Source organism: Paucibacter sp. TC2R-5 (assembly GCF_025717605.1).
Classification (GTDB): Bacteria; Pseudomonadota; Gammaproteobacteria; order Burkholderiales; family Burkholderiaceae_C; genus Paucibacter_A; species Paucibacter_A albus.
Genome location: NZ_JAJIRQ010000010.1, coordinates 56,044 through 113,348, shown reverse-complemented (window position 1 = coordinate 113,348; position 57,305 = coordinate 56,044). Strand labels below are relative to the sequence as shown.

The 57,305-nt window shown below is 62.8% G+C and carries 47 protein-coding genes and 1 tRNA gene (2 of these 48 only partly in view); 19 read left to right on the top strand and 29 right to left on the bottom strand.

The features are described from left to right. The 4 genes in view from LNV08_RS20920 to LNV08_RS20905 are tightly spaced (each overlapping or abutting the next) and all read right to left on the bottom strand, a layout consistent with a single transcriptional unit that may run on beyond the window. Nucleotides 1–1,301: the 5' portion of a tryptophan halogenase family protein gene (locus tag LNV08_RS20920; RefSeq protein WP_263535677.1), read on the bottom strand. Its footprint begins 226 nt before the window's first position; only the first 1,301 of its 1,527 coding nucleotides appear in the window; it begins with the start codon at nt 1,299–1,301; the stop codon falls past the left edge of the window. Continuing rightward, complete coding sequence (locus LNV08_RS20915; protein WP_263535676.1) at nt 1,301–2,902, bottom strand: ATP-binding protein; 1,602 nt, start codon at nt 2,900–2,902, stop codon at nt 1,301–1,303. The genes LNV08_RS20920 and LNV08_RS20915 overlap by 1 nt, the downstream gene beginning before the upstream one ends. Beyond that, entirely contained in the window at nt 2,892–3,608 is a 717-nt protein-coding gene (locus tag LNV08_RS20910; protein ID WP_263535675.1) for a response regulator, read from the bottom strand. The genes LNV08_RS20915 and LNV08_RS20910 overlap by 11 nt, the downstream gene beginning before the upstream one ends. Next, the gene (locus tag LNV08_RS20905) at nt 3,605–4,921 is read right to left on the bottom strand and encodes an ABC transporter substrate-binding protein (RefSeq protein ID WP_263535674.1); all 1,317 of its coding nucleotides are present in this window, start codon (nt 4,919–4,921) and stop codon (nt 3,605–3,607) included. Before LNV08_RS20905 ends, LNV08_RS20910 begins: the two co-directional genes overlap by 4 nt. Nucleotides 4,922–5,415: 494 nt before the next feature. Here LNV08_RS20905 and LNV08_RS20900 point away from each other — a divergent pair, with 494 nt between their 5' ends. Then, the gene (locus tag LNV08_RS20900; protein ID WP_263535673.1) at nt 5,416–6,666 is read left to right on the top strand and encodes an extracellular solute-binding protein; all 1,251 of its coding nucleotides are present in this window, start codon (nt 5,416–5,418) and stop codon (nt 6,664–6,666) included. A 202-nt stretch (nt 6,667–6,868) separates the two neighbouring features. Here the strand turns inward: LNV08_RS20900 and LNV08_RS20895 are convergent, their stop codons facing one another. The 5 genes from LNV08_RS20895 to LNV08_RS20875 form a co-directional block, all read right to left on the bottom strand. Then, on the bottom strand, nt 6,869–7,159 hold the full coding sequence (locus LNV08_RS20895) for a hypothetical protein (protein ID WP_263535672.1): 291 nt from the start codon (nt 7,157–7,159) through the stop codon (nt 6,869–6,871). Between the two features lie 101 nt (nt 7,160–7,260). Continuing rightward, complete coding sequence (gene egtD / locus LNV08_RS20890; RefSeq protein ID WP_263535671.1) at nt 7,261–8,223, bottom strand: L-histidine N(alpha)-methyltransferase; 963 nt, start codon at nt 8,221–8,223, stop codon at nt 7,261–7,263. Then, entirely contained in the window at nt 8,220–9,452 is a 1,233-nt protein-coding gene (egtB, locus tag LNV08_RS20885) for an ergothioneine biosynthesis protein EgtB (RefSeq protein WP_263535735.1), read from the bottom strand. Before egtB ends, egtD begins: the two co-directional genes overlap by 4 nt. A 123-nt stretch (nt 9,453–9,575) precedes the next feature. Further along, nucleotides 9,576–10,007 carry a VanZ family protein gene (locus LNV08_RS20880; RefSeq protein WP_263535670.1) on the bottom strand — a complete coding sequence of 144 codons (432 nt, stop codon included), beginning with the start codon at nt 10,005–10,007 and terminating at the stop codon, nt 9,576–9,578. Nucleotides 10,008–10,096: 89 nt separating this feature from the next. Continuing rightward, entirely contained in the window at nt 10,097–11,782 is a 1,686-nt protein-coding gene (locus tag LNV08_RS20875) for an electron transfer flavoprotein-ubiquinone oxidoreductase (RefSeq protein ID WP_263535669.1), read from the bottom strand. Nucleotides 11,783–12,002: 220 nt separating this feature from the next. Between LNV08_RS20875 and LNV08_RS20870 the strand changes: the two genes are divergently transcribed. The 3 genes from LNV08_RS20870 (at nt 12,003) to LNV08_RS20860 (ending at nt 13,872) form a co-directional block, all read left to right on the top strand. Further along, entirely contained in the window at nt 12,003–12,785 is a 783-nt protein-coding gene (locus LNV08_RS20870; RefSeq protein WP_263535668.1) for an SDR family oxidoreductase, read from the top strand. Between the two features lie 12 nt (nt 12,786–12,797). After that, a complete protein-coding gene (locus LNV08_RS20865) occupies nt 12,798–13,448 on the top strand; it encodes a YceH family protein (RefSeq protein ID WP_263535667.1) in 651 nt (216 codons plus the stop codon). Between the two features lie 205 nt (nt 13,449–13,653). After that, complete coding sequence (locus tag LNV08_RS20860) at nt 13,654–13,872, top strand: hypothetical protein (RefSeq protein ID WP_263535666.1); 219 nt, start codon at nt 13,654–13,656, stop codon at nt 13,870–13,872. Between the two features lie 19 nt (nt 13,873–13,891). On the opposite strand, the gene LNV08_RS20855 is transcribed toward LNV08_RS20860, so the two are convergent. Both LNV08_RS20855 and LNV08_RS20850 read right to left on the bottom strand, forming a co-directional pair. Then, nucleotides 13,892–15,013 (bottom strand): serine hydrolase domain-containing protein, encoded by a 1,122-nt coding sequence (locus LNV08_RS20855; protein ID WP_263535665.1) that lies wholly within the window; start codon nt 15,011–15,013, stop codon nt 13,892–13,894. Further along, nucleotides 14,991–17,741, bottom strand: a complete 2,751-nt coding sequence (locus tag LNV08_RS20850; RefSeq protein WP_263535664.1) for a TonB-dependent receptor — start codon at nt 17,739–17,741, stop codon at nt 14,991–14,993. Before LNV08_RS20850 ends, LNV08_RS20855 begins: the two co-directional genes overlap by 23 nt. Before the next feature lie 251 nt (nt 17,742–17,992). On the opposite strand from LNV08_RS20850, the gene LNV08_RS20845 reads away from it, so the two are divergent. Beyond that, nucleotides 17,993–19,444 (top strand): cyanophycinase, encoded by a 1,452-nt coding sequence (locus LNV08_RS20845; protein ID WP_263535663.1) that lies wholly within the window; start codon nt 17,993–17,995, stop codon nt 19,442–19,444. Between the two features lie 20 nt (nt 19,445–19,464). Here the strand turns inward: LNV08_RS20845 and LNV08_RS20840 are convergent, their stop codons facing one another. The 13 genes from LNV08_RS20840 to LNV08_RS20780 form a co-directional block, all read right to left on the bottom strand. Next, complete coding sequence (locus LNV08_RS20840; RefSeq protein ID WP_263535662.1) at nt 19,465–20,613, bottom strand: zinc-ribbon and DUF3426 domain-containing protein; 1,149 nt, start codon at nt 20,611–20,613, stop codon at nt 19,465–19,467. Between the two features lie 60 nt (nt 20,614–20,673). Next, on the bottom strand, nt 20,674–21,570 hold the full coding sequence (gene prmA, locus LNV08_RS20835; protein WP_263535734.1) for a 50S ribosomal protein L11 methyltransferase: 897 nt from the start codon (nt 21,568–21,570) through the stop codon (nt 20,674–20,676). Between the two features lie 119 nt (nt 21,571–21,689). Continuing rightward, on the bottom strand, nt 21,690–23,039 hold the full coding sequence (accC, locus tag LNV08_RS20830; RefSeq protein WP_263535661.1) for an acetyl-CoA carboxylase biotin carboxylase subunit: 1,350 nt from the start codon (nt 23,037–23,039) through the stop codon (nt 21,690–21,692). A gap of 9 nt (nt 23,040–23,048) precedes the next feature. Further along, nucleotides 23,049–23,507, bottom strand: a complete 459-nt coding sequence (gene accB, locus LNV08_RS20825; RefSeq protein WP_263535660.1) for an acetyl-CoA carboxylase biotin carboxyl carrier protein — start codon at nt 23,505–23,507, stop codon at nt 23,049–23,051. Between the two features lie 68 nt (nt 23,508–23,575). Then, nucleotides 23,576–24,034 (bottom strand): type II 3-dehydroquinate dehydratase, encoded by a 459-nt coding sequence (gene aroQ, locus LNV08_RS20820; RefSeq protein ID WP_263535733.1) that lies wholly within the window; start codon nt 24,032–24,034, stop codon nt 23,576–23,578. Nucleotides 24,035–24,203: 169 nt separating this feature from the next. Then, a complete protein-coding gene (locus LNV08_RS20815; protein WP_263535659.1) occupies nt 24,204–24,752 on the bottom strand; it encodes a TlpA disulfide reductase family protein in 549 nt (182 codons plus the stop codon). Beyond that, nucleotides 24,745–25,365 (bottom strand): hypothetical protein, encoded by a 621-nt coding sequence (locus tag LNV08_RS20810; protein ID WP_263535658.1) that lies wholly within the window; start codon nt 25,363–25,365, stop codon nt 24,745–24,747. Before LNV08_RS20810 ends, LNV08_RS20815 begins: the two co-directional genes overlap by 8 nt. 14 nt (nt 25,366–25,379) lie before the next feature. Beyond that, on the bottom strand, nt 25,380–26,135 hold the full coding sequence (locus tag LNV08_RS20805; protein ID WP_263535732.1) for a transglycosylase domain-containing protein: 756 nt from the start codon (nt 26,133–26,135) through the stop codon (nt 25,380–25,382). An 11-nt stretch (nt 26,136–26,146) separates the two neighbouring features. Continuing rightward, the gene (gene aroE / locus LNV08_RS20800; RefSeq protein WP_263535657.1) at nt 26,147–26,998 is read right to left on the bottom strand and encodes a shikimate dehydrogenase; all 852 of its coding nucleotides are present in this window, start codon (nt 26,996–26,998) and stop codon (nt 26,147–26,149) included. Then, the gene (locus LNV08_RS20795; protein ID WP_263535656.1) at nt 26,995–27,855 is read right to left on the bottom strand and encodes a TonB family protein; all 861 of its coding nucleotides are present in this window, start codon (nt 27,853–27,855) and stop codon (nt 26,995–26,997) included. The genes aroE and LNV08_RS20795 overlap by 4 nt, the downstream gene beginning before the upstream one ends. Nucleotides 27,856–27,857: 2 nt before the next feature. Next, nucleotides 27,858–29,912 carry a ribonuclease catalytic domain-containing protein gene (locus tag LNV08_RS20790; protein ID WP_263535655.1) on the bottom strand — a complete coding sequence of 685 codons (2,055 nt, stop codon included), beginning with the start codon at nt 29,910–29,912 and terminating at the stop codon, nt 27,858–27,860. A 185-nt stretch (nt 29,913–30,097) separates the two neighbouring features. After that, a tRNA-Met gene (locus tag LNV08_RS20785) sits at nt 30,098–30,174 on the bottom strand. Nucleotides 30,175–30,235: 61 nt separating this feature from the next. Continuing rightward, nucleotides 30,236–31,132, bottom strand: coding sequence for a delta(1)-pyrroline-2-carboxylate reductase family protein (locus LNV08_RS20780; RefSeq protein ID WP_263535654.1), 897 nt, complete (start codon nt 31,130–31,132; stop codon nt 30,236–30,238). Nucleotides 31,133–31,433: 301 nt separating this feature from the next. Between LNV08_RS20780 and ftsY the strand changes: the two genes are divergently transcribed. Beyond that, nucleotides 31,434–32,456: a signal recognition particle-docking protein FtsY gene (gene ftsY, locus LNV08_RS20775; RefSeq protein ID WP_414858782.1), complete on the top strand. Its 1,023-nt coding sequence runs from the start codon at nt 31,434–31,436 to the stop codon at nt 32,454–32,456. A 96-nt stretch (nt 32,457–32,552) separates the two neighbouring features. Here the strand turns inward: ftsY and ffh are convergent, their stop codons facing one another. Continuing rightward, entirely contained in the window at nt 32,553–33,938 is a 1,386-nt protein-coding gene (gene ffh / locus LNV08_RS20770) for a signal recognition particle protein (protein WP_263535652.1), read from the bottom strand. A gap of 50 nt (nt 33,939–33,988) precedes the next feature. On the opposite strand from ffh, the gene LNV08_RS20765 reads away from it, so the two are divergent. The 9 genes from LNV08_RS20765 (at nt 33,989) to pbpC (ending at nt 52,572) form a co-directional block, all read left to right on the top strand. Continuing rightward, nucleotides 33,989–34,834 (top strand): inner membrane protein YpjD, encoded by an 846-nt coding sequence (locus LNV08_RS20765; protein WP_263535651.1) that lies wholly within the window; start codon nt 33,989–33,991, stop codon nt 34,832–34,834. Nucleotides 34,835–34,874: 40 nt separating this feature from the next. Next, nucleotides 34,875–35,117: a PP0621 family protein gene (locus LNV08_RS20760; protein WP_263535650.1), complete on the top strand. Its 243-nt coding sequence runs from the start codon at nt 34,875–34,877 to the stop codon at nt 35,115–35,117. After that, nucleotides 35,114–37,015: a sensor histidine kinase gene (locus LNV08_RS20755; protein WP_263535649.1), complete on the top strand. Its 1,902-nt coding sequence runs from the start codon at nt 35,114–35,116 to the stop codon at nt 37,013–37,015. The genes LNV08_RS20760 and LNV08_RS20755 overlap by 4 nt, the downstream gene beginning before the upstream one ends. An 8-nt stretch (nt 37,016–37,023) precedes the next feature. After that, nucleotides 37,024–38,628 (top strand): sigma-54-dependent transcriptional regulator, encoded by a 1,605-nt coding sequence (locus tag LNV08_RS20750; RefSeq protein ID WP_263535648.1) that lies wholly within the window; start codon nt 37,024–37,026, stop codon nt 38,626–38,628. 466 nt (nt 38,629–39,094) lie between these two features. Beyond that, the gene (locus LNV08_RS20745) at nt 39,095–42,010 is read left to right on the top strand and encodes a ribonucleoside-diphosphate reductase subunit alpha (protein WP_263535647.1); all 2,916 of its coding nucleotides are present in this window, start codon (nt 39,095–39,097) and stop codon (nt 42,008–42,010) included. A gap of 214 nt (nt 42,011–42,224) precedes the next feature. Then, a complete protein-coding gene (locus LNV08_RS20740; RefSeq protein ID WP_263535646.1) occupies nt 42,225–43,451 on the top strand; it encodes a ribonucleotide-diphosphate reductase subunit beta in 1,227 nt (408 codons plus the stop codon). Between the two features lie 209 nt (nt 43,452–43,660). Continuing rightward, a complete protein-coding gene (locus LNV08_RS20735; RefSeq protein WP_263535645.1) occupies nt 43,661–44,311 on the top strand; it encodes a histone in 651 nt (216 codons plus the stop codon). Between the two features lie 177 nt (nt 44,312–44,488). Further along, nucleotides 44,489–50,425, top strand: a complete 5,937-nt coding sequence (locus LNV08_RS20730; protein ID WP_263535644.1) for an alpha-2-macroglobulin family protein — start codon at nt 44,489–44,491, stop codon at nt 50,423–50,425. Next, on the top strand, nt 50,422–52,572 hold the full coding sequence (gene pbpC / locus LNV08_RS20725; protein WP_263535643.1) for a penicillin-binding protein 1C: 2,151 nt from the start codon (nt 50,422–50,424) through the stop codon (nt 52,570–52,572). The genes LNV08_RS20730 and pbpC overlap by 4 nt, the downstream gene beginning before the upstream one ends. Here pbpC and ydiK read toward each other — a convergent pair. Further along, nucleotides 52,553–53,656 carry an AI-2E family transporter YdiK gene (ydiK, locus tag LNV08_RS20720; RefSeq protein WP_263535642.1) on the bottom strand — a complete coding sequence of 368 codons (1,104 nt, stop codon included), beginning with the start codon at nt 53,654–53,656 and terminating at the stop codon, nt 52,553–52,555. The genes pbpC and ydiK overlap by 20 nt on opposite strands. Nucleotides 53,657–53,738: 82 nt before the next feature. Between ydiK and ybaK the strand changes: the two genes are divergently transcribed. The 4 genes from ybaK (at nt 53,739) to LNV08_RS20700 (ending at nt 55,825) form a co-directional block, all read left to right on the top strand. Then, nucleotides 53,739–54,233 (top strand): Cys-tRNA(Pro) deacylase, encoded by a 495-nt coding sequence (gene ybaK / locus LNV08_RS20715; protein ID WP_263535641.1) that lies wholly within the window; start codon nt 53,739–53,741, stop codon nt 54,231–54,233. 75 nt (nt 54,234–54,308) lie between these two features. Then, complete coding sequence (gene plsY, locus LNV08_RS20710) at nt 54,309–55,025, top strand: glycerol-3-phosphate 1-O-acyltransferase PlsY (protein ID WP_263535640.1); 717 nt, start codon at nt 54,309–54,311, stop codon at nt 55,023–55,025. Nucleotide 55,026: 1 nt separating this feature from the next. After that, nucleotides 55,027–55,374: a RidA family protein gene (locus LNV08_RS20705; RefSeq protein ID WP_263535639.1), complete on the top strand. Its 348-nt coding sequence runs from the start codon at nt 55,027–55,029 to the stop codon at nt 55,372–55,374. A gap of 31 nt (nt 55,375–55,405) precedes the next feature. Beyond that, nucleotides 55,406–55,825 carry a glutaredoxin family protein gene (locus LNV08_RS20700; RefSeq protein ID WP_263535638.1) on the top strand — a complete coding sequence of 140 codons (420 nt, stop codon included), beginning with the start codon at nt 55,406–55,408 and terminating at the stop codon, nt 55,823–55,825. A gap of 83 nt (nt 55,826–55,908) precedes the next feature. Here LNV08_RS20700 and LNV08_RS20695 read toward each other — a convergent pair whose 3' ends face one another. The 3 genes in view from LNV08_RS20695 to LNV08_RS20685 are tightly spaced (at most 56 nt apart) and all read right to left on the bottom strand, a layout consistent with a single transcriptional unit that may run on beyond the window. After that, entirely contained in the window at nt 55,909–56,253 is a 345-nt protein-coding gene (locus LNV08_RS20695; RefSeq protein ID WP_263535637.1) for an energy transducer TonB, read from the bottom strand. Between the two features lie 56 nt (nt 56,254–56,309). After that, nucleotides 56,310–56,654, bottom strand: coding sequence for an energy transducer TonB (locus LNV08_RS20690; RefSeq protein ID WP_263535636.1), 345 nt, complete (start codon nt 56,652–56,654; stop codon nt 56,310–56,312). Between the two features lie 44 nt (nt 56,655–56,698). After that, on the bottom strand, nt 56,699–57,305 hold the final stretch of the coding sequence (locus tag LNV08_RS20685; RefSeq protein WP_263535635.1) for a methyl-accepting chemotaxis protein. It continues 941 nt past the right edge of the window; 607 of the gene's 1,548 nt are visible here — the last part of the coding sequence; its start codon lies beyond the right edge, outside the window — the gene reads right to left on this strand; its stop codon occupies nt 56,699–56,701.

Sequence of the window (57,305 nt, the reverse complement as noted above, 5' to 3'; positions counted from 1 at the left end):
CCCTGATCCCAGACTTCCAAAATACTGGCCAGTCGGTCTGAGATATGGCGATGCGCGCGATTAGCGCGCCAGTAGTCGCTGTCATGGCGCGTATTGAGCTGATAGTGGCCCACCACATAGTCGCGCACACCTTCGAACATTTGATTGATGCGCCGATTGAATTGCGCTTGGCGGCTGCGGCTGAACTGGCTCGCTTCCATCTGGTCAATGAAAAGATCCACCGAGAACTGAATCAGCATCAAGGCGGTGGCTTCCAGCGGCTCGATAAAGCCTTGCGACAAGCCTATGGCCAGGCAGTTGTTGCGCCAATGTTGCTCGACCCGGCCCACCCGCATCTTCAGGTGGCGCGCTTCCTTGTTGTGTGCGGCCGCACCCAGATGCTGGCGCAGCTCGGTCTCGGCCTGCTCGGGGCTGGCAAAGTCTGAGGCGTAGACATAACCATTGCCATAGCGGCTGCTGAGTGGAATCTGCCAGACCCAGCCGTTGCGCAGGGCGGTGGACGTGGTTTCGGACGGGATGTCTTCTTCCTCGTTCAAGCTGCTGGGGATGGCGATGGCGCGGTCGTTGAAAAGATTGTCTTTGAAGGAAACAAAGGGCTCGCCCAGCGCTTCGTTGATCAAGAGCCCTTTGAAGCCGCTGCAGTCGAGAAAGAGCTCGGCCTTAACGATGGCGCCGCTGTGCATCAGCAGGCGCGCGATGTCGCCCGTCTCGCTCAGCTCTACCCTTGCCACGGTGTCGAGCTGATGTTTAACGCCGAGTTTGGCGGCATGGCTTTTCAGGAAGGCGCCCAGCAGGCCGGAGTCGAAGTGGTAGGCATAGTCGGTCGCCGGAGCGGGGCGGCCATCGCTGCGCGGCAGATAGAACGGCGCCTTGCGCTGCCTGGCCAGCTCGGCGGCGATGAAGAAGTCCTGCGGGTTGGCTTGCGCCGCCGTGCCGCGCCGGCGCAGCCGGGCGTTGGTGAAAAGCTCGCTGCCCACCTTCAGGTCTTCTTGATTGAAGAAGGGGTGCACATATTGCTCGTAGCCCGGCTGTGTCGACCAGCCCGGGAACCTGATGCCGCATTTGTACGTGGCGTTGCAGGCCGGCATCCATTCGCTTTCTTGAATCCCAAGGCGGTGGAAGAACTGGCGCAAATAGGGCGTGGAGCCTTCGCCGACGCCGATGATGCCGATGTCGCTGGACTCGATCAGCGTGATCTGGGTGCCATGGCTGCGCCATTGATGGGCCAGCAGATTGGCTGCCATCCAGCCGGCCGTGCCGCCGCCGATGATGACGATTTCTTGGGGAGCTTGGTGCTGCATCAGGGGGTGTTGATGGGGGTTGCTGCTGGCGCAGGGTGAGCAGGCAAGGCCACGCGCACCTCGAAGCCGCCCTGCGGATGGTTGCGAAAGCGCAAAGCGCCGCCATGGTCGGCGACGATGTCGCGCACGATGGACAGACCCAGCCCTAAGCCTTCCTCGCGCATCTTGGCGCCATGGGCCAGGCGGGTGTAGGGTTGGCCCAGCTTGGCCAAAGCGCTGTCGGGCACGCCCGGCCCGAAGTCGCGTACGGTCAGCAAGACCTGACCTTGCTCGGCGCTGCCGGGCGCGCCTTCACTCATGGTGAGCTCGGCTTTGTGCAGTCCGGTATGGCCGGCGTTGGCACCATAGAACATCGCGTTGTCGATCAGATTACCGAGGGCACGTTTGAGCGCCAAGGGTTTGCCGAAGACGGTCAAGGGTTGCTCCGACAGTTCTATCTGCTGCCCGGCCATGCGGGCGTCGCGCACCATTTTTTGCAGCACCAGGTCGATGCGCACAGGCACGCGGTTCTCGTGGATGTCGGTGTCCTTGACGATTTGCAGCGCCGTCTTGACCATCATGTCGAGTTCGTCCAAGTCCTCATGAAACTCATCTTGCACGGCCAGGTCGTCAAGTAACTCGCTACGCAGGCGCAGCCGGGTGATGGGCGTGCGCAGGTCATGCGAGATCGAGGCGAACAGCCGTTCGCGGTCACTCAGGTAGCGCCGTATGCGCTCCTGCATCTCGTTGAAGGCCTCGATCGCGCGACGCACTTCGGCCGTGCCGGTGACGGTCAAGGGCTTGGGGTTGGCGCGCCGCCCGACTCGCGCCGCCGCCCGACTCAAGCCCCGCAAAGGGCTGGTCAGGGCGCGCGCGGTGATCAGCGTCATCAGCAGGGCCAGGCCCAGTGTGAGCAACTGCGGCACTATCCGCTGCCAGGTGAAAAATTCCAGCTGCTCCAGAAAATAGGGGTCGGGCATGGCGCTGCTCAGGTAGAGCCACTGGCCGGGTTCGGTTTCCGCTTGAATCACCAGGAACGGGGCAGGGCGCTCGGCATCCAGCAGCGAGGGGTCGACCCAGCTGTCGGGCAGATCGGCGAGCAAGGCCCCGCTGGGCGCGACCTTCAAGCCCACTGGCGAGGCCAGCGTGACGCGCAGCCGCGTCCCTGGCGCCAACTGATTGAGCAGCTCTTGGCGTACCCGATTTTCCAGCAGGCGCGCCAAGGCCTGCTCGGGCAAGGGCTGCACTGCAACTTCGGCGTTATTGAAAAACACCAGAAAGCGCGTGCCGCCCATGGTGCGCAGCTGCTCGATCAAGAGCGGCCGGTAAGTGGCCGGCAGCTCACGCAGCGCGCGCAAGGCGCCTAGTGCGCCGCTGGCAACATGGTGGGCGGCCAGCTCGGTTTGCCGGGTGGTGCGTTGCTCCAGCTGCTTGTACCAAAGCAGATTGATCAAGAGCTGCACCAGTACCAGGCTGCCCAACATGGCCAGCACAAAGCGGCCTTGCAGGCTGTCAAACAAGAAGGCGACAAAGCGCTGCAGCCAGCCGCGCCCGCCCACCGTTCCTGAACTATGGCCCGCAGACCCGCCCACCGTCATCGCCCGCTCAGGCTCACGGCGCATGGCCCGACGTGACCGTGGTGGAAAAGACGTAACCTGAACCCCGAACGGTCTTGATCAGTGCCGGTTGCTTGCCGTCGTCATGCAGGCGTTGACGCAGGCGGCTGACTTGCACGTCGAGCGAGCGGTCCAGCGGGCCGAGGTCGCGCCCGCGTGTGACTTCGGCCAGGCGGCTACGGTCCAGCACTTCGCCGGGATGCTCGACCAAGAGCTTGAGCAGCTGAAAGTCCATGCCCGACAAGGCCGAGGCTTCGCCGCTCGGGTCGATCAGGCTGCGCTCCAGAATGTCCAGGCAAAAGCCGTTGAAACGGAAGTAGCGCGCCGTCTGACCGCGGTCCTGGCCCGAGCGCCGGTGGATGGCCTTGATGCGGGCGAGCAGTTCGCGCGGGTTGAAGGGCTTGCCGATGTAATCATCAGCGCCGAGCTCAAGACCTACGATGCGGTCGGTCTCATCGGCGCTGGCGGTCAGCATGATGACCGGCACATCGGAGCGCTTGCGCACCGCCTGGCACAGCGCAAAGCCCTCGGTGTCGGGCAGCATGACGTCCAGAATGCACAGACTTATTTCGTCCTTGAAGCGCTCGAACTCGGCCAGAAAGCTGGCGCCGTCGTGCGCCAAGCGGACCTCGTACTGGTTTTTCTCCAGATAGGTCTTCAGCAGGGTGCGGATTTTCTGGTCGTCATCAACGATCAAGATCGTACGGGTCATGGTGTCGCTTGCACAGATTTCATGGATTTCGGGCCAAGAGCGCGCAGCAGACCCTGCAATTTGCGCTGCGCTGCGGCGGGTGTTTGTTTGGGGTCCAGTGCAAAGCGGTGGACGGTCTCGATGAAGGCGTTTTTGCCGACCTCATCAAAAGCCATGCGGTGTACCAAGCTGGGCACGCGTGCGGTGGCCGGGTTGGCGAACAGCTGGTAAGACTGCTGGGCGCAATAGTCCAGCTCATCGACCGGCACATCGCGGCGCACCGGCACCGAACCTTTGATGCGGTTATAGCCCAGTTGCAAGGTCGCGCTGCCGAGCAGCTCGGCCATCTTTTCTTGTTCGGCCTGGGCGCTGTAATTGCCGGCCAGCATGGCCAGGGTGTCGATGCTGAACTGGTGAACGCCGCTGGTGCCCGGCACGGCCTGACAGGCAAAGTCGCGCCCGCCTTCCAGGCCCAGCGTGCCCAACTCGCCACGCGCCCAGTCACCCATGATCAACATCGCCGCGCGCCCGGCGGCAAAGTCGGCCACCAGTTGAGTCCAAGGGCGCTCGCCCGGGCCTGCCGCCAGATTGCGCCAGTCGCGCAGCCTCTGAAATGCGCGCTCCACCGACGGGTCATTGAAGGCCTGCGGGTCGCGCTGTTCGACCATCCTGCGGTACAGCGCCGGCCCCGCCTCGGCCAGCAGCAGGGTTTCGAAAACGGTAGCCACCTGCCAAGGCTCGTCGCTGAAGGCGACCGGTGTGACGCCGGCGGCGCGCAGGGCCACGGCGGCCGCTTGCAGCCCGCTCCAATGATTGGGTAGCTCGATATTGAGCCGGCGAAACACGGCCTTGTTCAGATAGAGGTTGTTGATGCGGTGAATGCCCAGCGGTGCGGCGACAACATGCTCGCGCACATTCAGCTGCGCCGTCACCTGCGGGAACATGGTGCGCGCCCATTGGCGTCGCTTGGCGACGCCGTCAAGCTCCAGTAGCAAGCCCATTTCGGCCCATTCGATGGTGGCTTGACCGTTCAGCTGCGCCACCTTGGGTGCCATGCCGCGCAGCGTGCGCTCGTTGAGCACCTTGATGGCCGGCCCGCCGCCGCCTCCCGCCACCGCGCCGTCAACCCAGCGCAGTCCCAACTCGCTCATGCGGGCTGCCACATGGTCCGCTGCGGCACGCTCGCTGGCCGAGGTCCACCAATGCAGGACATTGAGCTCGCCTGCGCTGTCGGTGCTTGCGGTCGGCGCAGGCGCTGCCCAACTGCCGGGCGCGGCAGCGATCAAGCCGAGGGGAGCAACTGTGGGCAAAGCCAATGCGAGCAAAGCAAACATGCGAGCCATCTTGCCCTGGGGCGAAAGGCCCCAAGCCAAAGAATCGTTGGACTTCGGTGATGTTGTGTAAGTCAAAGCAGGCAGAGGATTGGGCGCTTGTGACAATTGTCAGGGGCGCCTGGGTGGCTTGGCGATTGGGGGTTTCGCTGGGCTGAACTGTCTGCCGGGGCTATTCGGCTCACCTCCCCCATGAATAGCGGCATCTGGCCCACGTTAAAAAACGTAACACGACGCCTGCGCACCACAGATTCGCCGTCACAAGGCGTTCAAATCGATGCGCAGCCGCTGATTGTGCGCCGGCCGTGGAGGACTGCCGCTGGCCGCCGAAATCAGACTGAATATGACGTTAGCTTTTGCTGTTTCCTTGTGCGCGCTTTGCGCCGGGCGTTCAGGGCGGCGCTTTGATTGCGTTACAGGGGTGGCTTGACTATGGTGTGGCCTGTTTGCTGTGAACCTCGAACCCATCTTCATCAGTTGTGAGTCGAACGACCCCAATGCCTAAGCACTTTCGTCTGGCCTGCTTTTTGTTTTGCGTCGGCGCGGCCCTGTTGCCGTCGACGCTGCGGGCGGCTGCGCTGACGATAGAGAGTTGGCGGGTTGACGACAAGGTCTTGTGGGAGGAGGTGTTGATTCCAGCCTTCCAGCGCAAGAATCCGGGTACGGCGGTCAAGTTCGTGCCGACGGCGCCGACCGAGTATGACGCCGGCCTGCAGCAGCGCTTGAGCGCCGGGACGGCGGGCGACCTGATCACCTGCCGCCCTTTTGACGCCTCGCTGAACTTGTACAAAAAAGGCTTGCTTGAGCGTTTGGACGGCCAAGGCCGCAGCCAATTGGATGACTTCCCGGCCTCGGCCAAGCTGGCCTGGCAAACCGATGATGGGCGCGAAACCTATTGCATGCCGATTGCCTCGGTGATCCATGGCTTTTTCTACAACAAAAAAATCTTCGCCGAACTGAACCTGCAGCCGCCCGGCACCGAGGCGGAGTTTTTCAAGCTGCTGGATACCGTCAAGGCTCAGGGTAAGTACACACCGCTGGCGCTTGGACTGGCCGATCAATGGGAAACGCATCAGGTCATCTTCAATGGCATGGGCCCCGCCTATTGGCAGGGCGAGGCCGGCCGCAAAGGGCTGATCGCAGGCAAGAAAAAGCTCACCGATGCCGAATTCGTCGATGTTTGGGCTTTGATGGCCAGGCTGCAGCCCTATCTGAGCAAGGGTGCTGCGACGCAGACGAATGCCGACTCGCAAAGCTTGTTCGGCCTTGGCCGTGCAGCGGTGTATCCGGCCGGCTCCTGGGATATCGGGCCGATAAGGGCGCAAAGCCTGGACTTTGGTGCCTTCCCGCCGCCGGTGCCCAAGCCCGGTGCGGCCTGCCATATCTCCGACCATTCGGACATCGGCATTGGCATCAACCCCCGCTCCAAAAACAAGGAGGAGGCCTACAAGTTCTTGACCTGGATGGCGTCGCAAGAGTTTGCCGACCTCTACACCAACAAGGTGACGGGTTTTTTCAGCCTGTCCAACCATCTTGTGCCGGTGCTGGATCCCGTGGCCAAACAGATGATGGATTGGCGCAAGTCTTGTGCATCGACGATCCGCCTGAATGCGCAGATTCTCAACCGTGGGCGGCCGAGCTTGGAGTCTGATTTTTGGGCGGTCCATAGCCTGGTGCTGGCCGGAAAACTCAGCCCTGCAGAGGCGGCGAGCAGGATGCAGGCCAGTTTGAACAAGTCGGGGAAATAGTTGCGAAGCGACGAAACAGGGAAGCGAGGAATTCTTAAAAAAGACCTAGGGTGCCTCAGGTGCCCGACCGATGCGGCCTTACTGCTCAGTTAACCGCATCAATTCAGACCTTCATGGCTACCTGTGAACCGGCTCAAACACCAATGCGGGCCGTTTCACAGGTCTTTTTTTGTCTGCTGAAAGGTCAGCTCAAACAGTTCAATTAGCCTTCGATCGCATCGTCCAGGCAGTCGTTGTCGAGCGCGGCGATCTCGGCGTATTGCACTGCATTGAGTTGGTGGCGGTAGGCCAGATAGGCATGTCGCGCATTGCTCTCATCGTCGCCATCGTCATCGGCAGCGGCCGCCGCAATATGGTGCTCGGCGGCGAGTGAAAAGTGATGAGCCGCCATGCGGTGGTGGTCGCCGATTGAGTCCAGTTCCTCGTCATGGAACTCGTCTTGCAGATGCGCTGCATTGTCTACAGGCAGGTCCAGCGTTTGCTCGTTGCTCATGGCTTGCACTTCCATTCAGATCAAGGGTTACGGCGACATGCCGCGACGCTGAGCATTGCTGACTTGTGTGAAGGCTTGGTGACAGGGGGCTGCTGTGGATTTCAGCCGGCCGGCGCCTGCAGCCAATGCAGGCTGAACCAGTTTTGCGCATCGGTCCAGACCGGCCCGGCGCGGTAGCCGGCCTTCTCGGCCAAGGCTCTAAAGCCGGGGATGCTGTATTTGTAGGAGTTTTCGGTGTGCAAGGTCTCGCCCGCTTCGAAAGCGTAGTCGATTCCTTGCAGGCTCAGGACTTGACTGCGCATGCTCATCAAGTGCATCTCTATGCGCTGCAATGGCGCGTTAAAAAATGCGCTATGCCGAAAGCCATCGGCCGCAAACTCGCAGCCCAGCTCGCGCCGCGCGCGCTCCAGCAGATTGAGGTTGAAGCGCGCGGTCAGGCCTTGACTGTCGTTGTAGGCGGCGTGCAGCAGGTCCGGGTCCTTGATCAGATCGACGCCGATCAAGAGGCCGCCGCCGCGCAGTTGCTCGGCCGTCAGGGCCAAGAACTCCAGCGCCTGCGTCGGTGTGAAGTTGCCTATGCTGGAGCCGGGGAAAAAGCCGACACGCTGGCCCTCGCCTCGACTTGGCGCGCCAGGCAGATCGACCGCTTGGGTGAAGTCTCCCACCACCGGCTGAATGTTCAGCAGCGGATGCTCGGCCTGCAGCGCGGCGCAGGCCTGCAAGAGATGGGGGCCCGAGATATCGATGGGAACGAAACCATGTGGCCGCAGCATGCGCGCCAGCAAGAGTCGCACCTTGTTCAAGGCTCCTGCGCCATACTCGATCAGCTGCGCCTGCGGCCCGATCAATTCGGCCATCTCGGCGCCGTGAAGACGCAGCAGTGCCAGCTCGGTGCGCGTGGGGTAATACTCGGGCAGCGCGCAGATTTGCTCGAACAAGGCCGAGCCCATGTCGTCGTAGAAGTACTTGGGCGAAATATGACGCGGCTGCTGGGCCAAGGCGCTGTGCAAGTCAGCCGCAAACCCCGACTTTTCGACGATCTTCAAAAATGGGACGGGGGTCATGTCTTGCCTTGGCTGTCTGAGAGGTCTCGTGCCAGCCGCAGGCCGCTGAATTGCCAGCGGACATGCGGTGGAAAGAAATTGCGGTAGCTGGGCCGGGCGTGGCCGCGCGGTGTGGCCAGGCTGCCGCCGCGCAGCACCACTTGGCCCACCATGAATTTGCCGTTGTATTCCCCCACCGCGCCGGCCCAGGGCCTGAAGCCAGGGTAGGGGTGGTAGGCCGAGTGGGTCCATTGCCAAGCTTGGTCATCCAGTTGGCTTAGGCCGCTCAGGTCAGCGGCGGCGGCTTCCCATTCGAACTCGGTCGGCAGGCGTGCGCCGGCCCATTCGGCATAGGCTGCCGCTTCGTAAAAGCTCAGCTGCATGACCGGCGCTTGCGGGTCCAGCGCCTGCTCACCCGCCAAGCCAAACACGCGCCACGAGCCGTCCGCATGCTTGCGCCAGTAGCTGGGCTGCTGCCAGCCCTGGGCTTGCGCCAGGGCCCAGCCGTCCGCGAGCCAAAGGCCAGCTTTGCGATAGCCCCCGTCTTCGATGAAGGCGGCGAATTCCCCGCAGTTCACCAAGCGGCTGGCGATCTCGAAGCCGGTCAACTGCACCGCATGGCGCGGGCCTTCGTTGTCAAAGGAAAAGCCGTCCGCTGGCGCGCCAACGTTGACAAGCCCACCAGGATGGGTCAGCCATTGCATTGTGGTTGCGCCGTAGCTGGTAGGCACTTGCGCTGGATGCTCCGGTGCGCGATAGGCCGGCGCAAGCGGGTTGAGACTGAAGGCATGCAAGATGTCGCTCAAAATCAGCTCTTGGTGCTGTTGCTCATGCTGCAGGCCCAACTCTAAAAGCGGGCGGGCTTGGGCCCAGCTGTCGGCATCGGCCTGCAGAACCATGTCGACCAAGGCGCGGTCGACATGGGCGCGGTAGGCTTGGATCTCGCTCAGTGCCGGGCGGCTGAGCAGGCCGCGCTGGGGTCGCGGGTGACGCGGACCGAGCGATTCGTAGTAGGAGTTGAACAGCTGCGCGAAGCGCGCATCGAAGACTTGGTAGTCTCGCGCCCAAGGCCGCAAGACCAGGGTTTCAAAAAACCAAGTCGTGTGGGCTTGATGCCATTTGGTCGGGCTGGCGTCCGGCATGGACTGCAGCGCTTGATCCTCGGGTGACAGCGGCGCGGCCAAGTGCTCGGTATGTCGGCGGGTGGCTTGCAGGCGGATCAGAAGTTCGCTGCGCTGCGCCGGCGCCATGCTGCTGCGGTCGGTGTTGCGGGCGCAGTCATCTGCAGGGCTGGGTTTCACGCATCAATCTCCAAGAGGCGGGGCGCCACTACGGTAGCCTATATTTGCGTAGGCTGCGTGAAACCGGGGAATCTAGCTGGGCCGCTTCGCTAAGCGCTGCAAGGCCACGGCCGCAGCCAGGCCGATGATGATGCCGACCGCGTCGCCGAGCAAGTCGGCCCATTCGCCGTCACGCCCAGGAATATTGAGTTGCAGCAGCTCAATCGCGCCGCCATAGGCCAAAAGAGCCAGCGGCAGCGCTATCCAGCGAGCGCGCCCGCTGCTCAAGCTCCAATGTCCACAAAAAGCCAGGCTGGCGAAGGCCATCGCGTGATTGAGTTTGTCCCAGCTGCTGCCCAGGCTTTTGGGCGGCGCTGGCGACAAGGCCATATAGCTGATGAACACCAGCAGCAAGAGCAAAACCAGGCGCCACAGCGGGCGTGCCGACGCGCTGAAGAGAACGGAGTGGAGGGTGAGGCGCAGGTGGCGCATATAAACAATGCTCAGGGAGTAGGGGCGGCGCATTGTCGCCGCACAGGCAAGCTTTAGCTTGCCGATGGCCGGGCTATGCCTTGGGCCGGGCTCCTGACACCACCTTCCTGACCATCCGGCGCTTACATGCCCGCGTAGTTCGGTCCGCCGCCGCCTTCGGGCGTGACCCAGACGATGTTTTGCGTCGGGTCCTTGATGTCGCATGTCTTGCAATGCACGCAGTTCTGCGCGTTGATCTGCAGCCTGTCAGCGCCGGCATCGGTCTTGATGAACTCATAGACGCCGGCAGGGCAATAGCGGCTCTCCGGCCCGGCAAACTTGGCCAAATTGATGCTCACCGGTACCGCCGCATCCTTCAGCGTCAAATGCGCCGGCTGGTTCTCTTCGTGGTTGGTGTTGGAGATGAACACCGAGGACAGGCGATCGAAGGTGAGCTTGCCGTCCGGTTTCGGGTAATCAATCTTGGCACATTCGGCGGCGGGCTTCAGATAGAGATGGTCGGGTACCGTGCGGTGAATCGTCCAAGGTGGGCTCTTGATGCCGAGTTTGGGCAGCAGCCATTGCTCGATGCCGGTCATCAAGGTGCCGACGGTATTGCCCTTCTTGAACCATTGCTTGAAATTGCGCGCCTGATTCAGCTCTGCATGCAGCCAGCTTTGCTCGAACGCAGCCGGGTAGGCCGCTAACTCGTCATGTTGACGGCCGGCGCCGACGGCTTCAAAAGCAGCCTCGGCGGCCAGCATGCCGCTCTTGATGGCGGCATGGCTGCCCTTGATGCGCGAAGCATTCAGGTAGCCGGCGTCGCAGCCGACCAGGGCGCCGCCAGGGAATACCGTCTTGGGCAGCGACAGCAGGCCACCGGCGGTGATGGCGCGGGCGCCGTAGCCAAGGCGCTTGCCACCTTCCAGATGGGCGCGGATGCTGGGGTGAGTCTTCCAGCGCTGCATCTCCTCGAAAGGCGAGAGCCAGGGGTTCTTGTAGTCGAGGCCGACCACATAGCCCAGCGTGACCTTGTTGCCCTCCAGGTGATAGAGGAAGCCGCCGCCATAGGTGTCGCCGTCCATGGGCCAGCCGGCGGTGTGCACCACCAGGCCTGGCTTGGCCTGAGCGGCGGGCACTTCCCACAGCTCTTTGATGCCCAGCGCATAGCTTTGAGGGTCTTTGCCCGCATCGAGGCCGAACTTGGCGATCAGCTGCTTGCCCAGATGGCCCCGTGCGCCTTCGGCAAAGATGGTGTACTTGCCGAGCAACTCCATGCCGAGTTGGAAGCCGTCGTGCGGCGCGCCGTCCTTGCCAACGCCCAAATTGCCGGTGGCAATGCCGCGCACCGAGCCGTCGTCGCCGTAGACGATTTCGGCGGCGCTGAAGCCGGGGAAGATTTCAACGCCCAAGCTTTCTGCCTGTTCACCCAGCCATTTGGTCACAGCGCCCAGCGAGATGACATAGTTGCCCTGGTTGTGGAAGCACTCGGGGATCAGCCAATGCGGGGTGTTGGTGGCGCCGGTTTCGTTAAGGAACAACACCTCATCGGCAGTAACCGCCTGCTTCAGCGGCGCGCCGAGTTGCTCCCAATTGGGCAGGAGTTCGGTCAGCGCGCGCGGGTCCATCACGGCACCCGAGAGGATGTGCGCGCCGGGCTCCGAGCCCTTCTCCAACACCACGACGGACAACTCTCGGCTCTGCGCGGCCGCCAACTGCTTCAAGCGGATTGCGGCGGCCAAGCCGCCGGGGCCGCCGCCGACGATGACGACGTCATAGTCCATGCTGTCGCGCGGGCCGTATTGAGCAATCAACTCTGAGCTGGTCATGTTCATCCTTTGGCTTGATTTTCGGTTGTGGGCGCCCGACTGCCTGCGCCCACCCGTGGCTGACTAATTGGGCCGCATTCTACTGGGCAGAATTAAAAAAAGAACGATCGTGCTTTTTTTGATTGGTGAAGTGAGTCTAGGAAATTCGCCGTCGAGTCAAGCGCTTGAGTCCAGCGGCCAGCGTGCTAATCTTGCCCACAGCGATTCAGGAGGAATGAGCATGAGCTATAGCATTGATTTGTCGGGCCGCGTGGCCCTCGTCACCGGCGCTTCCAGTGGCCTTGGTGCCCAGTTTGCAAAGACCCTGGCGCAAGCCGGCGCCTGCGTGGTCTTGGCCGGGCGGCGCACCGAGCGCCTGAAGACCTTGCGCAGCGAAATCGAAGGCAATGGCGGCGATGCCCATGTGGTGACGCTGGACGTGACCGACCTGGACAGCATCAAGTCAGCGGTGGCGCATGCCGAGACCGAGGTCGGCACGATAGACATCCTGGTCAATAACTCCGGCGTCAGCACCACTCAAAAGCTGACCGAGGTGAGCGGGGACGACTACGACTATGTGATGGACACCAATGTGCGCGGCGCCTTCTTCGTCGCGCAAGAGGTGGGCAAGCGCATGTTGGGGCGTGCCAAGGGCAGCTCGCCGGGCACTTTTATTGGCGGGCGCATCGTCAATATCGCCTCGATGGCGGGCTTGCGCGTGCTGAGCCAGATCGGCGTCTATTCGATGAGCAAGGCGGCCGTCATTCATATGACGCGGGCCATGGCGCTGGAGTGGGGCAAGTACGGCATCAATGTCAACGCGATCTGCCCCGGCTATATCGACACCGAGATCAATCACCACCACTGGGGCACCGAGCAGGGCAAGAAACTGATTGAGTTGCTGCCCCGCAAGCGGGTCGGCCAGCCGCAGGATCTGGATACCTCGCTGCTGATGCTGTGCGCCAACGAGAGTCACTTCATCAATGGCGCGATCATTCAAGCCGATGATGGCTTTGGCGTCTAAATCAGAACCCCTATGAGCTTGCGAACCTTGAGCGCGCTGGAGGCGCGTGTGCTGGCGGTGCTGGTCGAGAAAGCCGCCACCGTGCCCGATAGTTATCCGCTCTCTCTGAACGCCTTGACCATGGGCTGCAATCAGAAAACTGCGCGTGAGCCGGTCATGAACGCGGCCGAGCCCGATGTGCTGCAGGCGCTGGAAGAATTGAAGTCCATGCATTTGGTCAACACTGTCAGTGGCAACCGAGTGCTGCGCTTTGAGCACAACGGTGCGCGGGGCTTGGGCGTGCCGGGTGCGGCGCTGGCCTGTTTGACCTTGCTGATGTTGCGCGGGCCGCTCACCACGGCCGAATTGCGCCTGCACACCGAGCGCCTGCACCGTTTTGCCGATCTGTCTTCGGTCGAAGGCTTTCTGGAAGAGTTGGCCGAAAAGACCGAGACGCGGCCCGCCTATGTGGTCAAGCTGGCGCGTGCGCCGGGCGCGCGGGAAGCGCGTTGGGCTCATCTTCTATGTGGCGAGGTGCAGCAAGACTCAAGCGTTAGCGCGCTGCCGCGCGACGAAGAGATCGCCTTTTTGCGTGCAGAGCAGCAGCGCATGAATGCCGAGCTGGAAAGCCTGAAGGCATTGGTGCAGCGGATAGTGAGCGAGCTGGGGATAGGCGACACCTAAAGGCTGTTTGATTGAGGTGTGACTTTCGGCATTCCCCGGTCCGGTGAGCGCCCTGTTAGGCTCGGCCGCCGGTAATAGTTGGGGCAGGCGCTCGCTGCAAGTGGGCCTCATGACGCTGCGACCCTAGACGACAAAGCATGAACCAAAAAAGAGCTTTGCACAGCGGTCAAGCACGTCGCTTAGATATGTGATCTTCAGGGAGAAAATGATGAGTAAATTTTCAATGGGCGCTGCGCTCGCCATGCTGTCCTTTGTGGCTCTGCAGGGCTGTGCGGTGAATGATGCAAAGCCGGGTCAAGCGCCATCGGTAGGCGTGGCCAACGGAGAGCAAGATTTTGTCACCGGCTCGCGTATTCCGCGCAAGGCACCACGGCCATCGGAGAATGTCGTTATCAAAGAGGCGAACGAGAAAACCGGCCTCTGATTTCGTCTGTTCGAGTCGGTCACGACCGACCACCTAACTCCCCCATGAGGCGCATCCAAAGTTGATTGCCGTTCAGGCCATTGCTCAGGATGACGAAGCCGGTCTGTTGGCTGGGTGAAAACTGGCAGTAGTTGCGAAAGCCGCTGCTGTTGGTGCCGGTGTGATAGTTGATATCGCCCTGCGCCGTCGTGTTGATGCCCCAACCCAGGCCCCAAAACACCGCCAAACCTTGGGCCAGACCGGGCCTGGCAATGGGCGCGCGGTCGGTGGCGGGGGTGGCGTGGGCCAGCATCGCTTGTAGGCTGGCGGCGTTCAACGAATGGCTGCCGCTGCGATCCGTGTTCAACATCTCGGCCAGAAACAAGGCGTAGTCCGCAGCGGTGGTGTAGAGCGTATAGGCGGCGTTCGCTTCCTTGTACGCTTGGGCCGGTAGGACCCGACCCTGAGCGTCGTGGCCGCGGGCCCGCAAGCCGTCCAGTTGCGGCGTCAGTACGAAACCGCTGTGCCGCATGCCCAGTGGTTTGAAGAGTTGCTGTTCGGCCCTGGTCTGCAAGGCTTCGCCCCAGATCGCCTCAAGCACCCGCTGCAAATAGAAATAGCCTTCGCCCGAGTAGTTGAAGCGCTGGCCGGGCTCGAAGGCGATGCGCAGCGAGACGGTCCGCTCATCCTCGTCGCTGCGCCAGTTGGGCAGGCCCGATTGATGCGTCAAAAGCATGCGGGCGGTGATCAAGCGCTGCCAATCTTGCTGCGGCTTGAAGACCTCCTGCGGCAGGTAATGCATCACCGGGCGGTCCAGGGCTAGCTGCCCGGCCTGCACCGTTTGCAGCACCAGATAGGCAAACAGAGGTTTGCTCAAAGACGCGGCTTCAAAGACGGTGTCGGCTTGAATTGGCTTGGCCGTGCCCGCTTCGGACTGACCGAACTGAGCCGACCACACCGGCTTTCCTTGGCGCAACAGAACCAAGGCCGTGCCGGGTACATGCAGCTCCTGCAGCAGCGCGGGGATTGGCCCCTGCAACTGCCGAATCAGATCAAGCGGAACTTCCCCACCTTGGGCCCAGGTTGGGCGCAGCGCTAGGCTGCCGAGCCAGCCCAAGGCAGCGCGGCGCCCAATCGCTTCAGCGGAATTTGTATTGCGCACTGAGGAACAGGAAGCGCCCCCGGGGGTCGGTGTAGCTGGGGTCATAGCCGGACAGGAAGAACCAAGCCTGTTGCGAGAACGGGGGCGAGGTGTCGAGCAGATTTTTCACGCCGGCGCGCATGGTGAGCGCCGAATTGACGGCCCATGAACCGGTCAGGTCCCACAGCGAATATTCCTTCACCTTGCGATCGACCTTGCCGACGATGCTTTGGTCCGTGTAGCCTGACAGGTAGCTATTGGTCAGAGTCGCGCCAAAATTGCCTTCACTCCAGTCCAGGCTGGCGGTATGGCGCCAGCGCTGCACGACGCCGTCGTTGACGAAATGGCCGAGGTTGCTATAGAACGGGTCGTCGTTGCTGGTCTGTTGCTCGGAGTTCAGCGTCCAGGTGCCGTTCAGGTGCAGGCCCCAGGTGCCGAAGCCGCTCTTCAGACCGCTCAGGGCCACGCCCAGATCCACACCGTTGATTTTTTGCTTGCCGCGGTTTTCCTTGATCAGGTCGATGTGGTCGATCACGCTGTCTTCATCGCGGTGCACGAGGTGGCCGTATTTGTCGAGGTTGGCCAAAATGGTGTCGACGCCCAGCGAGCTGATCAGGTCCCTTTTCTCGATATTCCAGTAGTCCAGGCTGAGCGTCATGCCGGCCCTGGGCTCCAGGACCGCTCCGAGCGAAAACTGCCTGGACTTCTCTGGCTTGAGTTTGGCGTTGCTGAAGTTCAGCGTGGTCCAGCCCTCCGAACAATCGGTGACCGTGTTGCTGGGATCGAGCGCCATGCAGACCGGATCTACAACAGTGCCTGAACTGCCCTCTGTGACAGGACGGTAGAGATCCGACAAGCTTGGCGCACGGAAGCCCGCACCTGCCGAGGCGCGCAGCAGCAACTCTTTCATCGGCACATACTTCAGGCCCAGCTTGGGGCTGCTGGCATTGCCCGACACCTGGTAGCGCTCGTAGCGCATGGCGGCTTGCAACTCCAGCTCTTTGGTGATGGGGGCATTGATTTCGGCAAAGACGGCCCCGACCTTGCGTGAGTGGCCAAAGTCTGCGTCCGGACCTTGCGAGGTTTCACCGAGGATCAAGTCTTTGGCCAAGGCCTCGGACTGGTGATAGTCCTGCTTCTCGCGACGGTACTCGCCGCCCAAGGCCAGCGCCAAGTCGCCGCCGGGCAGTGCGTAGATCGCGCGCGAGGCCTTGAAATCCACGCTGTCCATCGTGCCCTTGGCGTGGCGCACCTCACCGCGTATCTGCGCTTGGTCGTACAAGGCCAAGCCGGCCGCGTTGGACGGCCCGAAGGCATTGAGCTTGCCGCTGGCAAAGCCGTCGCGAATCATTTGCTCGTTCAAATAGCCCTGATAGTTGCGGTCGGACACGGTGCTGAGGCTGTGGTTATAGGCCAGCTCATAGTCCCAATTGGCGGCTGTGCCGTTGACCCCCGCTACATAGCGTTGCCCCGTCGACACCAGCTCGCTGGTGCGCAGGCCGGCTTCGCCCAGCCGGGTGCGTACGGAAATGATGCGGTCTTCGGCGTCGGCGTCGAGCTTGCTCAAACTGGTGCCTGCCAAAGAGGGAACCTTGGACACATCCATATCGGCGGTGATGCGATTGGGGGTGCCGGCGTACAGCGTTTTGGCTCGGTTCAGTGCGGCCTCGGCAAAGAACTGATGCCCGCCGCCCAGATTGAGCACACCACGGCCGAAGAAGCTGGATTTCTCGGACTTCGGGTAAAGCTCGATGTCGCGCATGTAGTCATAGGTGCAACCGTCGATGCCGCCGATGCCGTCCGGAAGATACAGATTTGCGGGCGGGTTGCAGCCCTTGGCGGCTGCCGGGTTGACGGTCCTGCTGTCGATGACGGCTTTGCCATTGGTGGAGAACTTGTCATCAATCAGCGAATCGCGCTGGCTGCCGCTCAGTCGCATATTGCCAGGGAAGGTGAAGCTGGACAGCAGGTCTGGCAGGCGACCTGGAATATCCAAGTCGGTGATGAACTGGCGTTGATTGGCATTCAGGCTGCCGGTCTTTTGGAGATCCAGCACGGCGAAGATGTTGAAGCCGTCGCGGTCGGCGTCGCCCAAGCCAGCGCCGATCGAGGCGGTCGTCTTGCTGGCCCCGCCCTCTGAGGTGTTGCCATAGCTGGCGTTGAGCTCAATGCCGGTGTAGTCCTTGCGGGTGATGAAATTGATCACGCCACCAATCGCGTCGCTGCCGTAAATGGCTGAGGCACCGTCCAGCAAGACCTCAACCCGCTCAATCGCAGCGGCGGGAATCGTGTTGAGGTCCACCCCGGAGGAGTCGCCCGGCGAGGCGAAGTTGGCCATGCGCCGGCCATTCAGCAGCACCAAGGTGGACGACACGCCGAGGCCGCGCAAGTTCGCGGCGTTCATGCCCATCTGATCTCGAAATCCGCCGTAGCCAATGCTGCCGCCGTCGGTCATATTGTTGGTCGCAGCGCTGATGCGGCTGACGATTTCTGACGCCGTGGTCAGCCCTTGCTTGACGATGTCAGCGCGGGTGATGACCTGCATGGGCAGCGCTGTTTCGTCGGCAAGCCGTTTGATCGCCGAACCGGTCACCTCGACACGCTCAAGTTTTTTGTTAGCGGCGCTATCGTCTTGCTGCGCAAACGCAGGCAGAGCGGCAAGAGCGAGCAAAACGGCCTGTGTACTGCTGCGCAGGGCGAAGCCTTGAGTTTTGCGAGCGACTTGCTTGGGCTGACTGACGGTATTCATCTTTTTCTACTCCTTGTCGACACAACTGGGTCCAATCGGCTCAGTCTAGAAAGTTGAGCCCCTGTGCCTGCAGGGGTTTACGCGATAAGTCGTATGCGCGCAACGGTGGCATTAGGGGTGAATCCGCGCTGGCCCCGGGCGTCAAGGCGCTCGCTCAGGCTCAGGCACCCGCAGTTCACACCTGTGGGGGAGGGCGAAGGCGAGTCGGCTGGGCTACATTGATAAGACTCTCGCAAACCCGTCCCGTCCTCATGCGCATCCAATTCATTTTTCGCTGGCCTAGTCTTGCGGCCCTGTTGTCGCTCAGTGCCTCGCTGGCTTGTGCCGACCAGGCTGTAGCTCAGGCGGCGCGTGGTGCGGCACCAGCGCCGGCTCGTGCAGCTTCAAGCGTGGCTCAGCCACCTGCTGCTGCCCGCAATCCGGGCAGCACAAACCCAGCGGCGGCGGTCGTGCTGCCTGTCAAGACCGAGCCTTTGATCAAGGGCTATGCGATTCCGATCGGCGGCGCTTTGAAGGCCGATAACGAAGAGGTTTGGGGCCGCATCGTCGCATTGGCAGGGGGCAAGGGCGCGCGCTTTGTGGTCTTTGGCACCGCATCCGAGGATCCGGAAGCCAGTGCCAAGCAGGCGATTGACATGCTGCATAGGCGCGGCGCGGTGGCCGAGGCCTTGCCGGTGGCGCCTAAGTTTGGCTGGGTTGATCTGAACAAGGTGGTGCGTGACCCGGCCTTGATCAATAAGGTCAAGGGCGCGCGTGGCGTGTTCTTCACCGGCGGCTCGCAGGAGCGCATCGTCGATGTCTTGATGCCGGGTGGGCAGCCGACGCCGATGCTGGAGGCGATCTGGGAGGTCTATCGCAAGGGCGGCGTGGTGGCGGGCACCAGCGCAGGAGCGGCCATCATGAGCACGGTGATGTTTCGCGACGCGCCTAGCGTCATCAACATCATGAAGGGCAAGTGGGTTGAAGGTAAACAGATCGACCGGGGTCTGGGCTTTGTTGGCCCCGATCTGTTTGTTGATCAGCATTTCCTCAAGCGGGGTCGCTTCGGCCGCATGATTCCTTTGATGATGGCCAAGGGCTACAAGCTGGGCCTGGGTGTGGACGAAAACTCTGCCGCCATCATTCATGGTGACGATATCGAGGTGATTGGCGGCAAGGGCGCCATGTTGGTGGATCTGAGTGAGGTGAAGACCGACCCCACCCTGGGTGCTTTCAACCTGACCAATGCGCGCTTGAATTACCTGGATCATGGCGACCACTACAGCATGAAGAACCGTGTGACGACGCCTTCGGCCATCAAGCTGCGTGGCGACAAGCTGGACCCGGCATCGCCCGACTACAAGCCCTATTACACCGAGCCGCTGTTTCACCTCGATATGCTGGGGGACACGACCATTTCGAATTCGATGAACTACTTGATCGACAGCCCGCTCAGCGAGGTGCGTGGCTTGACTTTTGATGTGGGCGCCAAGGCCGATGATCCGGTCGCGGATCTGGGCTTTTTGTTTCGCGTCTACAAGGGCCGGGGTAGCTATGGCTGGAGTACCGACGAGAACGGACCGGAGGAATACACCGTGATCAATCTCTACCTCGATATCACACCGGTACGCATGCCTCAGCCGATTTACAGCGCTTGGCCCGGGCCGGGGCGTAAGTCAGCACCTGCGCCGGCCGAGCCTTTGCGCGGCGACCTGTCAAAGTAGACAGACCGGCGGCGGCCGCCTCAGGGGTAAAAAATCTCGACGCTATAGCCGCTGACGCGCTTGTCGCCCGTGGAGAGCAGGGTTTGCAAGCTCAGGTCCGAGCCGGCCGGCATGGCGGTCTTGTCGGTCTTGAAGTCGGCCGGTCCCAAGACGCGTTTGGCCACCAGGGCGCCGGCGGCATCGGTCAGGCTGAGATCGACCCAGGGCGTCGCTACTTCGGTGCCACTCTTGTTGCGCAGGCCCACCACCAACTGATATTGGTTACCCGGCCCTGCTTGATTGAGCGCGCTGCTTTCAACGCCTATGCCCTCGATGTATTGTCTGGGCGAGATCTCGCAGCCCGCGATGGCGCAGGCCGCCTGCAGGGCGGGGCGCAGGCCAGGCTGGTGTGCCGCGACCGTGTTCCTGAAGTGCAGGCCCGCCTGCAGCAATAGCGCGCCCAGGAGTAGCAAGGACAGCAGGCCCAGGGCGATACGCAGCTTGGGGTTTTGCCATTTGGTCTTGGCGTTTTGCTGGCGCAGGAATTCCGGCAGCGCGGCCGCCGCTGCTGTGTTTTCTGCTTGGGCTTCGGCTTGGGCTTGGGCTTGCGTGGGGGCACTGCTCTTGGCCAAGCGCTCGCCCAGCACGACATCGGGGCGCTCGTCGATGTCTGCATGCAGGTCCATGGCCGGCGCCTGGGTGGGCGAAACCGCAGGCGGAGCTGCGTGAGCAGGCGCGGGGGGCTCTTCCGACCAATGAGGTTCCAAGCGGGCGTCAAGCCGAGCATGCTGTGCGGGCTCGTGGACTTGCGCCGAAGCGGGGTCTAAGGACGGGTCGGTATGAACTGCACCATAGGCGCTTTGCTCGTGCGTGAACTGCGAGGGCCTGGGCTCGAAAACAGCTTCTTCTTGCGGCCATTCTGCCGGCTCGGGTTCGGGTGGCCGGCTACGCAAAGCTGGTGTCGGCGCAGGCAAAGGAGCAGGAATGGGCGATGGAGGGGGCGCCGGAGGGGCCAGTGGCTCGGCAGGCCAGGGCGGCGGCGCTTCGCGGTCAATGTCGAACAGTTGCGCACGCGCATCGAACACCTCGGCACAGCGGCCGCAGCGGACCCAGCCATCGGATACCCGCAACTGATCTTCCACCACCCTGAAGATGGTGCCGCAGGCGCTACAACGGGTGGCGAGGCTCATGGCGCGATCATGCCATGAGTCCGCTGGGTTTCGGGCTTACGTTTCTGGCCAAGTGCCGCGTCAAGCTCGTTGAGCCGTCATCAAAATCCAACCCTCTTGGCTGTCGCTGACTTCCAGCTTGACCCAAGGCGCATAGGCCTCTTTGAGTTCGTCCGCTTGACGCTCAAGAATGCCGGCCAGGATCAGGTGGCCGCCGGGTGCCATATGGGCGCACAGCAAAGGCGCCAGCAGGCGCAAAGGGGTAGCCAGAATATTGGCGATCACCAGCGGGTATTCGCCTTGGGCCGCGTCGGGCAGCGCCGCAGTCAAGCTGACCTTGTTGGCTTCGGCATTGGCCTTGCTGGCGATGATCGCAGCCGGGTCAATGTCAACCGCATCGATATTGCGGGCGCCATGCAGCGCCGCGCCAATGGCCAGAATGCCGGAGCCGCAGCCGTAGTCCAACACCCGCGCCCATGTCGGGCTGAGTGCTGCAGATTGCTGGGCGATCCAGCGCAAGCACATGCGGGTGGTGGGGTGGGTGCCGGTGCCGAAGGCCAGGCCCGGGTCCAAGCTCATCACCTGCTTGGCCTGCTCGGGTGCCTGGTGCCAAGACGGCACTATCCAGAACTCGGGCGTGATCTCGACCGGCGCGAATTGCGACTGCGTCAAGCGCACCCAGTCTTGCTCGGGCACCGCTTGAATCGCCTGCACATGCACGCCGGTGGCCCAGTCCTGGCTCAGGATCAAGGTCGCGCATTCGGTCGCGTCTTGCTCGTTCGGGAACAAGGCCTTGACGACCGAGCGCTGCCAGCCGCCCTTCGGTGCGGGCATGCCGGGTTCGCCGAACAAGGCCCGCTCCGCGTCGGTGTCGGCATCGGCGTCTTCAACCGACACGGCCAAGGCGTCGAGTTCCATCAAAGCATCGCTGACGATCTCGACATCGTCCTCACCGCAAATCAGCAGCAGTTCATGCAAGGTGGTAGACATATGAATTCCGTTTGAGTTGCCAAAATAGTTGCGCCCAATGGCTCCGGTTTTTGCCGGGGCCATTGGGCTTCGCGCCTTGGGAGTGGCGCGAAGCGCCTATCGCGTGGTCAACGCTTGTGTTGGCTCATCCAGCCTTCGAGGTAATGAATATTGGTGCCGCCTTCAATGAACTTGGCGTCCACCATCAACTCGCGGTGCAAGGGGATGTTGGTCAAGATGCCTTCAACCACGGTCTCCGACAAGGCAATGCGCATGCGCGCCAGGGCCTGCTCGCGGGTGTCGCCGTGCACGATGATTTTCCCAATCATCGAGTCGTAATGTGGCGGCACGACGTAGTTGCTGTAAACATGCGAGTCGACCCGCACACCCGGGCCACCCGGCGCGTGCCACATCGTGATGCGGCCCGGTGAGGGCGTGAACTTGAACGGGTCTTCGGCATTGATACGGCACTCGATCGAGTGGCCGCGCATGACGATATTGCGTTGCGTGAAGGGCAGTTTTTCGCCCGCTGCCACCTTGATCTGCATCTGCACGATGTCGATGCCAGTGACCATTTCGGTGACCGGATGCTCGACCTGCACGCGCGTGTTCATTTCGATGAAATAGAACTCGCCGTTCTCATACAGGAACTCGAAGGTGCCCGCGCCGCGGTAGTTCATCTTGCGGCAAGCGGCTGCGCAGCGGTCACCGATCTTCTCGATCACGCGGCGCGGGATGCCCGGTGCCGGCGCTTCTTCGAGGATTTTCTGGTGACGGCGCTGCATCGAGCAGTCGCGCTCGCCCAACCAGACCGCGCTCTTGTGGGTGTCGGCCAGGATCTGGATTTCCACATGACGTGGGTTCTCCAGAAACTTCTCCATATAGACCTCGGGGTTGCCGAAGGCCGCGCCCGCTTCGGTGCGCGTCATTTGCACTGCATTGACCAGGGCAGCCTCGGTGTGCACCACGCGCATGCCGCGTCCGCCGCCGCCGCCGGCCGCCTTGATGATGACGGGGTAGCCGACCGTGCGGGCGATCTTGATGATCTCCTTCGGGTCCTCGGGCAAGGCGCCTTCGGAGCCGGGCACGCAAGGCACGCCGGCGCGAATCATCGCTTGCTTGGCCGAGACCTTGTCGCCCATCATGCGGATCGACTCTGGCGTGGGGCCAATGAAGGTGAAGCCGCTTTGTTCCACGCGCTCGGCAAAGTCGGCGTTCTCGCTCAGGAAACCGTAGCCGGGGTGGATCGCCTCGGCGTCGGTGACTTCGGCCGTGGCGATGATGGCGGGCATGCTGAGATAGCTCAGCGTGGAGGCGGCCGGGCCAATACAAACGGCCTCATCGGCCAGCTTGACATACTTGGCATCGCGGTCGGCCTCGGAGTAGACCACCACCGATTTGACACCCAGCTCGCGGCAGGCGCGCTGGATGCGCAAGGCGATCTCGCCTCGATTGGCAATGAGGATTTTCTTGAACATTGCTGTGCCTTATTCGATCACGAACAAGGGCTGACCGAACTCGACCGGCTGACCGTTCTCGCACAAGACCTTGGTCACCGTGCCACCGATTTCGGTGTCGATCTCGTTCATGATCTTCATCGCTTCGATGATGCAGATCGGCTCGCCTTCCTTGATCGCCTGGCCAACTTCGGCGAAAGGCTTGGCGTTCGGGCCGGCGGCGCGGTAGAAGGTGCCGACCATCGGTGACTTCACGATACGGCCGGTCTCTTCGGGCGCTGCAGCCACCACTGGTGCGGCGGCAACTGGCGCTGCTGCTGGAGCGGCAACCGGCGCTGCGGCCACGGGCGCGGCCATCACCAGTGGAGCGGCTACGGCACCGTCGGTCTTGACGATACGTACCTTGCCGTCGGCTTCGGTGATTTCAAGTTCGGAAATATTCGACTCGGAAACCAGGTCGATCAGGGTCTTGAGCTTGCGCAGATCCATATTGTTTCTCCAACGAGATTGATTATTGTTTGTTGATTAAAGAGGTCGCCGGCGGCGACTCCGACCGTTTAAGTCGGGCGCTTGGGCGGGTTCTTCAGCTTCTCAAGCGCGTAAGCCAAGGCCAGTTGATAGCCCTGGGCACCCAGTCCGCAAATCACGCCTTCGGCGCGCGCGGAAAAAAAGCTGTGATGCCGAAATGATTCGCGCTTGTGAATATTGGACAGATGAACTTCGACAAAAGGCAGGGCCACCGCCGCCAAGGCGTCAGCCATGGCCACACTGGTGTGGGTATAGGCGGCCGGATTGATGATGATGAACTGGCAGCCCTCGCTGCCCGCCGCTTGAATGCGATCCACCAAAGCGCCTTCATGGTTGCTTTGGAAGGATTTTAGTTCAACCCCGGCAATGGTCGCCTTCTCGCTTAGATCTGCGTCGATCTGGGCCAGAGTTTGCGCGCCATAGATCCCAGGCTCGCGGGTGCCGAGCAGATTGAGGTTGGGGCCATGAATGACAAGAATTTGCATCAGCGACGTGGTGAGGCTCTTTGGTCACCTCGCCGGGCGACCTAGAGTGAAGACCCTAGAAGCGGAAAAGGCCGAACTTTACGCGTTTTAAGCCTCGTTCGCGACTTCTGGCTCTAAATAATTCGCTTGACCCGGATTTGCTTTTGCGCTTGCCCAGCCAAGCTGGCGCAACTCAGGTGGGCGAGAATTTGCTCGCCATCTGACGCAGTTCGTCCAGATTGGTGGCGCCGAGCTTGCGCCAAATCAGCTCACCCGCAGCATTGAAGGCGACGCTGAAGGGCAGCCCGCCTTGGCTGTTGCCGAGTGTGCGGGTCAATTCGGTGCCGGTCAATCCGGCCAAACCCACGGGGAAGTCGAGCGACAGCTTTTTCAAAAAATCGCGCACGGCGCTCGGGCTGTCGACCGCCAGGCCTGCAACTTGCCAGCCTTTGCCTTTGAATTCGCGTTGAAACTGCGCCAACTCGGGCAACTCCTTGACGCAGGGCGGGCACCAGGTGGCCCAGAAATTCAGCAGCAATGGCTGGCCTTTGAATCCGGCCGCCAGCATTTCGCCGCCATCGGGCCGGTCAAAGCGAGCGCTCCAAAAACTCATGGCCGCCGCCGACAGCGGGGCAGGCTCAGCAACTCGATGGCGTAGCGAGAGGCCGGCGCCGATCGCCGCAGCGCCAAGGCCGGCCGCAATGAATAGATTGCGGCGTGTGTTTGAAGTGGGTTCACTCATCTGAAGCTTGTTCCAGTAATTTGCGCAAAGCAGCCAGGTCGCCGCGCTCGCTGCGGCCGCGCGCGTCCGTTTTAAGGGCGCCGCGCAAATCGTCAAAGTCGAGGATGCTCAGATGCACGGTGATCAATTCGCCCAACTTGCGGCTGAGGACAGCCAAGGACAGCACATCGATGTCGCGTCCCCGCGAGCCCTTGGGGCCGCTGACTGTGCCGACCTCATAGTCCAAGCCCATATTGATCAGCGCGATCTCGGCGGACTTGCTGTCATCGCAATAGAGCTGCAAATGAATATTGGAGAGCCGGGTGGCGGTGCCGCGCCAGACTGCCCCGCACAGATGAGGGCGGAACTCGGCCAAGCGGGCCATCCATTCGGCCGCTAATTCGCGCAGCGCGTCCAACTCGGCCGGCTGGGTGTCGGCGCAAAACAGCGCCAGATAGTCGCGCACCTCGTCTTCCAGTTCGTCGTTGCTGGGCAAAGCGGCGCGGCTGTTTCGGCTCAGGCCCAGTACCTTCAGCGCGCGCTGCTTGGCGAGGCCATATTCCATGCCTTCTTCCACCACCAGGCGGGCGGCGGTGGCGGCGATTTCGGTGCTGATGCTGTTCTCTGAGGTCATGCTGGAGGCTAACACTAGGGCAATTCAACCGCGCCCATGCGGGCTTCTATGGTGGCGGCGCGCGCCAGCACATAGGGCGAGGCCGGGCGTTTTTCGAACCGCTTAGGTGCTGGCAACATCACGGCCAAGCGGGCCGCCTGTGCCGGGCTCAGCTGCTTGGCATCGATATGAAAATAGTGGCGGGCGGCCGCCTGCGCGCCGAAGACGCCTTCGCCCCATTCGACATTGTTCAAATAAATTTCCAAGATCCGCTGCTTGCTCAGCAGCGCCTCCAGCATCAAGGTGATGATGAACTCTTGGCCCTTGCGGGCCAAATTGCGTTCACCACTGAGAAACAAATTCTTCGCCAGCTGCTGGCTGATGGTTGAGCCGCCAATCACCTTGGGCTCACGCAGCTTGCTCGGCGCAGCCGGGCTGCTTGGCTTGCTTGCTTGTACGCGTTTGACCACCCGCTGCTCTTCGCGTTGGTTGCGCGCCCAGGCTTTTTCCAAAGCATCCCATTCGACGCCGCCATGTTCGACAAAACCGGCGTCCTCACTGGCAATGACGGCGCGCTTGAGGTTTTTGGACAATTCCTTGTCGTCAACCCATTGCTGGCTCCAATTGATACGACCGCTTTCCGTGGCTAAGCGCCAAGCTTCGGAGCGCTGAAAGCTGGTCGATTGCGGCGCCACCACAATCATCAAGGCAATCCGTGCCGCGAAGTAGAGCTGCAGTGCCAATACGCCCAGCAGCAGCAGGGCGGCCAAGCGCAACAAGCTTCGCCCGATCTGCTTCACGCTCAGCCCGCGCTCAGTTTCAATCGCATGGCGCTCAACACAGTCGCTGTGTCCGGGCGCACCCCGCGCCAAAGCGCAAAGGCTTCACCGGCCTGCTCCACCAGCATGCCCAGGCCGTCGCGTGCCTCGGCCCCATGCTCGCGCGCCCAGTTCAAGAAGGGCGCTGCGGCCGGGCCATACATCATGTCCAGCGCCAAAGCACCCAGCGCCAAGACGCTCGCCGCGACCGGCACGCCGGCGCCCCCCAAGCTGGCGCTGGTGGCATTGATCAGAAAGTCGTAGCCCTCGCCGCAATCGTCCAGTCCCGTTGCGGCCAGCCTCACCCCATGCTCCTGCGCGTAGGTCTTGTGCGCAGCGACCAAGGCTTCGGCTTTGTCGACGCTGCGGTTGGCGATGGTGATAGCGGCCGGCTGGGTGGCAATCAAGCTGCCCAACACGCCGGCCGAGGCGCCGCCTGCGCCCAAGAGCAAGACCCGCTTGCCGGCCAAGCGGCGCCCGGCGTTGATTTCGATATCGCGCACCAAGCCGGCGCCGTCGGTGTTGTCGCCGAACCAGCCCTGCTCATCAAAGCTTAAGGTGTTGACCGCGCCGGCCAGCTTGGCCCTCTCGCTCAAGTGCGTCGCCAAGCCGTGTGCCTCAAATTTGAAGGGCACAGTGACATTGCAGCCGCGCCCGCCGCTCGCCGCGAAGGCGCGCATGCTGTCGGCAAAGCCGTCCAGCGGGCAGAGCAGACGCTCATAAGTCAGGTCTTGGCCGGTCTGCGCGGCAAACTGGGCATGAATTTCGGGTGAGCGGCTGTGCGCCACCGGGTTGCCGGCCACGGCATAGCGATCAATATCAATGGAAGAAGTCATGGTGTTGGCGATGCGCTCAAGGTGGTTTCAAGGCCCTCATCCCGCGTGAAGCGAAAGCGCGAGGTGATCACCAGCACCTCGGCGCCCTTGCGCATCGCCGGGCTGAAGTTGCCGAAGGGCCCGGCCGCACGCACGATGGCTTCGGCGCGGCGGTCCAGATTGGGGTCACCCGAGGAGGCCACGATATCCGTCTCGATCACGCGGCCGCGCTGGTTGACGTGGATATTCATGGTCAGCTCGCCATACAGCTTGCGGCCTTTGTATTCGGGGAAGTCGCGCGTGCCGCGCGCTTCGACGCGCCGGCGCAGGCTGTCGTAATACTGGGCGTAGACGACCTCGCGGGTGGCCGGGCTGACATAGCGTTTGCGCGGCCGGGCACTTTCCTCGTTGACCCGCATTTCGATTTCGGCCAGCAGTTGCACCAGTTGGCGGCGCCGCTCGGTCTGCTCTTGCGCCGCAGTGGCGCCCTTGTTTTGCTGCGGATCGGGCGCGGGCATTTGCGCCAGCTCGCGCCGCACCAGGGCCAAGAGTTGCTGCTCTTGCTCGCGCAACTGGGCAATCTGGGCGCGCTGGGTCTCGCTGGCTTCGCCGACTTCTATGGTCTTGGAGGGCGGTAGCGGCGAGGTCGATCGCCCCGCCTCGGCCAGCCCGCCGCCGGCCAGACTGGCTTGCGCCAAGGCGAGCGCCTTGGCCGGGTCTTCCTGGCTGCGGCTGTTGACCAGCACCACTTCCAAGGGCGTGTCCTGGAACATCCGGTTGAAGCGCTCCGGGTCCACCAAACGCAGGGTCAGCAGGGCGCCGTGAAGGCCCAGCGATACCAGCAGCGCGTAGTGGATGGTGGAGAACTTGACGGCCATCGTCAGGTCGGCGTCGCCTCGGCGCTTTCGCTGGCTTGGTCGGCCACGGCTTCCGGCGCGTCCATGTCGACGGTCAGCGTCAAGGGTCCGGCGCCTTCGCTTTCGTCTTCATCCTCGGCTGACTCGTCCTCGACTGGCAGTGCCGCGGCCGCATCCAAGCGCTCGATCAGCGTCGCATGCACATCCAGCGTCATCTCGTCGGTGCCGGTGATGCGCACGCGCACCGCACAGCCACGTGGCAGCGCGTCACAGCCGGCCGCCTTGAAGACCAGCGGCAAGTCGTCGGCGCGTACCAAGCCGTCCTTCATCACCGTGGCTGTCATCTCGGTGATCTGGTTTTGCACCACATAACGGATGGTCCAGAAGCGCTCAATGCCGTTCTGGAAGCCGTTGTAGGCCGCATAAGCCGCGTCAAAGCCCGAGATGATGGAGAACAGCGCCGCGTCCTTGGGCTTGAACGGTGCCACCAGCGCGGCGGTGCGGCCATTGCGCACGCAGGCAATGATTTGCCATTGGTTGACCAGGTCCACATAGCGGCGCAGCGGCGAGGTCGACCAGGTGTATTGCGCCACGCCCAAGCCGGCATGCGGCTGGGCACGCGTGCCCATGCGCACCTTGATGCCGGGCGCCATGCTGGCCTGGCTGCGGTAGATGCCGGGCAGGCCCATGTCGTTGAGCCAGCCGCCCCAGGTCGAGTTGGCCAGAATCATTGCCTCGGCGACGATCAGGTCCAGCGGCGCGCCGCGCTGGCGGGTCGAGATGCTGACGATCTCGCCGCCCTTGGGCTCATGCTCGCCGTTCGAGTCGAGGCGGAAGTTGTAGTCCGGCCGGTTGAAGTTCTCCGGCTTGCCGCGCACCACTTCGCGGCCGGCCTTCAAGTGGCGAGCCAGGCGGAAGGCAAAGGCCAGTTCGGGCGCAAACGCGTAGTCGGCCGCAGCCTCGCCGGTCAAGGTCGCTTCGGTGATGACGGCGTCAAGCTTGTCGTGGCGCAGATTGGCGGTGATAGGCACGCGCTCCAGCTTGGTCTCGCTGCCGGTTATGGCCAGCGTCGCCTCGTCCATGGTCACATACAGCGACACCGCAGGGCAGGCGCGGCCCTCGATCAGCGTGTAGGCCTGCACGACATCGTCGGGCAGCATGGTCAGCTTCCAGCCCGGCATATAGACGGTGGACAGGCGCTCGCGTGCGACCTTGTCGATCGCCGAATCGGGCTCAAAAGCCAGGCCCGGTGCTGCGATATGGATGCCAAAGATGACTGTGCCGGTGCCGAGGCCTTGCACCGACAGCGCATCGTCGATTTCGGTCGTGGCTGAATCGTCGATCGAGAAAGCACTCACGCTCGACAGAGGCAAATCGTCCTTGATCGCGGGCGCGCTCAAAGGCGGGAACTTATAGCCCTTGGGGAACTGGTCGAACAAGAAGCGCTTCCAGTGGAACTGGTAAGCGCTGCTGATCGCACCGACGCTTTGCAGCAACTCCAGCGGCGCCTTGCGGGCGCGCTGGGTGGCCAGGGCCACCGCTTTGTACTCAGGACCGTTCTTGTCGGGTTTGAACAAAATCTTGTAGATCTGCTCCGCCACCGGGCCTGGGCAGCGGCCCTCGACCAGCTCGGTGGCCCATTCTTCGATCTGCAGCGCTTGCAGGCGCTTGCGCTCCAGGCCCAAGAGGGCAGCCTTCACGATTTCTTCCGGCGCCTTTTTGAACTGGCCCTTGCCGGCGCGGCGGAAGTAATGCGGTGCCTCGAACAGCGCGAACAGCGCAGCGACCTGCTGGGCAAGGCTGGCCTTGGCGTCGAAGTACTCTCGCGCCAGCTCCGCAAAGCCGAACTCGCCTTCCGGCGCGAACTCCCAGGCGAGGTCGAGATCGATCTCTTTGGCCAGCGCCTGCGCTGCAGCAATCAGCTCGGCCGGTGCGGGTTTATCGAATTTAAGCAGCACATTGGCGGCTTTTACTTTGACGCGCTTGCCCGAATCCATTTCGATCTGCATCGAACTATCGGCTTCAGACATCACGCGGCCGGCGAGGAATTTTCCGGCGTCATCGAACAGTGCAAACATATGAAGCGGATTGTCGCTGATAGTCGGGGAGGGTCGACGGGCATGCGATCGCTGATTGCATTCGATTCGCCACTGATCTTGCGGCAGAGCCGAGGTACCCGCCTTGACGCGGTGTGGATCCGCTGCACGGATCTCGGGCAAGAAAAAAGCCTTGTAAGTCGTTGACTCACAAGGCTTTCTGATTTTGGTGGCGCTTCAGGGATTCGAACCCCGGACCTGCGGATTATGATTCCGTCGCTCTAACCGGCTGAGCTAAAGCGCCTCAAGCCCTCTACTATAGCATCGAGTTTTGAAGGTGCGCAAGGAATTAGTTAAAAAAGTTTTCATTCTGCCAAGGCGGTGCGGACGGCAGCGAGATCCCAGGCGGCGTGTCCTACGGTTTTTAGCAGCATTGGTGCACGCGGCAGGGCCTTGTCGGCCAGAGCTTCGGCCAGTATGTGCACGCGACTCCAGTCGACGCCGGCTTGGAGCAAGTCACCGGCTTCGTGGCGCGCGCCGTCAAGGTCATCGACCCATAACTGCCGCTGCCGCACCTGTTTGGCTGGCAGTTCGGCCATTTGCGGCGTGAAGCTGCCAAGACCGACGATCAAGGTGTTCGGTGCGATGTCGTCCGGCAGCACCGCCGTCAAGGAGGTTGTAGCGGTGACGGCAACACTGGCGTCTTCCAGTGCTTGTTCCAGGGGCAAAACTCTGGCGTTCAAACCTTGAGCGCTCAGCGCAGCAGCAAAAGCGCTGCTTTGCGCACGAACTCGCCCGACGCAGCGCAGTTGCACGCCTGGCCAGCGCTCACCCATCGCCAAGGCATGTGTCATCGCTTGGGTGCCAGTGCCCACCAACACGACCGTCTCGGGCGGGCGAGCCAGCAGCGTCTCTATGCCTAGCAGCGTGACCGCGGCGGTGCGGCGTGCGGTAACAACGATGCCGTCCAGAATGATCAGAGGCGTGCCGGTGCCGGCTTCGCTGACCACCACGCGGCCTTGGATGGTCGGCTGCCCGCGCTCGCGGTTGGCGGGGTTCACGGCGACCAGTTTGGTGACCGCATAGCGAGCGTCGGTGCAGGGCATCGCCAAATATGTGCCGCCCTCGGGCAAAGGCAAGACGGTGCGGGCGCTGGCATGAATTAGGCCAGCGCGCAAATCCTGCATGGCCCGCGCCACGGCAGGTATCAAGCGCTCATAAGGCAGCAGGTCGGCGGTGGCTTCGGCATTGAGTATTCGCATGGCTGGATTCCTTTTGCTGCAGCGGGTCGGCCGAGCCGGCCGATTATGATTCTGCCTTGATGGTTTGGCGGCCGGCATGGCCACAGGTCTGCGCGCTGGTTTTTTGGGGCTCGGCGCGGGCTTTTTACAAGGCAGTGCGCCTAGCGGCTGTCGCTCTCGGGTTTTCGTCCTCATGTTCAGTTTCTTCAAGAAAAAATTCTCATCCACGCCCGCCGTGCCTGAGCCTGCCCCGGCTTCAGTGCCAGCGAGCTTGCCTGAAGCCGAGCAGCCCGAAACGCCAATGGCCGCGCCGGTAGCCGAAATGCTGGCGGAGTTGATGGTTGCGCCACCGGCTCCCGTTCTAGCTGCCGAGCCTGAGCTGGCCCCAGCGCCGGCGCCGGTCGCATTGAGCGCCGAGCCGCCTGCTCAGGTAGCAGCGACCGAGCCGCGCCGCAGTTGGATGGACAAGCTGCGCCAAGGCCTGCGCAAGACCGGCTCCAGCATTGCGCAGGTTTTCACCGGCACGCAGATTGACGATGCTTTGTACGAGGAATTGGAGGCCGCGTTGCTGATGGCCGACACCGGCGTCAAAGCGACCGAGCATTTGCTGGCCGATCTCAAGCGCCGCGTCAAGGAGGCCAAGGCGACCGATCCTGCGGCCGTGCGTGGGCTTTTGGTGGAGGCGCTGGCCGATTTGCTGCGGCCGCTGGAGAAGTCCTTGGGCGTGGGCCTGCACAGCCCGACGGTGATGATGGTGGTCGGCGTCAACGGTGCCGGCAAGACCACCAGCATCGGCAAGCTGACCCGCCATCTGGCCGAGGCCAATCAGAAGATCTTGCTGGCCGCGGCCGATACCTTCCGCGCTGCCGCGCGTGAGCAGCTGGCGGTGTGGGCCGATCGCACGCAAGTCGAGATCGTCAGCCAAGAGGGCGGCGACCCCTCGGCCGTGACCTTTGATGCGGTGACGGCCGGGCGCGCCCGTGGCTGCGATGTGGTGATTGCCGACACGGCCGGCCGCCTGCCGACGCAGCTGCACTTGATGGAAGAGCTGAAGAAGATCAGGCGCGTGATCGGCAAGGCGCAGGACGGCGCGCCGCATGAGGTCTTGCTGGTGATTGACGGCAACACCGGCCAGAACGCGCTGGCGCAGGTCAAAACCTTTGATGATGCGATTGGCCTCACCGGCTTGATCGTCACCAAGCTCGACGGCACGGCCAAGGGCGGCGTGCTGGCGGCGATTGCGCGCGAACGCGCAATCCCGGTCTACTTCATTGGTGTGGGCGAGAAGCTGGAGGACTTGCAGACCTTCAACGCTCGCGAGTTCGCGCAGGCGCTGCTCGAATAGGGTTTTGCGCCCGAGTGCCGGGCCGCCCAAGCCGGGAGCCAAGAAAAAACGGCCGGTTTGATACCGGCCGTTTTTACGTACCCGCGGGCGAGGGGTCTACTTCATGCCGGGCATGCCGCCCATGCCCTTCATACCGCCCAGCTTCTTCATCATCTTCATCATGCCGCCGCCGCTCATCTTCTTCATCATGCCCTGCATCTGATCGAACTGGGTCAGCACGCGGTTGACTTCATGAATCTGCACGCCGGCGCCACTGGCGATGCGGCGCTTGCGGCTGGCCTTGCTCTTGCCATCGAGTAAGAGGCTAGGCTGACGGCGCTCCTTGGCGGTCATCGCGTTCATGATGCCTTCCATGCGGCGCATGTCTTTCTCGGCCCGGTCCATATCTGCCGCACCCGTCTTGGCCGTCATCTGCGAGGGCAGCTTGTCCATCAGGCCGGCTAGGCCGCCCATCTTCTTCATCTGGGTGATCTGGGCCAGGAAGTCGTTCAGATCGAAGCCGCTGCCGGTCTTGAGCTTGTCGGCGAGTTTTTGCGCCGCGGCGACGTCGATGCCCTTGGTGACTTCTTCGACCAGCGCGACGATGTCACCCATGCCCAGCACGCGGCCGGCGTGACGCTCGGCGTCAAACACTTCCAGGCCATCGATCTTCTCCGACGTACCGGCGAATTTGATCGGTGCACCGGTGATCTGCCGCACCGACAGCGCCGCGCCGCCGCGTGAGTCGCCGTCCAGCTTGGTCAGCACGATGCCGGTCAAGGGCAGTGCTTCCTTGAAGGCCTTGGCCGTGTTGATTGCGTCCTGACCCTGCATCGCGTCGACGACGAACAGCGTCTCGATCGGGTTCAGCAAGGCATGCAGGTCGCGGATTTCGGCCATCAAGGCCTCATCGATGGCGAGTCGGCCGGCGGTGTCAACCAGCAGCACATCAAAATAATGCTTCTTGGCGTAGTCGATCGCGGCCAGCGCGATGTCGCGCGGCTTTTGATCCGGCGTCGACGGGAACCACTCGGCGCCGGCCTGTTTGGTGACAGTCTTGAGCTGCTCAATCGCGGCCGGGCGGTAGACGTCGGCCGAAACCGTCAGCACTTTTTTCTTGCGCTTCTCGATCAGGTGCTTGGCCAGCTTGGCGGTCGTGGTGGTTTTGCCCGCACCTTGCAGGCCGGCCATCAGGATCACGGCGGGCGGCTGGGCGGCCAGATTGAGGTCGGCGACCCCTTCACCCATGGTCGCGGCCAACTCCTTTTGCACAATCGACACCAGCACCTGGCCGGGGTTGAGCGAGCCGATCACTTCGGCGCCGAGCGCCTTGTCTTTAACGCGGGCGATGAAGTCCCGCACCACGGGCAGGGCCACGTCGGCTTCGAGCAGCGCCATGCGCACTTCGCGCAGCATCTCCTGGACGTTCGTTTCGGTGATGCGAGCTTGGCCGCGCATCGTTTTCACGAGACGACTCAGGCGGTCGGTCAAATTGGAAGCCATGGGGAGTGGCGCCGTCGGTCTGGCGAGGCGCGCAAAAGTACACTGTGGCCATGATTTTATCGTCCGCTTATCAAACACCTGCTGGCGCCTTGTTGGCCGGGGCCAGTTTGCTGTCTATTTCGGCCTATGGCTGGGTCGCTGCTGCGAGTGGCAGAGGCCAGGAAACACCTGCTCGCCCTCAGGGCGCCTTGCTGCTGGCTTGGGCGGTCCATCTGCTCGCTTTGATCTTGGATATTGCCGGCTTGGGCCAAGCGGTGCCGGGCGCGCGCTTCGGTTTCGCGCCGGCTTTGTCCATGACGGTCTGGCTGGTGATCGCCGTCTATATGCTGGAGAGCCGCTTCTTGCCGCTGGCCAGCGTGCGGCGCATTTTGGCTCTGATGGCGGCGACCGTGGTGCTGCTGGCCTTTGTGTTTCCGGGTGAGAGCCGGCCTCAGGCGGCGTCGCCCTGGGCGCCGATTCACTGGGTGCTGGGCCTGGCTTCTTACGGCCTGTTCGGGGTGGCGGTCTTGCATGCGGCCTTGTTGAGCCGGGCTGAGCGACAGATGCGGCAGATGAAGCCCGGCATCGGCAAGCCGCAAGAGCCGCGTCCCGAGCCCTTGATGCCGCTGCTGCGCCTGGAGCGGCTGACGTTTCAATTTGTTGGCGCCGGCGTGGCCGTCCTGTCCTTGGCGGTCTTGCTGGGTTGGTGGTTCACCCCGCATTGGCGCTGGGATCATAAGAATTTGTTTGCGGTGCTGGGCTGGTTGGTGCTGAGCGGTCTGCTGGCGGGGCGGCGTGTGTTTGGGTGGCGCGGCCGCCGGGCGACGCGCTGGCTTTACTTTGGCGCCTTGATGCTCTTGCTGTCTTACGCCGGCTCGCGCTTTGTGCTGGAAGTTGTTTTGCAGCGCACGGTCTGAGTGCCGGTCGCGTTTTCACGCTGGAAGAATCTCTATTGCCATGAAGTACCTTTTGCTCATCGTTGTTTTGGGGTTGGTGTTTTCAATGCTGGCCCGCAAGCGTTCGCGGCCACCGGCCCCTAAGCCGCAAGCTCCTGCTCAGCCCAAGGCCCTGAACATGGGTACCTGCGAGCAATGCGGGCTGCACCTGCCCTTGGATGAAGCCTTGCCGGGGCAGGGCGGTGTGTTTTGCAGCTCGGCCCACCGGGCAAGCTATGAGCTGGAGCATGGCAAGCACTCATGACTGAGACGCCCCAGTCTTGGTTTGGGCCGGGTGTCGCCGGCGACGCGCCGGATACCTTGGGCGGCATTGACGCCGTGGAGGCCGTTGACGCCCTTGACAGCATTGGCGGCTTCGACCAGTCGCCAGCCGACGCATCTATTGCTGCAAGCTCGGAGTTCTTTTTTCAGCCCGCGCGACGCTTGGTGAATGCCGGCGGCAATGCGTTCACGCGTTTGTACCGGGCCTTCTTGGCCGCGCGGGCGGCGCTGGGGCTGGCGCTGGTGGCGACGCAGCTGATCGCCGGACTGCTGGGCTCGGCGGTGCCGCTGTGGACCAATGTTTTGTGTGTGCTGTACGCCACCCAGGCCGTCGCACTTTGGTTGCTGCCGCGCTTGCAGCGCGGTGCGTCTGCCAAGACGCTGGCGCGCATCAGCAGCCCGCAATGGTGGGCCAGCATTGGGCTGGATCTGGCCTTGTTCGGCCTGCTGCATGCCTCGGACCGCAGCGGCGGTGTCAATTACGGCGCGCTGTTCGTGCTGCCGGTCTTGATGGCGGGTGTGTTGGCGCCGCGCTTACTCGGACTGGCTACCGCGGCGATTGCGGCCCTGGTGATGCTGGGTGTGGCGGGCTGGGCGGTGCTGGATGGCGCCGATGTCGCCTTGCGTCTGACGCAGGCAGGCTTGGTGGGCAGCGGCTTTTTTGTCATCAGCTTGCTGGCCAGCGAGATGGCCAGCCGCCTGGCACGCGAGGAACGCACGGCCCGCGGCAGCATGGAGTTTGCGCGCCAGCAAGCCCAGCTGAACCGCCTGGTGATCGACGAAATGCAAGAGGGGGTGTTGGTGGTGGACCGGCGCGGCCATGTGCGCGCCGCCAACCCGGCCGCCCGCGATTTGTTGGCCGACGGCCAGGCGGCGGTACGCACGGCACCGTTTCAGCTGCGCGGCGTGCAGGCCTGGCAGCCGCTGGTACGGGCGGTGGAACAGGCTTTTGCCTCGGCCGCTTGGCCCGAGGCGGGTCGTGATGTGGGGCTGAGTTTCGGCAATGGCACGCTGCGCAGTCTGCGTTTGCGCATGCGCTTCACGCGCCGGCGCGAGTCGGAGGCGAGTGAGGATTTGTGCGTGCTCTTCATCGAGGACAACCGCAAGGTGCTGGCGCGCAGTCAACAAGAAAAGCTCGCCGCGATGGGTCGGGTGTCGGCCGGCATCGCGCATGAAATCCGCAATCCCTTGGCCGCCATCGACCAGGCCAATGCCTTGTTGGCCGAAGATGTGCAAGACCCCAGGGCGCAGCAGTTGACGCGCATGGTGGCTTCCAATGTGACCCGCCTCAAACGCATCATTGACGATGTGTTGGAAGTTGCACCCGGCGCGGTGCCGGCCCCCGTGCCTTTGGATGCGGGCTTGCTGGTCAGCGAAGCTTGCCTGGAATGGGCGCGCACCAACCAACTCGCACCCGGCCCCTCCGACCCCTTGAGTTGTGCCTTGCCCTTGCAAGCCTTGGTGGTCAGCTTTGATCCCGAACATCTGCGACGGGTCTTGGTCAATTTGCTCGACAACGCGCTGCGCCACGCCACGCCGGGGCCGGCCTCGGTGCAGGTGAGCTTGGCGCCGGAGTCGGATGCCAGCACCCCAACAATGCAGCCGATGCTGCCGATGGCCAGCTTGACGATCTTCAGCGCCGGGCCGGCGATTCCGCCCGAGGTCGAGCGGCATTTGTTCGAGCCCTTTTTCTCGACGCGCAGCCGGGGCTCGGGCCTGGGTTTGTATATATGCCGCGAGTTGTGCGAGCGTTACGGTGCTCAGATCATCTACCGCCGCCGGCAAGATCCGGTCTTGCCTGGCAATGAGTTCAGCATCCGCTTGCGGCTGATCGAATCCGCTGCAATCGGGCCGGCCGTGCGCAACCCCTCTCTTTTTTGAAAGCCAGTATGAGCAGCGCTTCTTCCGATGGCATGGCCCTGAGTTTGCTGGTGGTCGACGATGAGCCCGACCTGCGGACCTTGTATGAGTTGACGCTGGTGCGCGAAGGCTATGCACTGGATACGGCCGGCTCGGTGCAGGAGGCCTTGGCGTGCCTGCAGCGCCGCCCCTACAGCGCCGTCATCACCGATATGCGCTTGCCCGATGGCAGTGGCTTGGACCTCTTGCACTGGCTGGAAAGCCAAGGCCGGGACGAAAAAACGCTGGTGATCACCGCCTATGGCTCGGCCGAGAATGCCGTCGAAGCGCTCAAGGCAGGTGCTTATGACTACCTGACCAAGCCGGTTGATCTGCGCCAGTTCCGGCAGGTGGTGGCTTCCGCCTTGGGTCGGCAGCCGCAAAAGTTGGCGCCAGCCGTGCCAGCGGTGGCGCCGACGAAATTTCCGCCTCTGCCTCAATCGGCTCTGCAGCCGCAGGCGCCGCAACAACTGCCGCCCGTCAAAGAACGGCAGCAGTTGGTGAAAAGCCCCCCCCTCGCTGCCGTACCAACGCTGACGGCGCTGTCCCGCTTGGCCGGCAAGTCGGCGGCGATACAGGAGTTGCGTTCTTTGATTGAGAAGGTCTCGCGCAGCATGGCGCCGGTGCTCTTGCAGGGTGAGTCGGGGACCGGCAAGGAGTTGGTGGCGCGCGCCATTCACGATAGCGGTGTGCGTGCGCGCCAGCGCTTTGTGGCGGTCAATTGCGGCGCCATCCCTGAGCAGCTCTTGGAGGCTGAATTCTTCGGCTACCGCAAAGGCGCATTCACCGGCGCGAATGAAGACCGCGAGGGCTTCTTCCAGGCGGCCGATGGCGGCACGCTTTTTCTGGATGAAATTGGGGACTTGCCCTTGGCCATGCAGAGCAAGCTTTTGCGCTCGATCCAGGAGCGGACTGTGCGGCCGGTGGGTGCGGTGGCAGAGGCCGCGGTCAATGTGCGGATATTGAGTGCAACCCATAAAGACTTGGGCGCCGAGGTGGCGGCGGGGCGTTTTCGACAAGATTTGTTTTACCGCCTGAATGTGATTCAGCTGCGTGTGCCGCCCTTGCGGGAGCGCATCGAGGACGTGCCCATGATCGCCGAGCGGGTGCTGGAGCGCATAGCGGCCGACGCCGGCGTCTCGCCGGTGCCGCAGCTGACGCCCGCCGCATTGGCGCAGCTGACCCGCTATGGCTTCCCCGGCAATGTACGTGAGCTGGAAAATTTGTTGCACCGCGCCTTGGCTTTGTCTGGCGGTGAATGGATCGATGCGGACGATCTCGGTTTGCCTGAATCGCTGTTGGATGACTCGCTGCTGAGCGGGCTGAGCTCGGCCGATGACTTCGAGCCGGAAGGCGGCGTGTCGATTAAGAATAGCTTTGGGCATGACAAGGCGCCCAACGAGCTGCCGACCGATCTAGCGCGCTTCTTGGACGATGTCGAGCGCGACATCTTGTTGCGTGCCTTGACGCAGCACCGCTTCAACCGCACCGCTGCCGGCGCCAGCCTGGGGTTGTCGCTGCGACAAATTCGCTACCGCATGGCCCGGCTGGGTGTGACGGCTGACGAGGCCGAGCAGTCCGACGACCAGGCCTGAGCGAGTATTGGCGCGGCCTAGCGGCTGTTTTTCTTCGCAAACCAAGCTGGGCTGCGGCTTGGCCTTCTCTTGCTCAGAAGGCATCAAGCAAAGAGACCCTTCGCGGCCAAGCTTTGCAGCCACCCTGGCGGCCATGACTAGCGTTAATTTCGATCTTCGTCAATGGGATAGATACGCTATCTGTAGTGCTTGAGTGCCGCTGTGACCCCAGATATAGTGTGGCCCATGCTATCCTTCGGCCCGGAATTCAAAATTGGTTTGGCGGCCTTTCCAGGCAGGCGAAGGCTAGGCGCAGGCGCAAGCCCCGTCCCAAAAACCAAGGTGGCCACAGCAGATTTGAAAGCTGAGCCGATGTGCCAAGCGCATCCCAAATCCATTCCCAATTTCAATTGAAGCGATAAGCGCGTCTCAGGCGCGCAGTGGTTTCTTTTTTTCAGTATTTCACCGAGACATCAAAGGACGATTCATGCAGACTCAACTCGCCCACGCCGCTACTTTGGGAGCAAGCCCGCATTTGGTCAGCCCCGAAGGCCAGGTTTTGCAATCGGCATTTCAGGCCTATCAAATCCTGCGCCGCAATGGCGCCGTGGTGTCGTTTGAGCCGAGCAAGATCGCGGTTGCCTTGATGAAGGCCTTTTTGGCCGTGCACGGCACCAGCGGCGCGGCCTCGGCCAGCGTGCGCGAGACCGTTGACGGCCTGACCGAAGCGGTGGTGCGTGCGTTGATGCGCTCGCGTCCAAGCGGCGGCACCTTCCATATTGAAGATGTGCAGGACCAGGTCGAGTTGGGCTTGATGCGCGGTGGCCATCACGAAGTCGCGCGTGCCTACGTGCTGTACCGCGAGCGCCGTCTGCAAGAGCGTCTGGCTCAGGGCAAGATCGATAAGCCGGTCGCCGAGGTGCAGCTGACCGTGATCGACGGCGGTCAGCGCGTGCCGCTGGACTTTGCGCATCTGCAAAGCCTGATCGTGTCGGCCTGCGCCGGTTTGGGTGAGGACGTCAAGCCAGACCCGGTCTTGGCCGAGACCAAGCGCAATCTGTATGACGGCGTGCCGATTGACGAGGTCTACAAGGCCGCGATCCTGGCCGCCCGCACTCTGATCGAACGCGACCCGGGCTACAGCCAGGCGACGGCGCGCTTGCTGCTGCACACGATCCGCCGCGAAGTGGTTGGCGGTGAGATCACGCAGGAGCAGATGCACGCACGCTATGCCGAATACTTCCCCGGCTATATCAAAAAGGGCGTCAAGGCCGAGTTGCTGGACGAGCGTCTGGGCCAATACGACCTGGCCCGTTTGGGCGCGGCGCTGAAGGCCGAGCGCGATTTGCAGTTCGACTACCTCGGCCTGCAGACCTTGTATGACCGCTACTTCCAGCACATCGATGACCAGCGCATCGAAATGCCGCAGGCCTTCTTCATGCGCGTGGCCATGGGCTTGGCGCTGAACGAGATCGACCGCGAAGCGCGTGCGATCGAGTTCTATGAAGTGCTGTCCAGCTTCGACTTCATGAGCTCGACGCCGACGCTGTTCAACTCCGGCACGCGTCGCTCGCAGCTCTCCAGTTGCTACCTGACGACGGTGGCCGACGATCTGGACGGCATCTACGAAGCGCTGAAAGAGAACGCGCTGTTGAGCAAGTTTGCCGGTGGTCTGGGCAATGACTGGACACCGGTGCGCGCTTTGGGTTCGCACATCAAGGGCACTAACGGCAAGAGCCAGGGCGTGGTGCCTTTCCTGAAGGTGGTCAACGACACCGCGGTTGCGGTCAACCAGGGCGGCAAGCGCAAGGGCGCGGTCTGCGCTTATCTGGAGAGCTGGCACCTCGACATCGAGGAGTTCCTGGAGCTGCGCAAGAACACCGGCGATGACCGCCGCCGCACCCATGACATGAATACCGCCAACTGGATCCCAGACCTGTTCATGCGCCGCGTGATGGACGGCGGCCAGTGGACGCTGTTCAGCCCCTCCAACACACCCGATCTGCATGACCTGTTCGGCATTGCCTTCGAGAAGGCCTATGTGGCCTACGAAGAAAAGGCCGATCGAGGCGAGATCAAGTTGTTCAAGCGCGTTGAGGCCAAGGACCTGTGGCGCCGCATGTTGTCGATGCTGTTCGAAACCGGCCACCCTTGGATCACCTTCAAGGACGCTTGCAATGTGCGCTCGCCGCAGCAGCATGTCGGCGTTGTGCACTCGAGCAATCTGTGCACCGAGATCACGCTGAACACCAATGACAGCGAGATCGCGGTTTGCAATTTGGGTTCGGTCAACCTCTTGCAGCATCTGGTGCTGGGCGAAGACGGCAGCAAGGGCGTTGACCACGCCAAGCTGCAAAAGACGATTTCGACCGCGATGCGCATGCTCGACAACGTCATCGACATCAACTACTACGCGGTCAAGAAGGCGCGTGACTCGAACCTGCGTCACCGCCCGGTCGGCTTGGGGCTGATGGGCTTCCAGGACGCGCTCTACGCCTTGCGTCTGCCCTATGCATCGAATGAGGCGGTCGAGTTCGCCGATCGTTCGATGGAGGCGATCTGCTATTACGCCTACCAGGCTTCGACCGAGTTGGCGCAAGAGCGCGGCCGCTACTCCTCGTATCGCGGCTCGCTGTGGGACCGCGGCATCTTGCCGATCGACTCGCTCGATCTGCTGGCCAAGGAGCGCGGCGGCTATGTCGAAGTGGACCGTTCGACGACGATGGACTGGGACGCGCTGCGTGCTCGCATCCAACTGCACGGCATGCGCAATAGCAATTGCGTGGCGATCGCGCCGACGGCGACGATCTCCAACATCATCGGCGTGGATGCTTCGATCGAGCCTTGCTTCGGCAATCTGTCGGTCAAGTCGAACCTGTCCGGCGAGTTCACCGTCATCAATGACGCCTTGGTGCGTGACCTCAAGCGCTTGGGTCTGTGGGACGACGTGATGGTGATGGACCTGAAGCATTTCGACGGCTCGCTGCGCCGCATCGACCGCGTGCCGGAGGAGTTGAAGGCGCTGTACGCGACCGCCTTCGAAGTCGAGACGCAGTGGTTGGTGGAAGCCGCCGCACGCCGCCAGAAGTGGATCGACCAGGCTCAGTCCCTGAACATCTATATGGCCGGCGCCTCGGGCAAGAAGCTCGATGAGACCTACAAACTGGCTTGGTTGCGCGGTTTGAAGACGACCTACTATTTGCGCACCATGGGCGCCACGCATGCCGAGAAGAGCACCGTCAAGTCGTCGGGTCAGCTCAATGCGGTCTCGTCGGGTGCAACGGCAGGCATGGTTTCGGCCGGTGTTTCGAGCGCGCCAGTCGCCGCGGCTGAACCCGAGTTGCCCGCGACCGACATGAAGTTCTGCTCGATTGACAACCCTGATTGCGAGGCTTGTCAGTAAATCGTTGAAAAGAAAATGGGCCACTCGATTTGAGGCGGCCCATTTTCTCGTCGCCTGCGATGCCACTGTTCATCGGCATCTGCTGATTTTTGTATGCATAAATTCAGAGTTATGTGATTTGCGGCCGAGCAACGCGCGAGACCTCTAAATGTCAAGAAGTCCTTGGTGTTTGAACGCAACACTCTGATAATTCGACTCGATAGGAAAACAGACTATGTTGGTTTGGGAAGAAGACCTGAAGCCCGCTGAAAAAGCACCCGCGAATGTCGCGAACCCCGCGCCCAGCCCCGCTGCGAACGCCGGTCCGACTGCCACCGTATTTCCTTCATCGATTGGGACTGGCAATGCTGCTGCGACAGCGGCCGCGTCCCTAACGTCGAATGCCCCTGCATTCGGCCCGGCTGCCGCTCCTGCCGCGCCCGCCCGCCGCGTCAACGCCGCCGACAAGCGCATCATCAACGGCCAGACCGACGTCAACCAGTTGGTGCCTTTCAAATACAAATGGGCCTGGGAAAAATACCTCGCCACTTGCGCCAACCACTGGATGCCGCAAGAAGTGAATATGTCGCGCGACATCGCCTTGTGGAAAGACCCGAATGGCTTGAGCGAAGACGAGCGCCGCATCATCAAGCGCAATCTCGGCTTCTTCGTCACCGCCGATTCGCTCGCCGCCAACAATATCGTGCTGGGTACTTACCGCCACATCACTGCGCCCGAGTGCCGCCAATTCCTGCTGCGCCAGGCCTTTGAAGAAGCGATCCATACCCACGCTTATCAGTACATCGTTGAGTCGCTGGGTCTGGATGAGTCCGAGATCTTCAATGCCTATAACGAGGTCAAGTCGATCCGCGACAAGGATGAGTTCCTGATCCCCTTCATCGGCGCGATCATGGACCCGCACTTCAATACCGGCACGCCCGAGAATGATCAAACGCTGCTCAAGAGCCTGATCGTTTTCGCTTGTCTGATGGAGGGCTTGTTCTTCTACGTCGGCTTCACGCAGATCCTGGCGATGGGCCGTCAAAACAAGATGACAGGTGCGGCCGAGCAGTACCAGTACATCTTGCGTGATGAGTCCATGCACTGCAACTTCGGCATCGACCTGATCAACCAACTCAAGTTGGAGAACCCGCATCTGTGGACGCCCGAGTTCAAGGCCGAGATCAAGGCGCTGTTCCTGAAGGCGGTTGATCTGGAATATGCCTATGCCGAAGACACCATGCCACGTGGCGTGTTGGGCATGAATGCATCGATGTTCAAGGGCTATCTGCGCTACATCGCCAACCGGCGTGCGACACAGATCGGCTTGGAAGAACTCTTCCCTGGTGAGGAGAACCCCTTCCCATGGATGAGCGAAATGATTGACCTGAAGAAGGAACGCAACTTCTTCGAAACCCGCGTCATCGAATACCAATCCGGTGGCGCTTTGTCCTGGGACTGAGTCGGCAAGGGCTTGGAGCCTTTGTCAGCGCTGTTCCAGTTTGTTGTTGATTAAAGAAGATTCGTTGGCTGAAGTTTTGTTCAGCCAACAACCCAATTCACCGCACCGGGGCGCCAACCTTAAGCGACATCTGGGTGGTGAATAACTGCGCTGCACCGGTCTAGGCCATGCAGGCAGTGCTCTTTCCACTTGATCAAGGAGAACTGAAAATGGCAACTGCAAAGAAGGCTCCGGCCAAAAAGGCCGTACCTGCACCCAAGGCGGCCCCTGCGGCCAAGAAGGTCGCAGCTCCCGTAAAGGCTGCCGCACCTGCGAAGAAAGCGGCTGCACCTAAGGCAGCAGCGCCGGCCAAGAAGGCTGCCGCTCCAGCCAAGAAGGCCGCTGCACCTGCGAAGAAGGCTGCTGCACCGAAGGCAGCTGCACCGGCCAAGAAGGCCGCTGCTCCAGCCAAGAAGGCTGCCGCTCCTGCGAAGAAAGCTGCTGCTCCAGCCAAGAAGGCTGCTGCACCTGCGAAGAATGCAGCTGCTCCAGCCAAGAAGGTTGCGGCTCCAGCCAAGAAGGCCGCTGCGCCTGCGAAGAAGCCTGCAGCTCCTGCAAAGAAGCCTGCAACGCCAGCCAAGAAGGAGACCCCGCCCGTCAAGAAGGCTCCCGCTAAAGCTCCAGCCAAGGCTCCTGCCAAGGCGCCAGCTAAGCCAGCCGCCAAGCCAGCAGCTAAACCAGCAGCCAAGGCAGCTGCCAAGCCAGCCGCCAAGCCTGCCGCTAAAAAAGCAGCTGCCAAGCCGGCCGCAGCCGCACCTGCAGCGAAGACCGCTCTGAGCCCACAAGCCGCTTGGCCTTTCCCAACAGGCAACAAGCCCTGAGTTTGGATCGTCGCCCAAGTTAAACCCGGCCTTGGCCGGGTTTTTTGTGGGCGCTCGTTTGAGGGGCGCTCAGCTTGAGGGCTTTTCTATTGCTTGCGCCTTGCCATTGCGCTACCTGCAGGCAGCCCCAAGCAGGCACTAGACTTGGGCGTGCAGCAGCAAGGCTTGGGAGGGCAGATGAAACGCTGGATTGGTCAGTTATCTCGACGGGCATTTTTGTTGGCGGCGATATTCGGCCCGCTGGCCTGGCCACCGGCCCATGCGGCGGCTGTTGCCGTCAGCCCCAGCGGCGAAGTGGCCGAAGTCAGGCAAATCAGACTGGGCTTTTCCGAGCCGGTGGTGGCCGCCGGAGATCCGCGCTTGCCAGCGCCGGCCTCGCTGCGCTGCACGGGTGCAACGGGCGCCGCCCAGGTTGGCGGCAGCGGGCGCTGGGCCAGCGCTCGGGAGTGGCTGTTCGACCTGAACGAGCCCATGGCGGCGGGCATGCAATGTCAGATTTTGTTGAAAGACGATTTCAAGCCTCTGGGCGGCGCCTTGACTGGCCCGCGTGAATTCGGATTCAGAACCGGCGCGGCCATCGTGCTGCAAACCCAGCCTTGGGCGGACAGCCAGATTGAAGAAGATCAGCATTTCTTGCTCAAGCTCAACGGGAGCCTGAGTGCGGCCGATGTTGGCCAGCGCGCTTGGTGCGAGGTCGAGGGCCTGGGCGAACGCTTGCCTGCGGTGCTTGCCGACGAAGCCACGCTCGCCAAGGTTCTGGCTTCGCAGCGGCTCAGCAAGAGTCAGGGGCGCCATTGGTTGCTGCATTGCCAGCGGCCGCTGCCCGCCGGCGCCAAGCTGCAACTGGTCTGGAGCCACGGCAATGCGGGGGCGACGCAGCGTTTTGAATTCCAGGTGCGCCGCCCCTTCACGGCGGATTTTTCTTGCGAGCGCGAGCGCGCCAATGCAGCTTGCATTCCGGTGCGGCCGCTGCGCTTGGTGTTCAGCGAACCGGTGGCGCGCGAGTTGGCGCTGCAAGTGCGCTTGAGGCCTGCGGGTGGCCCGGCGAATGGTGCGGCGAGTGGTGCTGCTCTGGCGCCCAAGCTGGCGGCGGACGATAAAACGCCCGAGTTGAGCGAACTGCGCTTTCCTGCCCCGTTGGCCGAAAACGCCCAATTCACGCTGGAGCTGCCGGCAGGCTTGAAAGACCTCAGTGGCCGCGCCCTGAGCAATGCTGCGAGCTTCCCGCTCAAGGTGGCGACCGCTGCCGCGCCGCCGCTGGCCAAGTTTGCGGCTGCACCTTTTGGCGTGCTTGAGCGGGACGCTGGCGGTGCGGCCTTGCTGCCGATCACGATGCGCCATGTGCAGGCCGACTGGCATGCCACCGACCGGCCCACCAAGTCGCCGCCGGGTGAGATCCGCATCAAGCGCTTGCAGACCGACGCCGAGGTCCTGGCCTGGTACGCCAAGCTGATGCATACCCACGAGGTGTCGCTGTCTGCGCGCGAGCTGGGCTTGCCGCCCTCGCAATGGCAAGAGACGGTCAAGACCGTGGATGAAGCCGGCAGGACGCGCAGCCAGTTGAGCACGCGCTATGTGCACTCGCGCGAGGTCGAGTTGCTGCCGCGCCAGCAAGCCACGCAGGTCTTGGCGCTGCCGCCCCTGCCTGGCGCGGTGCAAGGGCAAGAGCGGCCTTTTGAGGTGATAGGCCTGCCCTTGGCCGAGCCCGGCTATCACGTGGTCGAGCTGAGTTCGGCCAAGCTGGGGCGCTCCTTGCTGGACAAAGACGCCGCGATGTATGTGCGCACCGGCGTGCTGGTGACGAATCTGGGCGTGCACTTCAAATGGGGGCGCGAGAACAGCCTGGTTTGGGTGACCACGTTGGACCGCGGCCAGCCGGTGCCGCAGGCGGACGTGGTCGTCAATGACTGCGCCGGCAAGCCGCTGTGGAGTGGGCGCAGCGATGCGCAGGGCTTGGCAAAAATACCGCTGGCGCTGGTGCAGCCGGACTGGAATGACCGGCGCTGCGTGGCGGAGCGGGGTTTCTTCATCACCGCCCGCAAGGCCGATGCCGACATCAAGAAGCCCGGCGATATGGCCTTTGTGTTCAGCAACTGGAACCGAGGCATCGAGAACTGGCGTTTCGGCCTGCCGACCTCGAACGGCCCCGAACCCGATGCGCGAGCCCACACGGTCTTGGATCGCAGCTTGCTGCGCGCCGGCGAGACGGTCTCAATGAAGCATTTCTTTCGGCTGCAGACGCTGCAAGGTCTGCGCCTGGCCCGGCCCGAACAACTGCCTGACCGCGTCAAGCTGACCCATCAAGGCAGCGGTGAGCAGATCAGCTTGCCGCTGACTTGGCCGACGGCGCGCAGCAGCCTGTCGCAGTGGCAAATCCCGGCCAATGCCAAACTGGGCAGCTACCAGATCACCTTGGAGCGGAGCAGGGCTGAGGCTTCGCACAGCCGTAGCTGGCCCAGCGGGGAATTCAGGGTTGAGGAGTTCCGCGTACCCCTGATCGATGCTCGCCTGAGTGGCCCCAAGGCCTTGCCGGTAGCCCCGCGCGAGCTGCGCATGACGGCGCAGCTGAACTATATGGCGGGTGGCGGCTTGGCCCAGGCCCCGCTCAAACTCAGCGCTTTGTTGCGGCCGCGCGGCCTGAGCTTTGCCGGCTTCGAGGACTTCTCCTTCGAGCCGCCGCGCGAGCGCGGCGCGAATGGGGGCGAGCCTGTCTATCAAGAGCCCGAAGGAGAGGGCGCACAAGGCGAGGGCCACGCGGTTCAGCGCGACGGCAAGTTGGTCATAGACAAGCTAGCCGGTCTGAGCGACCGCAATGGCGCGGCCGAGTTCTTGTTGAAGCCCTTGCCCAAGATTGAGCGCGCCAGTGAGTTGCTGGCCGAGCTGAGCTATCAAGACCCGAATGGCGAAACCAAGACGGTGGCGCAAGTACTGCCGCTGTGGCCTTCCCAAGTCGTGCTGGGTTTGCGCAGCAAGGGCTGGGTCAGCAATGCCGAGGGCAAGCTCAGCTTCAGCGTCTTGGCCGTGGACACGGCGGGCAAACCGCTAGCCGGCCAGCGCATCGAGGTGAAGGCGAGCCTGAATCAAATGATCAGCTCGCGCAAACGCATGGTCGGCGGCTTTTATGCTTATGACAACCGCAACGAGGTGAAGCCGCTGGGGGTCGTGTGCAGCGGCCGCAGCGACGACAAAGGCTTGTTGGCCTGCGAGGCCAAGCTGGACGTGGCGGGCGAGGTGGAACTGGTGGCGCAAGCCTCGGACGCCGAGGGCCGCGTAGCGCAAGCCGCCAGCCAGGTGTGGCTGACCCGCCAAGGCGAGTTGTGGTTCCCGCAAGACAATGACGACCGTATCGATGTCTTGGCCGAGAAGAAGCGTTACGAGCCGGGTGAAACGGCCAGGCTGCAGGTGCGCATGCCGTTTCGCGAGGCGACAGCCCTGGTCGCGGTGGAGCGCGAGGGCGTGATCGAAACCAAGGTCGTGACGCTGCGCGGCAGCGACCCCAGCATCGAGCTCAAGATCGACAAGGCCTGGGCGCCTAACGTCTATGTCAGCGTGCTGGCGCTGCGCGGGCGGGTGTTTGAGGTGCCTTGGTATTCCTTTTTCCGCTGGGGCTGGCGCGCGCCGGTGGATTGGTGGCGCGCCTTCCGCGAGGGCCGCGCCATGCCTGCGCCGACGGCGATGGTGGATCTGGCCAAGCCGTCTTTCAAACTCGGCGTGACCGAGCTGCAAGTGGGCTTGGCCGAACATCAGCTGCAAGTCACGGTGACGACCGACAAGCCGCAGTACAGCGTGCGCCAGACCGTGCAGACCCGCGTCAAGGTGAGCCAAGACGGCCGCCCGCTGGCCGACGCGCAAGTGGCGTTTGCGGCGGTTGATGAGGGCTTGCTGGCGCTGCGCGGCAATGCGTCGTGGGACTTGTTGCAAGCGCTGATTCAGCGCCGCGGCTGGGGCGTCGAGACGGCCACCGCGCAGAGTGAAATCATTGGCCGGCGCCATTACGGCCGCAAGGCGGTGGCGGCGGGCGGGGGCGGCGGGCGCGCGCCGACGCGCGAGCTCTTCGATACCTTGCTGCTGTGGCGGCCACAGGTCTTGCTGGATGCCAATGGCGAGGCGGTGATCGAGGTGCCGCTGAACGACTCGCTGACAAGCTTCCGCTTGGTGGCGGTGGCCGATGCGGGCGCGCAAAAATTTGGCACCGGCCAAGCCTCGGTGCGGGTGACGCAGGATTTGCAGCTGCTGTCCGGTCTGCCGCCCTTGGTGCGCGAGGGGGATCAGTTCCAGGCCGCGCTGACGCTGCGCAATAGCAGCAACCGGGCCATGAAGTTGCGCGTTAGCTTGCAGGGCAGTAGCCCAGGCGGCGCTCAGATCAAGAACCCACCGGCGCAAGACCTGAGCTTGGCCGCCGGCGCGGCGAGCGAATTGCTCTGGCAGCTGCAGGTGCCCGAGGGCGCGGGCGATCTGCAGTGGGAAGCGCAGGCACAGGAGGTCGGCGGGCCGGCCCGAGATCGGCTCAAATTCAGCCAGCGCGTGCTGCCTGCAGTCAAGGTGCAGGTCTTGCAAGCCAGCCTGAGCCAAGTCGATGGCAGCATGAGCCTGGCTGTGGCGCCACCGGCCGACGCCTGGCCTCCCAGCGGCCCCAAGCGGGGCGGCGTCAATGTGGTCTTGCAAGCGCGCTTGGGCGGAGACTTGCCGGGGCTCAAGCGATTTTTCGAGACCTACCCTTACAGCTGCCTGGAGCAGCAGACCTCGCAGGCGATTGGCCTGCATGACGGCGCGCGCTGGCAGGCGCTGATGAACCGCCTGCCCGGCTATCTGGATGCGGATGGGCTGGCCAACTTCTTCCCGCCGACCGAGGGCGAGCGGGCCGGCGGCAGCGACAGGCTGACGGCCTATGTGCTGGCGGCCGCACATGCGTCCGGGCGCGAGCTGCCGGCGGCGGCGCGCGAGCGCATGCTGGACGGCTTGAGTGCCTTTGTCGAGGGACGCCTGGTGCGCAAGAGCTGGTCGCCGCGCAGCGCGCAGCTGGACGGCGAGGTGCGGCGCTTGGCCGCCTTGGAAGCTTTGGCGCGCTACGGCCGCGTCGGCGCGAGTGGCTTTGCCAGCGTCGATGCGCGCAATCTCAGCACGTGGCCGACGGCGGCCGTGATCGATTGGCTCAGCCTCCTGACGCGCAACGCCAAGGCGCCGCAGCGCGAACAGCGCATCAACGAGGCGCAAGCGATGCTGCGCAGCCGGCTCAGCTATGCCGGCACGATGCTGAAGTTCAGCAACGAAGAGGATGACGCCTGGTGGTGGCTGATGGACAGCGCCGACGGCAACGCCGCGCGCTTGGCTCTGGCGGCGCTGGATGATCCGGCCTGGAGCGCCGAGCTGCCGCGCATGGTGCAGGGCCTCTTGGCTCGCCAGCGCCAAGGCGCGTGGGCCACCACCACGGCCAATCTTTGGGGCGTGCTGGCGCTGGATAAGTTTGCTGAGAAGTTTGAGTCGGTCAAGCCGGCCGGGCAGACGCTGGTGTCGCTGGGCAGCCAGAGCTTGAAGCAGGACTGGGCCCATAAGCCCGACGGGGCCGCTTTGCTGCTGCCTTGGAGCGAGGGTCAGCTGAAGCTGCAGCAACAAGGTGCGGGCAAGCCCTGGGTGACTATTCAATCGCTGGCGGCTGTGCCTTTGAAAGAGCCCTTGAATGCGGGCTACAGGATCACGCGCGAGCTGCAGCCGCTCGAGCAAAAAGTGCCGGGGCGCTGGTCGCGCGGCGACTTGCTGCGGGTGCGTCTGCAGCTTGAGGCGCAAAGCGATATGACCTGGGTGGTGCTGTCCGACCCCTTGCCAGCCGGGGCGGCCATCATGGGCTCGGGCCTGGGCGGAGATTCGAGCCTGGCCTTGCAAAGCCAGGCCAGTGCGCCGGCGCCGCTCGGGCGCCGGCCGGTCTATATCGAACGCAGCTTTGAGGCTTGGCGCGGCTATTTCGACTTCTTGCCGCGTGGCAAGCATGAGTTGAGCTACACCGTGCGCCTGAACAATGCCGGCCGCTTCATGCTGCCAGGCACGCGCGCCGAGGCGCTCTATGCACCTGAGCAGTTTGGCGAGTTGCCGCAAGCGGTCTTGGAGGTGGCCCCTTGATTCGACGCTGGGTTTGCGGGCTCGGTCTTTCGCTGGGCCTGGCCATGCCGGCTTGGGCGCAAGCCAGCTTCGAGCAAGTGCGCGCGGCGCACCGGGTGTCTGACTTCACGCTGCTGGCGGCTAACGGCGAAGCGCTGCAGACATTGCGCCTGGATCACCAGCGCCGCGCGCTGGCCTGGGTGGCGCTGGAGGAGGTGTCTCCGGCCTTGTTGCAGGCCTTGTTGCTGGGCGAAGACAAACGTTTTTACGAGCACAGCGGCGTCGATTGGTCGGCGGTGGCGCGTAGCGCCTGGGGCAATCTGTGGAACACCCGAACCAGCGGAGCTTCGACCTTGACGATGCAATTGGCCGGCTTGATCGACGCTGGCTTGGCCCGCCCGGCGGCCGGCCGCAGCCTCTCGCAAAAGCTGGGCCAGGTCGTGCTGGCAGGGCAGCTGGAGCGCAGCTGGAGTAAGGCGCAAATTTTGGAGGCCTATCTGAACAGCGTGCCTCTTCGGGGCGAGGTGGTCGGCATCAACGCTTTGGCGCAGACCCTGTTCGCCAAACACCCGAGCGGCTTGAACGCGGAAGAAGCGGCGCTGGCTGCGGCCATGCTGCGCGCCCCCAATGCCGCGCCGGCGCTGCTGGCCCAGCGGGCTTGTGGCTTGCTGCAGCTGATGGGCCGCAGCGCAGACTCGCAATGTGAGGCACTCAAAGGCGACACCGAGGCCTTGCTGGCGCGCCGCCCGGCCATGCTGCTGGGCGAGCAGCTGGCGCCGCATTTCGCCCGCCAGTTCTTGCGCGCGGATGGTCCGGCCCTGCAGCGCAGCAGCCTTGAAGCGGGGCTGCAGCGTTATGCCATGTCGCTGTTGAAGCAGCAGCTCGCTGAGTTGTCCGGTCGCAATGTTGAAGACGGTGCCCTGCTGGTGCTGGACAACGCCAGCGGCCAGGTGCTGGCCTGGGTGGGCTCCAGCGGAGCGTTATCGAGTGCAGCGCAGGTGGACGGGGTGTTGGCACGCCGCCAGCCAGGCTCGACCTTGAAGCCCTTCATTTACCAGCTGGCTTTGGAGAAACGTTTGATCACGTCGTCCAGCTTGCTGGATGACTCGCCAACGCAGATCAGCACGCCGGCCGGCCTGTATCTGCCTCAGAACTATGACCGCGAGTTCAAAGGCTTTGTGTCGGCGCGCAGCGCTCTGGGCAATAGCTTGAACGTGCCGGCCGTGCGCTTGACGGCGATGTTAGGGGCCGAAGCATTGTTCGATCGCTTCAATGCGCTGGGCCTGGCGCTGCCCGAGACCAGCGGCTTCTACGGTCTGTCGCTGGCGCTGGGTAGCTCGGATGTCAGCTTGTTGGCGCTGAGCAATGCTTACCGCAGCATGGCCAATAGCGGGCAATACAGCCCAGTGCCTTTGAATCAGCGCGCCGGCTCCAATTCCTCCAGCCCCACCGCCAACGCCGCGCCGAGGCGCGTCAGCACAGCGGCGGCCAGCTTCATCACCGCCGACATCTTGGCCGACAACAGCGCCCGTGCTCGCACCTTCGGCTTCGACAGCGTGCTGGCCAGCGCCGGCTTTGCGGCGGTCAAGACCGGCACCAGCAAGGACATGCGCGACAACTGGTGTCTGGGCTTCACCTCCCGCTACACGATTGGCGTGTGGGTCGGCAATGCCAGCGGCGAGGCCATGCATGGGGTCAGCGGGGTTAGCGGGGCCGCACCCGTATGGGCCAAGCTGGCCGGCTATTTGCACCGGGCTCAGCCCTCAAGGGCGCCGCAAGCGCCCATTGGTCTGGTGCAGCAGCGCGTCGAGTTTGAGGCCGAGCGCGAGCCGGCGCGCCCGGAATGGTTTATCCGAGGCACCGAGCAGACCCGCATGCGGGCCACGGCTCAGCAACGCTCGAACCAGGGACTGGGCATCAGCAACCCACTCAATGGCAGCATCTACGCGCTCGACCCCGACATCCCGCCAGCGGCTCAGAAGATCCGCTTTGAAGGTCAGGCAGGTCGTTGGGAGCTGAACGGCAAATTCTTGGGGCGCGGCAGCCATCTGGCTTGGGCTCCCCAGCCCGGTCGACACGTGCTGCGCTTGTTGGACGAGCGGGGGCGAGTCTTGCAGCAGCTGCGTTTTGAGGTACGGGGTGCCAGCTTCAAGGCTGCGGGTCTTTGACCGGACCCTGTGCATCGGCAGGGGCTTGGCTTGCCGGCAAGGCGTCCCCGATCCAGGCATTCAGCAAGGTGTAGGTGACCGCCAACACCACCGGCCCGATGAAAAGGCCGACCAAGCCGAAGGCGAACAAGCCGCCAATGACGCCGGCAAAAATCAGCAGCAGCGGCAAGTCGGCGCCTTTCTTGATCAACCAGGGGCGCAAGAAGTTATCCATGGTGCCGACTACCATGGTCCAGAGCAGCAGCAGCGTGCCCCAAAGGTTGTCTCCGCCCCAGTAAAGCCAGGCCACGGCAGGCAGCAGCACCGGCACGACGCCGATCTGCGCCAGGCACAGCATCAGCATCACGGCCGTCAACAAACTCGCCAGCGGCACACCAGCGGCCCACAGGCCCAGGCCCCCCAGCACCGACTGCACCAGGGCCGTCACGACGATGCCCAGCGCCACGCCGCGAATCGCCTGGCCGGCCAGGGTGATCACCGCGTCGCCCTGCTCGCCGGCGAGGCGCCGGCCAAATCCGCGCACGGTGCGGGCAGCGATTTCGCCCTTGCTGTACAAAATGCCGGCCAAGACCACGGTCAATAGAAACTGCAGGCCAACAAGGCCCAAACTTCCGGCCTGCGACGCCGTCCATCTGAGCGCTACGCCCAGATAGGGCTTGGCCAGGGCCACCAGCGGCGCGATGCCGTCGACCGTGATCCTGTGCCAGGCAACAGCCAGGTTCTCACCTACCAGCGGCACCGAAGCCAGCCAAGCCGGCGGCTGCGGCAGATCGGATACGCTCAATGAGCCCGCCATCGCCACCACCTGGTCGGCATGGGATATGACGGTGCTCAGCGCGATCGTCAGCGGCACAAACAAGACCAGCAAGAGCAAGCCCACCATCACCAAGGTCGCCAAGCTGCGCCGCCCCCACAAGCGCCGTTGCAGGGCGAGCATCATCGGCCAAGTGGCCACGACGATCATCGTGCCCCAGATCAAGCCGCCAATGAAGGGCGACAGTATCCACAGCGAAGTGAACATCAGCAGGGCGATGCTCAGGATGGCGAGCATGGTGCGAGTGAGTTCGGGCTTAGGACTAATCATTGGGGCAGCGATGAGCGGGCTAGGGAGGCTCGATTCTGCCTGCAGCGCGCAAGCCTGCCGGTAGATCGGTGAAAATCGGTGCATGGCCAAGAAACCCACCCATGTCAGCGAGACGCCGGCGACGCAGTTCTTGCGGCAACACAGAATTGCATTTACCGAGCATGTTTACGATTATGTGGAGCGCGGAGGCACCGCTGAATCGGCGCGTCAGCTAGGTGTTGCTGAACATAGCGTGATCAAGACGCTGGTGATGCAGGACGAAAAGGCGCATCCCTTGATCGTGCTGATGCACGGTGACGCGCAGGTCAGCCTGAAGGCTTTGGCGCGCCAAATCCCTTGCAAAAAGGTCGAGCCCTGCAAGCCCGAAGTGGCGCAGCGCCACAGCGGCTATTTGGTCGGTGGCACCTCGCCCTTTGGCTTGCGCAAAGCAATGCCGGTGTTTGTGGAGGCGACCGTGTTGGAGCTGCCCGGCATCTGTATCAATGGCGGGCGACGCGGTTTTTTGGTCGGCATTGACCCGAAAATCTTGCCCGAACTGCTGCAGGCCAAGGCGGTCAGCTGCGCCGGTGCAGACTAGGCGCACTGCGTGCTCGCCCGCATTGTTGGATGTATCGAGAAAACTTTAAGCGCAATGCGGCCACAATAGCGCCCCATGCAAGATCTACTTTTCCCCCTGCTGGCCGGCGTATTCGGCTACCTCTGCGGCTCGCTGTCCTTTGCCGTCATCATCAGCCGTGTGATGGGCCTGTCCGATCCGCGTAGCTACGGCTCGGGCAATCCCGGCGCCACCAATGTGCTGCGTTCGGGCAATAAGGTGGCCGCCGTGCTGACGCTTTTGTTTGATGCCTTGAAGGGTTACGTCGCGGTTTTACTGGTGTTGATCTTCGGTGCACGCTTCGGTTTGGGCGAGGGCACGGCTGCCTTGGTGGGCCTGACGGCTTTTCTAGGGCATTTGTGGCCGGTGTTCTTCCGCTTCAAAGGCGGCAAGGGTGTGGCGACAGCGGCCGGCGTGATCATGGCTTTGAACCCTTTGCTGGGCGCCGCGACGCTGGCGACCTGGGTCATCATTGCCTACTTTTCGCGCTATTCCTCGCTGGCGGCGCTGGTCTCGGCCGCTTTTGCGCCGATCTATCAAATGTTGATTTGGGGTGCCGGCCCCATCGTCGGCGTCTTGGTCGTGATTGGCCTGCTGCTGGTGTGGCGCCATGCCGAGAACATCAAAAAGCTGCTCAAGGGTACCGAAAGCCGACTTGGGCAAAAAGCCAGCGGCGCCGTGCCGCCGGCCGACAGCAGCAAGAAGCATCCCCATGGTGTGGGCCCTCACGCCCATGGTCATTCCCACAAGCATCCGAAGAAAAAAGGTAACTGAAATGAGTATCGAGAGATTTGACGTCGGCGCCCGTATGTCCGAAATGGCGGTTTTTAACGGCGTCGTGTATTTGGCTGGCCAGGTGCCGGAAGATGCCAGCCAAGACATCACGGGCCAGACGGGTCAGGTCTTGGCGGCCATTGATGCCTTGCTGGCCCGGGCCGGCAGCGACAAGACCAAGATCTTGCGGGCACAGATTTTCATCGCCGACCTGGCCGACTTCCCAGGCATGAATGCCGCTTGGGATGCGTGGGTCGTGCCCGGCCACACGCCGCCACGCGCCACGGTCGAGGCCAAGTTGGCCCGACCCGAGTGGAAGGTCGAGATTGTGGTGACGGCTGCGGTTTGACCCGCGAGGCTGTTGACGCTTGAGATTTCGAATGCACGAGCCCGCGTCAGAATCCTTGCCAGCACTGAGCGTCAAAACGCGCTTTTTGGCCAAGCTGCGCGAGTACGCGCCTTTGCTGGTGATTGTTTTGCTGGTCTTGGGCGGCTCGCAAGCGGCCCGAGACTGGCAGGCGCGCGCTCAGGCGGAGAAGCTGCGGGCTTCGGTGCAGCCTGGCGACATCGTCATGCTGTCCAGCACCGACTGCGTCTTTTGCCGCCGTGCGCGCACCTGGCTGGATGCCGAGCGCATCAGCTATAGCGAGTGCTTCATCGAGACCAATGCTGCTTGTGCCGATTTGTATCGTGCCCAAATGTCGCCTGGAACACCGACCTTTTTGGTCAGGGGTCAGCGCATTGTGGGCTTTGATAAGCAACGCATGGTGGAGTTGCTGACGGCTGGGGCGAAGGCTTAGGGGCGCGGCCTCAGCTTGGCCGCTGGTATCGCGCCCAAGCCTGAGCTAGCCTGATGAAGCCTCCCGGCTTCATCAGTGCGAGCTCAGTCCTCGCTGTTGAAGACGAGTTTGAGTTCGTGAGTTTGCTTTTCGCCGTTGCCTTCAAAGCGCCATTCCATCAAGGCCTCGACCACGGCCTTGTCAAACAGCTTGGGCGGGGTGGCTTCCAGAATCACCACATCCGTGACTTTGCCGTCGGGCCCAATCTGCAATTGCGCCTTCACTGAGCCTGAGGTGACGCCTTTTTTGGTGGCGGCCGATGGAAACTCCGGCGGCACTTTCTTGAGCACCTTGGGCGCCGCGACCGCGCTGGTGGCGATCAGCAATGCGCTGAGCAAGCCCAGGCCGGCGCGAAGCCATGAAGTCAGGGGAGTGTTGTTTTTTCTCATTGCGATCCTAGGCTAGGCCTCTTTTCAATCAATTGATCGTTAAAACCGATGCGGGTTCATTCGTTGAACACCAGCGTCATTTCATGTGTGCGTTTTTCGCCACTGCCTTCAAAACGCCATTCCATCAGCGCCTCAATCACGGCGCGGTCGAATAGTTTGGGCGACGAGGTTTCCAGAATGGTGACCTCGGTGACCTTGCCATCGGCGGCAATCGCCAACTGAGCCTTCACGGTGCCCGAGGTGACGCCTTTCTTGACGGCGGCGGCGGGGAATTCCGGCGGGACTTTTTTCAAGACCTTGGGCGGCGGCGCTGCGATGGCGCTGGCAGCGATCAACACAGCGCCGATCAGGCCCAGGCCCGAGCGCGAAATTTTGGGCAGGAATGAAGTGATGAGGCTCATTGCTATCCTTGCGTAGTGCTAATTGATTATGGCTGCTGATCGCCTCAGTGAACACGGAAAAATCCAACCGCTTCCAAGAGTCGCGAAGAGGAACTGGTCAAGGCCTCGGTGGACTTGCTCAGTGCACTGACCAAAGAAGCGTTTTGCTGGGTACTGCGGTCCAACTCGTTCATCGAGTGATTGACCACGCCAACGCCGGTGGCTTGCTCTTGCGCGGAGTGCGAAATCTCCTCGATCAACTTGCCCATGTCATTGACTTCGTTGACGACGCTGCTGATGGTGACGCCGGCATTGTTGACCAAGGCGGTGCCGGTTTCAACCTTGACGGTCGACTCTTGAATCAGCACCTTGATCTCCTTGGCGGCACCGGCTGCGCGTGAGGCCAGCGCCCGCACTTCGGACGCCACCACGGCGAAGCCGCGGCCATGCTCGCCGGCACGGGCCGCCTCAACGGCTGCGTTCAGCGCCAAGATATTGGTTTGGAAGGCGATGCCGTCAATCACGCCGATGATGTCGCCAATCTTGTGCGAGCTGGCGCTGATTTCTTGCATGGTGGCAACCACTTGCGACACCACCTTGCCGCCGGCCGAAGCCGAGTTGCGGGCCTTGGTGGCAATACCTGCGGCCTTGCGGGTCAGCTCGCTGGCTCCG

Coding starts and splice junctions, on each gene's coding strand:
- LNV08_RS20755 (WP_263535649.1), top strand. CDS start 35,114: ATGACTGAGACGCCCCAGTCTTGGTTTGGGCCGGGTGTCGCCGGCGAC.
- egtB (WP_263535735.1), bottom strand. CDS start 9,452: ATGGCGCCGGCGCAGCGCAGCGAACTTCTGATCCGCCTGCAAGCCACC.
- accB (WP_263535660.1), bottom strand. CDS start 23,507: ATGGATCTGCGCAAGCTCAAGACCCTGATCGACCTGGTTTCCGAGTCG.
- LNV08_RS20780 (WP_263535654.1), bottom strand. CDS start 31,132: ATGCGAATACTCAATGCCGAAGCCACCGCCGACCTGCTGCCTTATGAG.
- LNV08_RS20880 (WP_263535670.1), bottom strand. CDS start 10,007: ATGCGCCGCCCCTACTCCCTGAGCATTGTTTATATGCGCCACCTGCGC.
- accC (WP_263535661.1), bottom strand. CDS start 23,039: ATGTTCAAGAAAATCCTCATTGCCAATCGAGGCGAGATCGCCTTGCGC.
- LNV08_RS20760 (WP_263535650.1), top strand. CDS start 34,875: ATGAAGTACCTTTTGCTCATCGTTGTTTTGGGGTTGGTGTTTTCAATG.
- LNV08_RS20810 (WP_263535658.1), bottom strand. CDS start 25,365: ATGACCTCAGAGAACAGCATCAGCACCGAAATCGCCGCCACCGCCGCC.
- LNV08_RS20735 (WP_263535645.1), top strand. CDS start 43,661: ATGGCAACTGCAAAGAAGGCTCCGGCCAAAAAGGCCGTACCTGCACCC.
- LNV08_RS20895 (WP_263535672.1), bottom strand. CDS start 7,159: ATGAGCAACGAGCAAACGCTGGACCTGCCTGTAGACAATGCAGCGCAT.
- LNV08_RS20840 (WP_263535662.1), bottom strand. CDS start 20,613: ATGAGCCTCGCCACCCGTTGTAGCGCCTGCGGCACCATCTTCAGGGTG.
- LNV08_RS20815 (WP_263535659.1), bottom strand. CDS start 24,752: ATGAGTGAACCCACTTCAAACACACGCCGCAATCTATTCATTGCGGCC.
- LNV08_RS20900 (WP_263535673.1), top strand. CDS start 5,416: ATGCCTAAGCACTTTCGTCTGGCCTGCTTTTTGTTTTGCGTCGGCGCG.
- LNV08_RS20790 (WP_263535655.1), bottom strand. CDS start 29,912: ATGTTTGCACTGTTCGATGACGCCGGAAAATTCCTCGCCGGCCGCGTG.
- plsY (WP_263535640.1), top strand. CDS start 54,309: ATGCAAGATCTACTTTTCCCCCTGCTGGCCGGCGTATTCGGCTACCTC.
- ftsY (WP_414858782.1), top strand. CDS start 31,434: ATGCTGGCGGAGTTGATGGTTGCGCCACCGGCTCCCGTTCTAGCTGCC.
- LNV08_RS20905 (WP_263535674.1), bottom strand. CDS start 4,921: ATGTTTGCTTTGCTCGCATTGGCTTTGCCCACAGTTGCTCCCCTCGGC.
- LNV08_RS20700 (WP_263535638.1), top strand. CDS start 55,406: ATGCACGAGCCCGCGTCAGAATCCTTGCCAGCACTGAGCGTCAAAACG.
- LNV08_RS20795 (WP_263535656.1), bottom strand. CDS start 27,855: ATGGCCGTCAAGTTCTCCACCATCCACTACGCGCTGCTGGTATCGCTG.
- LNV08_RS20860 (WP_263535666.1), top strand. CDS start 13,654: ATGATGAGTAAATTTTCAATGGGCGCTGCGCTCGCCATGCTGTCCTTT.
- LNV08_RS20745 (WP_263535647.1), top strand. CDS start 39,095: ATGCAGACTCAACTCGCCCACGCCGCTACTTTGGGAGCAAGCCCGCAT.
- ybaK (WP_263535641.1), top strand. CDS start 53,739: ATGGCCAAGAAACCCACCCATGTCAGCGAGACGCCGGCGACGCAGTTC.
- LNV08_RS20865 (WP_263535667.1), top strand. CDS start 12,798: ATGAGCTTGCGAACCTTGAGCGCGCTGGAGGCGCGTGTGCTGGCGGTG.
- LNV08_RS20870 (WP_263535668.1), top strand. CDS start 12,003: ATGAGCTATAGCATTGATTTGTCGGGCCGCGTGGCCCTCGTCACCGGC.
- LNV08_RS20875 (WP_263535669.1), bottom strand. CDS start 11,782: ATGACCAGCTCAGAGTTGATTGCTCAATACGGCCCGCGCGACAGCATG.
- ffh (WP_263535652.1), bottom strand. CDS start 33,938: ATGGCTTCCAATTTGACCGACCGCCTGAGTCGTCTCGTGAAAACGATG.
- LNV08_RS20910 (WP_263535675.1), bottom strand. CDS start 3,608: ATGACCCGTACGATCTTGATCGTTGATGACGACCAGAAAATCCGCACC.
- LNV08_RS20850 (WP_263535664.1), bottom strand. CDS start 17,741: ATGAATACCGTCAGTCAGCCCAAGCAAGTCGCTCGCAAAACTCAAGGC.
- LNV08_RS20690 (WP_263535636.1), bottom strand. CDS start 56,654: ATGAGCCTCATCACTTCATTCCTGCCCAAAATTTCGCGCTCGGGCCTG.
- egtD (WP_263535671.1), bottom strand. CDS start 8,223: ATGACCCCCGTCCCATTTTTGAAGATCGTCGAAAAGTCGGGGTTTGCG.
- ydiK (WP_263535642.1), bottom strand. CDS start 53,656: ATGATTAGTCCTAAGCCCGAACTCACTCGCACCATGCTCGCCATCCTG.
- LNV08_RS20750 (WP_263535648.1), top strand. CDS start 37,024: ATGAGCAGCGCTTCTTCCGATGGCATGGCCCTGAGTTTGCTGGTGGTC.
- LNV08_RS20845 (WP_263535663.1), top strand. CDS start 17,993: ATGCGCATCCAATTCATTTTTCGCTGGCCTAGTCTTGCGGCCCTGTTG.
- LNV08_RS20740 (WP_263535646.1), top strand. CDS start 42,225: ATGTTGGTTTGGGAAGAAGACCTGAAGCCCGCTGAAAAAGCACCCGCG.
- LNV08_RS20705 (WP_263535639.1), top strand. CDS start 55,027: ATGAGTATCGAGAGATTTGACGTCGGCGCCCGTATGTCCGAAATGGCG.
- LNV08_RS20915 (WP_263535676.1), bottom strand. CDS start 2,902: ATGCGCCGTGAGCCTGAGCGGGCGATGACGGTGGGCGGGTCTGCGGGC.
- LNV08_RS20765 (WP_263535651.1), top strand. CDS start 33,989: ATGATTTTATCGTCCGCTTATCAAACACCTGCTGGCGCCTTGTTGGCC.
- LNV08_RS20730 (WP_263535644.1), top strand. CDS start 44,489: ATGAAACGCTGGATTGGTCAGTTATCTCGACGGGCATTTTTGTTGGCG.
- LNV08_RS20695 (WP_263535637.1), bottom strand. CDS start 56,253: ATGAGAAAAAACAACACTCCCCTGACTTCATGGCTTCGCGCCGGCCTG.
- aroE (WP_263535657.1), bottom strand. CDS start 26,998: ATGACTTCTTCCATTGATATTGATCGCTATGCCGTGGCCGGCAACCCG.